Raw genomic sequence first — 41226 nt, forward strand, 5'->3', positions numbered from 1 at the left:
CGTTGCGGGCCTACGCCGACGCGATCAGCGCCGACCTCGCGGTGCGCCGCTGGTGGCCGCCGATGCTGTGCCCGCAGCTGACCCTCGACGGCCGGCAGGTGCACCGGCCGGGTCGCGCGCCGCTGACGCTGTCGGCGGCCGAGGCGACGCTGCTCGCCGCGTGCGACGGCAAGCAGCCGGCCGAGGCGGTGGTCAGCGACCCGGCGACCGGCCTGCGCCGTGCGGCCGACGGCTACACGATGCTGGCTCACCTCGCCGAGCATGAGCTGATCACCTGGGACGCCGCGCTGCCCAACACGCCGGCCGCGGAAGCCGTGCTGCGCCAGCGGATAGCGGCGATCGGCGACGACGCGTCGAGGGCCGCGGCGATCGGGGGGCTCGACCGGCTGGGTGCGGCCAGAGACGCGGTGGCCGCCGCGGCCGGCGACCCCGACGCCCTGCGCACTGCTTTGTCCACATTGGACTCGGTGTTCACGGAGCTGACCGGCGAGTCGCCGCGCCGGCGCGCCGGTGAGACCTACGCCGGCCGCACGCTGTGCTACGAGGACACCGCGAGGGACCTGGACGTGACGTTCGGCGCTCCGCTGCTCGCCGAGCTGGCCGCGCCGCTCGACCTGCTGCTGCGTGCCGCCCGGTGGCTCGCCGGCACGCTCGAGGTGGCCTACGCGAACGCGTTGCGCGCGCTGTACGACGAGCTGCGCGCGGACCCGGGGCAGGTGCGCCTGTCGGACCTGTGGTTCCTCGCGCAGGGCCTGTTCTGGGGCACGACCGGCGACCGGCCGGTGGACACGGTGGCCGGCGAGTTCGCCCGCCGCTGGGCGGAGCTGTTCGACCTCGCCAACGCCGACGGTCCGATCGTGCGGTCCGCGCGGGAGCTCCGCGCCCGCGTGGACGAGGCGTTCCCGCGGCTGCGGCCGTCCTGGTCGGCGGCCCGGCTGCACAGCCCGGACCTGCAGATCAGCGCGACCGGGCCGGACGCGCTGGAGCGCGGCGAGTACCGCATCGTGCTCGGCGAGATGCACGCCGCGTGGGCGTCGTTCGACTGCGAGGTCTTCACCTCCGCGCACCCCGACCCGCAGCGGCTGCGGGCCGCGCTCGCCGAGGATCTCGGTCAGCGCCGGGTCCAGCCGCTCTACCCGCTGGACTGGCCGCGGCGCACCAGCCGGGTGTCGGAGAGCCTGGCCGGCCCGACCGACGTTCAGCTCGGTTTCGCCACCGAGCCGGGTGCCGAGCCGGACCGGCTGGTCCCGACGACCGCGCTCCTAGTGTCCGAAGAGGACGGTCAGCTGGTCGCGGCGGACCCGGACGGCCGGCGCTGGCCGCTGATCGAGGTGTTCTCCCAGCTGATCGCCATGCACGCGGTGGACGCGTTCAAGCTGACCTCGCCGACCGCGCACGCGCCGCGGATCACCGTCGACCGGATGGTCGTGAACAGGGAGACCTGGCGGACCACGGCCGGCGAGACCGAGCTGGCCGAGGTCACCGGCGAACGGGAGCGGTTCCTCGCGGTGCGCCGCTGGCGGCTCGCGCTCGGCCTGCCGGACCAGCTGTTCGTCAAGATCAGCACCGAGACCAAGCCGTGCTACATGGACCTGACCAGCCCGCAGTACGCGGCGCTGCTGTGCAACATGATCCGCGCCGCGGTCAGGACCGGCGGCGACGGCGTGTCGGTGGTGGCGAGCGAGCTGCTGCCGGGGCCGGACCAGGCGTGGGTGCCCGACGCCGCCGGTCGCCGCTACGTGAGCGAACTGCGCCTGCACATCGTCGACGACAGTTTCGGCTCCACCGAGGCCACCTACCAACCAAGGGGAGCTCGCGGATGACCAGCGCCGCCTCGACCGTCGCAGACCTGATCCTCGCCCAGGCCGGCAGAACACCGGACGCCGTGGCCGTGCGGCAGTGGGAGGACCGGCTCACCTACCGCGAGCTGGTCGAGCGGGCCGCCGGGGTGGCGAACGCGCTGCGCGAGCTGGGGGTCGCGCCGGAGGCCCGGGTCGGCATCTGCACCACCCGCGACCCGGCCTACGTCGCGACCGTGCTCGGTGTGCTGCTCTCCGGCGGCTGCTACGTGCCGCTCGACCCGGGCGGCCCGCGGCAGCGGCTGCTGGAGATCGCCGAGGACGCCGGCGTGTCCATCGTGGTCGGCGACTCGGCCGCGGCCGAGTTCGGCGGCGTGCCCGGCATCCGCACGCTCGAGCCGCCGCCACCCGCGCGCCCCCGGCCGTGCCCCGCGACCGTGCACAACACCGCGCACGTGCTCTACACCTCCGGCTCGACCGGCCGGCCCAAGGGCGTGCTGACCACCCACCGCAACATCGTGTCCTTCGTGGACGGCTGGCACCGGCTGTTCCCGATCGACCCGAGCACCCGGGTGCTCGGCGTCTCCTCGCTCGGCTTCGACGCCTCCACGATCGACCTGTTCGTGCCGCTGACCGTGGGCGCCTCGGTGCAGCTGGTGTCCGCCGCCGACCGGGCCGACCCGGAGCGGCTGCGCCGGTTCGTCGTCGAGCACGAGGTGGACTACGGCGTCATCACGCCGACGATGCTGGCCATGCTGGACCCGGCGGACGTGCCGGGCTGGACGGTCATCCAGTGCGGTGGCGAGGCGGTCCCCGCCGAGCTCGCGGCCCGCTGGGCGCCGGGCAGGCGGTTCACCGACGCCTACGGCCCCACCGAGTCGACCGTGCTGGTCCTCACCGAGGACATCACCTACGCGCCAGAGGACCCGCTGCCGATCGGCAAGGCCACTCCCGGCCACCGCGCGCACGTGATGGACGAGCTGCTCCGTCCCGTGCCGCGGGGCGAGGTGGGCGAGCTGCTGATCGGCGGCCCCGGCCTCGCGAACGGCTACCTGAACCGGCCGGCCCTCACCGCGGACCGGTTCGTGCCCGACCCGTTCGCCGAGCGTCCCGGCGAGCGGCTCTACCGCACCGGCGACCAGGTCTACGAGGACGAGCAGGGCCGGATCGTCTACCTGGGCCGCGGCGACCGGCAGGTGAAGATCCGCGGCCAGCGCATCGAGCTGGGCGAGGTCGAGGCCGTGCTGGGCGAGCACCCGGACGTGCGGCAGGCCGCCGTCGAGGCGGTGGACGGCGCGGACGGCTCCGCGGGCGGCAAGCGGCTCGTCGCGTTCCTCACGCCGGCGACCGCGCCCGACGACGAGGCGCTGCGCGAGTACACGAAGGACCGGCTGACCGGCGCGATGCGGCCGACTCTGGTGATGCGCCTCGCCGAGCTGACCTTCAACCCGGTGTCCGGCAAGCTCGACCGGCCCACCCTGCGCGCACTCGCCGAGCGGGCGCTGGCCGAGCTCGCGGAGTCCGCGGCGGAGTTCGCCGGCACGCCCACCGAGCAGGCGGTCGCCAGGGTGTGGCGGCGGGTGCTCGGCCAGGCACCGACGCGGGAGACCGACTTCTTCACCGGCGGCGGCAACTCGATCGCCGCGATGCGCCTGGTCGCCGGGCTTCGGGTGGAGCTGGGCCGGCAGGTGGCCATCGAGGACCTGTTCCTCGCGCCGACCGTGGCCGGGCTGGCCGAGCTGGTCGCGAAGGCGGACCCGCTGCCCGGCAACCCGCTGACCACCGGCAACCAGCCGACGCTCGCACCACCGCAGCGCAGGCTCTGGCTCACCGACCAGCTCGCGCCCGAGGACGCGCCGTACAACATCGCGCTGGCCAACCGGCTGCGTGGTGAGCTGGACCTGCCGGCGCTGCGGGCCGCGCTGCGGGCCGTGGCCGACCGGCACGACGTGCTGCGCTGGCGGATTCGGCAGACCGCGGGCGTGCCGTACGCGGACTGCGCGCCGCCGGCCGACGTGCCGGTCGAGATCGTCGACCTGACCGCGACCGCCGACCGGGAGAGCGTGCTCGGAAGGCTCCTCGCGACCGGCGCGCGGCATGTGTTCGACCTGGCCACCGGCCCGGCCTGGCTGGTGACGCTCTACCGGCTGGCACCCGACGAGCACGTCCTGGCGGTCACCCTGCACCACGCGGTGTTCGACGGCTGGTCGCAGGCGGTGCTCTACGACGATCTCGGTGCGGCGTACGCGCGGGCCCGCGAGGGGGGCTCGCCGGCGCTGCCACCGCTGTCCGCGTCCTATGCGGACTACGCGGTGTGGCGCGCGGACCGGGACCGGCGGCACGGCGAGGCCGACCTCGCCTGGTGGACCACGCATCTGGCCGGCGTGCCGACCGTGGTCGACCTGCCCCGGGACCGGCCGCGCGCGGCCGTGCAGACCTACACCGGCGCCGAGGCGAGCGTGCCGCTTCCGTCCCATGTGGACACCGCGGTGCGGGAGCTGGCCGCGAAGCTCGGCTCGACCCCGGCGAGCGTCCTGCTCGGCGGGTTCGGCGAGCTGCTGGCACGCCTCACCGGCGCGACCGACCACGTGCTCGGCGCGGTCGTCGCCGACCGCGGGCTCGCCGCGTTCGACGACGTGCTCGGCTTCTTCATCGACACCGTCCCGGTCCGGCTGCGGGCCGGCGCGCCGACGTTCGCCGACACGGTGCGGGCGGGCGCGGACGATCTGCGGGAGGCGACCGCACACCCTGGCGCGCCGCTGGAGAAGATCGTCGACGCGCTCGGCGTCGGCCGGGACACCTCCCGCGCGCCGCTGGTGCAGGTGCTGTTCAACGTCCTGAACTTCACCGAGCCACGGCTGCGGCTGGCGGGCCTGGCCGGCGAGCCGATCGAGGTGCCCAAGCCGGGCTCGCCGTTCGACATCACGGTCTACGTGGCCGAGCGGGACGGCCGGTTCGCCTTCGACACCGTCTACAACCCGGACCTGTTCGACGCCGACCGGATCGTCGGGCTGCTCACCGACCTCACCGAGCTGGTCGGCGCGCTCGCCGCGGCACCGGACGCCCCGGCCGCCGAGACCGCCCCGCACCTGCCCCGGCGCGCCGTGCGGGAGGCGGCGGCGGGCGCGATGACCGTCGACGCGCCGGACACCCCGGAGCTGCCCGCCCTCGCCCCGGGCGCGGAGATCACCGCCACCGAGGCGCTGATCGCCTGCATCTGGCGGGAGGTGCTCGAGCGCGAGTCGGTCGGCGTGGCGGACAACTTCTTCGACATCGGTGGCCACTCGCTCGCGGTCGCCGCCGTGCACGGCCGGCTCGCCGCGGCCACCGGCCGGTCCATCCGGATGCTGGACCTCTTCCGGTACCCGAACATCCGCGCGCTCGCCGCACATCTGGACGGCACCGCGGAGAAGCCGGAGCTGGCGAGGGCGGCGTTGCGGGCCGCCGCGCGCCGCAACAGTGCCGGCAACCGGGGCAGACGCAACCCACCACGCCGTGTCAGCGGCACCGCGCAGTAGATAGAGGGGAACGCAAGATGGACCAGCCGAACGAGATCGGCATGCCGGGGGACCTCGACGGCACCGAGCCGATCGCGATCGTCGGCCTCGCCGCGCGCGTGCCCGGTGCGAGCGACGTGCACCAGTTCTGGCGCAACCTGGTGGACGGCGTCGAGTCGCTCACCCACTTCACCCGCGAGGAGCAGCTCGCCCGCGGCGTCGTGGAGTCCGAGGTGGACGATCCGGGCTGGGTGCACGCGGCGCCGATGGTCGACGGGTTCGACCAGTTCGACGCGGGCCTGTTCGGGATGACCGACCGCGAAGCGGCGCTGATGAGCCCGCAGCACCGGCTGTTCCTGGAGAGCTGCTTCATCGCGCTGCAGGACGCGGGCTACGACTCGGCCCGCTACCCCGGCGCGATCGGCGTGTACGCGGGCGCGGGCGGCAACGGCTACTTCTGGGAGAACATCAAGCGCAACGCCGCGGCGAGCGGATCACCGCACAACGCGGTCTCGCTCGCCACCGGCAACCAGCCGAACTACCTGGCCACCACGCCGTCCTACAAGCTGGACCTGCGCGGGCCGAGCCTGACCGTGGCCACCGCCTGCTCCACCTCGCTGGTGGCGTTGCACCTGGCGTGCGAGGCGCTGCGCAACGGCGAGTGCGACATGGCGCTGGCCGGCGGGGTGAACATCGAGCACCCGCAGGGCGTCGGCTACCTCGGCATGGAGGGCTTCACCTCGCCGGACGGGCACTGCCGGCCGTTCGACGCGGGCGCCAACGGCACCGTGTGGGGCAGTGGTGTGGGCGCGGTGCTGGTCAAGCGCCTGTCCGACGCCATCGCCGACGGGGACCACGTCCGCGCGGTGGTGCTGGGCAACGCGATCAACAACGACGGCGCCAACAAGGTCGGCTTCACCGCGCCCAGCGTGGACGGCCAGGTCGAGGCGGTTGCGCAGGCGGTCGGTATGGCCGGCATCGACCCGCGCACGATCACCTACGTCGAGGCGCACGGCACCGGCACCGCGGTGGGCGACCCGATCGAGGTCGCCGCGCTGTCCACCGTGTACACCGAGAACACCGACGCCAGGGAGTGGTGCGGGATCGGCTCGGTGAAGTCGAACATCGGCCACCTGAGCCAGTCCGCGGGCATCATCAGCGTGATCAAGGCGGTGCTCGCGATCGAGCACCGGATGATTCCGCCGACGATCAACTTCGAGCGGCCGAACCCGGCGATCGACTTCGCGGACACGCCGTTCTACGTGACCACCACGCTGACCAAGTGGGACACCGACGGCACCCCGCGCACCGCGGGCGTCAGCTCGTTCGGCATCGGCGGCACCAACGCGCACGTCGTCCTGCAGGAGGCGCCCGAGGCGGTGCGGCCCCGGCGGGAGGTGGCCGAGCCGCAGCTGCTGCAGGTGTCCGCGCGCAGCGAGGCGGCCCTCGACACGGCGGTCACCCAGCTCGCCGACCACCTGGGGGGCGGGACCGGGGCCGACGAGTACCTGGCCGACGTGGCACACACGCTGCGGGTCGGCCGGGCCGAGTACGCGCACCGCGCGAGCGTCGCGGCGACCGACCTGCCGGACGCCGTCGCGGCACTGCGCAGCGTGCGGCGCCGCCGGCACGGCGTGGCCGGCACCCCGGCGACGCGGGTGGCGTTCCTGTTCTCCGGCCAGGGTTCGCAGTACGCGGGCATGGGCGCGGGCCTGTACGCCACGCGCCCGGTGTTCGCCGCCGCGGTCGACGAGTGCGCGGCACTGCTCGCGCCCGAGCTGGGTGGCGACATCCGGGACCTGATCCTCGGTCGGGATCCGGAAGCCGAGGCGAGGCTGCGCGAGACCCGGTTCACCCAGCCCGCGCTGTTCGTGGTCGAGTACGCGCTCGCCACGCTGTGGCAGAGCATGGGCGTGCGGCCGGGCGCGATGATCGGTCACTCGATCGGCGAGTACGTCGCGGCGACCGTGGCCGAGGTGTTCACCCTCGCCGACGCGCTGCGCGTGGTCGCCGCCCGGGGCCGGCTGATGCAGTCGGTGCCGTCCGGCGCGATGCTCGCGGTCCAGCTCGACGAGTCCGCCGTCGACCTTCCGGACGGGCTGACCGTGGCGACCGTGAACGGGCCGGGCACGTGCGTGGTCGCCGGGCCGGCCGAGGCCGTCGCCGCGTACGCCGAGCGGCTGAAGGCCCAGGGCGCGAAGGCCAAGGAGCTGCGCACCTCGCACGCGTTCCACTCGCCGATGATGGACCCGGTCCTGGGCGAGTTCACCGAGCTGATGCGCGGGATCCGGCTGGCCGCGCCGACGTCGCGCTTCCTGTCCAACGTGTCCGGTGACTGGGTCACCGACGCGCAGGCGACCGACCCGGAGTACTGGGCGGCGCACATCCGCCGGCCGGTGCGCTTCGGTGGATGCGTCGCCACGCTCCTCGCCGGCGCCGAGCGCTGGGCGTTCCTGGAGTGCGGGCCGGGCAAGCAGCTCGTGAGCCTGGCCCGGATGCAGGTCGCGAGGGCGGCGCCCGAGCAGCGCGCGGTGGTGCCGCTGGCCAGCCTCCCGAGCCCGGGCGAGCCGGGCGGTGACCTGGCCACGCTCACCGCCACCACCGGCGCGCTGTGGGTGGCCGGCGTGCCCGTCCGGCCAGAGGCCGACCAGGACGCGCGGCGGGTGCCGCTGCCGGTGTACCCGTTCGAGCGCAAGCGGCACTGGATCACCCCGGACCCGGTGGACGCGGCCGCGAAGCCGAAGCGGCGCGGGCCGCGGCCGCTGGGCGACTGGTTCGCGGTGCCGACGTGGCAGCAGGCCGTCCCCGACCCGCGGACCGTCCCGTTGGGACGGACGCTGGTGTTCGCGGACGGGCCGCGCGGCTCGGCGCTGGCCGAGGCGCTGGCGGTGGCCGGCGCCGAGGTCGTGTCCGTGACCGTGGGCGCGGAGTTCGCCGCCGGCCCGGCGTGCGCCGTTCGGCCCGGCGTGCGCGAGGACTACGACAGCCTCGTCGCGGCGCTCGGCGAGCCGGCCACCCGGATCGTGCACGCGTTCGCACTGGACGGCGACCCCGCCGGCACCGACCTCGACGCCGCCTGGCAGGCCCAGGACCGCGGCTTCTTCAGCGTGCTGCACCTGGTGCAGGCGCTGGCCGGCGCGGGCGCGACCGACGGCGTGCACCTGGACCTGGTGTCCGCCGGCACGTCCGACGTCACCGGCACCGACCTGACCCGCCCCGAGCAGGCCACGCTCGCCGGCCTGGCCAGGGTGCTGCCGGTCGAGCTCCCCGGCCTGACCGTGCGCCGGGTCGACGCCGACGCGGCCACGTCCGACGTCCGCGCCGTGGTCACCGAGCTGCGCAGGCCCGTGGCGGACGACCGCACCGAGGTGGCGCTGCGTTCCGGACGGACCTGGGTCGCCGGGTACGAGCAGGTCTCGCTGCCGGCCGCCGAGCAGAGCCCGATCCGCGACGGCGGCCGCTACCTCATCACCGGTGGTCTCGGCGGCGTCGGCATCACGCTCGCCGAGGACTTCGCGATGCGAGCCGGTCCTACCAGCCCGGCGAAGCTCGTGCTCACCGCCCGCTCCGGCCTGCCGCCGCGCGAGGACTGGGACACCCACCTCGCGGTGCACGGCAGCGCGCCCACCGACCGGGTCGGCCGCGGCATCGCGGCGATCCGCCGGATGGAGGCGGCCGGCGCGCAGGTGCTGGTCGTGCCGGCGGACGTGACCGACCCGGGGGACCTGCGGCGGGTCCGGGCCCAAGCACACGAGGCGTTCGGCGGCCTGGACGGCATCGTGCACGCGGCGGGCCTGCCCGGCGGCGGCATGGCCGAGGTCAAGGAGCGGGCCGAGGCGGCGAAGGTGCTGGCGCCCAAGCTCGCCGGCACGCTCGCGCTGGCCCAGGTGTTCGGCGACGACGAGTTGGACTTCCTCGTGCTGTGCTCGTCGGTCACCGCGGTGGCCGGCGGCTTCGGCCAGGTGGACTACTGCGCGGCGAACAACTTCCTCGACGCCTACGCCCGCGGCACCAACGGCTGGCGGGCCCCGGTGCTGAGCCAGAACTGGGGCGGCTGGGCCGAGGTCGGCATGGCGGCGGAGACGGCCGCGCCGGCCGCGTTCCGCGCGCTGACCCATGACGGCACGAGCCGGTCGCTGGATCACCCGGTGCTCACCACGGTCACTGAGACGAGGACCGAGTCGGCCGAGCACACGGTGGCCCGCGGCCTGGTGTCGGCCGGCACGCACTGGCTGCTGGACGAGCACCGGATCGGCGGCGTGCCCGTGGTTCCCGGCACCGCGCACCTCGAGTGCGCGCGGGCCGCGACCGCCGCGATCCTCCCCGGCCCGCCCGGCGGCGCGGTCGAGCTGCGGGACGTGGCGTTCCTGGAGCCGTTCTCGGTGCCGGACGGGACGCTCGCGCAGTACCAGGTCGTGACGTCCCGATCCGAAGGCTCCGCGGACGACGGCCTCGAGCTGGAGATCCAGAGCGTCGCGGCCGGGGCGACCCGCACGCACGTGCGCGGCTCGGCCGGCTGGACCACCGAGGCGCCCGGCGCGGACCTCGACGTGAACGGGATCATCGCCCGCTGCCGCCGGATCGATGACGACTCCTCGTTCGGCCGCGGCCGCACGAGCATGCTGACGTACGGTCCGCGGTGGAAGGCGTTGAAGGAGCACCACCTCGGCACCGACGAGGAGATCGCCAGGGTCGAGGCGCCCGCATCGCCGATCGACACCGAGCCCGGCTGGGGACTGCAGCCCGCGCTGCTGGACGTGGCCACCGCGTTCGGCCGCGGCCGGGGCGAGGGCACCTACCTGCCGCTGTCCTACGGCCGGATCGTCGTCCGTGCGCCGCTGCCGAGGGAGTTCTACAGCCACCTCACCTACCGCGACGGCGAGACCGGCGCCGGCGACGACGTCGTGGCCGCCGACCTGCGACTGGTCGACCCGAACGGCCGCGAGCTCGTGTCGATCAGCGACTTCGTGCTGCGCAAGGTGGACCAGAAGGCGGTGACGGGCGGGCTGACCGGCCCGGCCGAGAAGGCACCGGCGGCGGTGACGTCGGAGGACATCACGCCGGCCGACGGCGCCGAGGCGTTCCACCGCAGCCTCGCCAGCTGCCTGGTCACCGACCTCGGCCGCCAGGTCGTGATCACCACCCACCCGGTCGCCGACATCGTGGCCAGGGCGCGCGAGGTCACCACCGACACGATCGCCACCGACCTCGACGGGGCGGCGGACGCACCGCTCCTGCCGGCGAACGGCTCCACGCCGCCGCGCACCGAGCTGGAGGCGACGATCGCGCGGGTCTGGCGGGAGGGTCTGGGCGTCGAGGTGGTCGGCGTCGACGACGACTTCTTCGGCCTGGGCGGCAACTCGCTCGTCGCCGTCCAGCTGATCGCCGCACTGCGCAAGGCGGTCGGCGTCCGGCTGCCGATGCGCAGCCTGTTCGAGACGCCGACCGTGGCGGGGCTCGCCGCCCGCATCGAGGAGATCCGCGCGGAGAAGACGGCCGAACCCGCGCCGGCCGCCACGACGATTCCGCGGCTGCCTCGAGCCTGACTGAACAGTCCTAAGGAGACAGAGATGAGCACCCCGACCGCGATCACGCTGCCCCATGTGGTGTTGAGTGACGGATCCGGTGTCCTCGAGCTGATCGGCGAGCGCCGCGAGGAGCTGCGCGCGTCGCTGGTCGAGCACGGCGGCCTGCTGTTCCGCGGCTTCGACATCGGCGGGGTCGACGGGTTCGACGAGGTCGTCCGCGCGCTGGCCGGCGAGCCGCTGACCTACACCGAACGGTCCTCACCGCGGCACTCGATCAAGGGCAAGGTCTACACCTCGACGGACTACCCGCCGGAGGAGGAGATCTTTCTCCACAACGAGAACTCCTACCAGGCGGGCTGGCCGCTGACGCTGTTCTTCTACTGCCTCACCCCGCCGGAGACGCTCGGCGCGACCCCGCTCGCCGACGTGCGCCGGGTGTACCAGGAGCTCGACCCGACGATCAGGGGCGAGTTCGAGCGCCGCGGCTGGCGGCTCGTGCGCAACTTCCACGAGGACTTCGGCACCACGTGGCAGCACGTGTTCGACACCGAGGACCGGGACGAGGTCGCCGAGTACTGCGCCGACAACGGCATCGAGATCGAGTGGCGCGGCAAGAACGGGCTGCGCACCACCGCGGTCCGCAAGGCCGTGCACCACCGGCCGGGCAGCGACGTGCCGCGCTGGTTCAACCACGCCACGTTCTTCCACGTGACCACGCTCGCGAAGGACCTGCAGGAGGGTCTCGTCGCGATGTTCGGCGCGGACGACCTGCCCACCAACACCTACTACGGCGACGGCGAGCCCATCCCCACCGAGGTGATGGACCACCTGCGGGCCGCCTACCGGGCGGCGAGCGTCCGCTTCGACTACCACCGCGACGACGTGCTGGTCGTGGACAACATGTCCGCCGCGCACGGCCGCGAGCCGTTCACCGGGCCGCGCAAGATCGCGGTCGCCATGGCCGAGGCCTACAAACCCTCCCGGGAGAGCTGATGAGCGACGACCGATTCCTCGTGGTCCGCAACGACGAGGAGCAGTACTCCATCTGGCCGCAGGGCCGGGAGCTGCCGGCCGGCTGGCACGACGCCGGGTTCGCCGGCAGCAAGACCGACTGCCTGTCCCATGTGGACACGGTGTGGACCGACATGCGGCCGAAGTCCCTGCGCGAGGTGTCCGGATGACCGACAAACCTGGGGAGTGGACGTTCCCTGCTTCCTATGCCCAGGAACGGGTGTGGCTGGCCAACCAGCTCGACCCGAGCTCGCCCGTCTACAACGTGTCCCGGCCGATGGACCTCGCTCCCGGGCTGACCGTCGAGCAGGCCTGCGCCGTGCTCGGCCAGGTCGTGGCCCGGCACGAGGCGCTGCGCACCCACCTGCGCGCGGACGACGACGCGCTCGTCCAGGTCGTGCGCGCGCCCGGGCCGGTGACGATGGACGTCGTCGACATGTCCGGTGTGGACGGCACGGAGCAGCGTGGGCGTCTCGTCGCGCTCGCCGAGGAGCTGGCCCGCGTGCCGATCCCGCTGGACCAGCCGCCGCTGTGGCGCGCCGAGCTGGTCCGCCGGAACGCGGACACCATGACGTTGCTGTTCGTCGCGCACCACGCGGTGTTCGACGGCGCCTCCATCCTCCTGTTCGCCGCGGAGGTCACCGAGCTCGGCGAGGCCATGGTCGAGGGCCGCGAGCCGAACCTGCCCACGCTCGACATCCAGTACCCGGACTTCTCGGCGTGGCAGCGCGAGCAGCTGACCGGCGCCGGGCTGGACAGCGAGCTCGCCTTCTGGCGCGCCAAGTTGGCCGGCGCCCCCGCGGTGATCGGCCTGCCCACCGACCGGCCACGGCCCGCACGGTTGGGCTTCGAGGGCGACGAGGTGTGGTTCGACCTGCCCGCAGGCCTGCTGGACCAGGTCGGCGCGGCGGCCCGGACGCACGCGGCCACGCCGCAGATGGTGCTGCTCACCGCCTACACGGCGCTCCTCGCGCGGCTGTCCGGCACCGACGACGTGGTCGTCGGCGTGTCCACCGCCGGACGCGACCTGCCCGAGCTGGCGCCGCTGATCGGCATGTTCGTCAACCCGGTGGCGCTTCGGGTGGACGCGAGCGGCGACCCGACGTTCGCCGAGCTGCTCAGCCGGGTGCGGGCCGCGCTGCTGGACGCGATGGAGCACTGGCACACGCCGTTCCAGAAGATCGTGGAGACGGCCGCGCCGCAGCGCGATCCCTCGGTGCAGCCGGTGTTCCAGGTGGCGTTCAACTACATCCCGGACTCCGGCATCGACGTGGTCACCCTGGGCACCACCAAGGACGACCTCGCGTTCGACGTGACCTCCGACCGCAGCAGGCTGCTGTACCGCACCGCGCTGTTCGACCGGGCCACCGCCGAGTCCGTCGTGGACCGCTACCTGCGGCTGCTGGCCGCCGGGGTCGCGGACCCGGCGCGGCCGGTGGCCGACCTGCCGCTGCTCGACGACGCCGAGCGGGAGCTGGTCACCCGCACCTGGTCGGGTTCCGAGGTCGACCTGCCGGCGGCGACGCTGCCGGAGCTGGTCGAGCGGCAGGTCGCGGCGACACCGGAGCGGACCGCGCTGGTCGCCGGGGACGCCACGATGACCTACGCCGAGCTGAACGCCGCCGCCAACCGGCTGGCCCGCACGCTGGTCGAGCGGGGCGCCGGGCCGGAGTCGCTGGTGGCGCTGGCCCTGTCGAGGAGCGCCGACCTCGTGGTCGCGATCCTGGCGGTACTCAAGTCGGGCGCGGGCTACCTGCCCGTCGACACCGCCCACCCGGCCGAGCGGATCGCGTTCATGCTGGCCGACGCCGCGCCGACGCTGGTGATCGCCACCCCGGACGTGACGATCCCGGTGAGCGTACCGCGGCTGACCCTTCCCGCCGAGCTGTCCGACATGGACACCGATCTGTCCGATGTGGACCGACGGGCACCGCTGCGTGGTGAGCACCCGGCCTACGTGATCTACACGTCGGGCTCCACCGGCCGGCCGAAGGGCGTGGTGATCGAGCACCGCTCGGCGAACGCCTACCTGGCCTACGCGCGAGCCGCGTACCCGAGCCTGGCCGGCACCGCGCTGATGCACTCGCCGGTCTCGTTCGACCTGACCGTGACCGCGTTGCTCGGTCCGCTCACCGCGGGCGGCACGATCCGGCTGGCGGCCATCGACGACCCGGCCGCGCGCGCCGGCGGGGCGCCCGACTTCGTCAAGGCCACCCCGGGCCAGCTGTCCCTTGTGGACAGCGCGCTGTCGCCGACCGGTGAGCTGGTGGTCGGGGGCGAGGCACTGGCGAGCGAGGCGCTGCAGGAGTGGCGTGCCGCCAACCCGGGCACCACCGTCGTCAACGAGTACGGGCCGACCGAGGCGACCGTCGGCTGCGTCGCCGCGCGGATCGAGCCGGGGGCGGTGCTGCCGCCGGGACCGGTGCGCGTTGGCAAGCCGATCCCGGGCATGCGGGCCTACGTGCTGGACGAGCGGCTGGCACCGGTCGCGCCGGGCGTGGTCGGCGAGCTGTACGTGGCCGGTCCGCAGGTGGCCCGCGGCTACCTGAACCGGCCGGGCCTGACCGCCGAGCGGTTCCTGCCCTGCCCGTTCGGCCCGGCCGGCGCGCGGATGTACCGCACCGGTGACCTGACCCGCTGGCGCCAGGACGGTTCGCTGGACTTCCTCGGCCGCACCGACCACCAGGTGAAGGTCCGCGGCATGCGGGTCGAGCTGGACGAGGTCACCTCGGCCGTGCTCGCGAACCCGGAGGTCCGCGAGGCGGTCGTCGTGCCGCGCGAGGACACCCTGGTCGGGTACGTGGTCGGCACCCCGGACACCGGGATGCTCGCCGCCGAGCTGGCGAGGACGCTGCCCGAGCACATGGTGCCGTCGGCGTTCGTCCTGCTCGACGCGCTTCCGCTGACACCCAACGGAAAGCTCGACCGCGACGCGCTCCCCGAACCGGTGGCGCGGGTCGGGACCGCCTACCTCGCGCCACGCACGGACGTCGAGGCGCTGGTGGCCGAGGTGTTCGCGGAGATCCTCGGGGTCGAGAAGGTCGGCGCGCACGACAACTTCCTCGACCTCGGCGGGAACTCGCTGCGGGGTATGCGCGCGATGGCGAAGATCCGCGCCCGGATCGAGGTCGACGTGCCGATGCGGGCGCTGTTCGGCTTCCCCGTGGTCGCGGACCTCTCGGCCGAGATCGACCGGCTGCTGGACGCCGAGCTGGACACGATGTCCGACGACGAGGTCGCCGCCTTGCTGGCTGAGGAGAACGACTAACCGATGACCGCTCCGCCAGAAGCCGCCGACCGGCGCGCGGCCCGAGCTGCCCTGCTGGCCCGCAAGCTCCGCACGAACGAGGACGCGGACACCCCGGCCCGGCACGGCATCCGGCCCCGCCCGCAAGGCTCCCCGGCACCGCTGTCCTACGCCCAGGAACGGGTCTGGTTCATGGACCAGCTCGCCCCCGGCGAAGCCGCGTACCACATCGCGGTGCCGCTGCGGATCCGTGGTGCGCTGGACCTGGCGGCGCTGCGGGCGGCGCTGGCCGGGCTGGTCGCGCGGCACGAGTCGCTGCGCACCCGGTTCCCCGCCGACGCCGACGGCACGCCGTCGGTGGTCGTCGAGGAGCACGTCGAGGTGCCGCTGCGGATCGTGTCCGCGCCGGACGATGCGGCCGCGCAGCGGCTGGTCGACGAGGCCGCGGTCGAGCCGTTCGACCTGGCCACCGGACCGCTGCTGCGCGCGCTGCTCGTGGCCGTCGCGGACGATGATCACGTGCTGCTGCTGTCCAAGCACCACATCGTCGGCGACGGCTGGTCGGTCGACGTCATGTTGCGGGACGTGATCACGCTGTACCGCGACGGGTCGCTGCCGGCGCTGCCGATCCAGTACGGCGACTTCGCGGTCTGGGAGGCACAGCGTCTCGGTGGCCCGGAGGCCGAAGGCCATGTGGCGTACTGGAAGGAGCGGCTGGCCGGCATCGAGCCGCTGTAGCTGCCGACCGACCTGGCGCGGCCGGCGACCCAGACCTACCACGGCGACTACGTCGAGCTGACCGTCGACCGGGCCACGACGGACGCGCTGGGTGCGCTGTCCCGGCGTTGCGGCGGCACGCTGTTCATGACGCTGCTCGCGGCGTACCAGGTGTTCCTCGCCCGGCACTCCCGGCAGGACGACTTCGCGGTCGGCGCGTCGGTGGCCGGCCGGTCCGCGCCGGAGCTGGAAGACGTCATCGGCATGTTCATCAACATGCTGCCGCTGCGTGCGGACCTCTCCGCCGACCCGACGTTCGCCGAGCTGCTCGAGGCGACCCGGCGCAGCGTCCTGGACGGGTTCGAGCACGCCGACGTGCCGTTCGCGAAGGTCGTGCAGGAGCTGGGACTGGTCCGCGACGTGTCCCGCTCGCCGGTGTTCCAGGCGATGTTCGTGCTGCAGAACTACGAGATGGGCCGGTTCGGCGACGCGGCGGCCGACGGCGACGTGTCGTTCCGGTGGACGCCGATGGAGCTGCGGGCCACCCGGTTCGACTTCGAGCTGCACCTCGTCGAGATCCCGGACGGCCTGTGGGGCAAGCTCGTCTACAACACCGACCTGTTCCACCGGTCCACTGTGGACCGGATGGCGGACCGGTTCGGCGCGCTGCTCGCGTCGATCGCCGCCGAACCGGACACCCGGGTGTCCGAGCTGGACATCATGGACCGGGCCGAGGCCGCACTGGTCGTCGACACCTGGAACGACACGGCCGCCGACTTCCCGAACGCCGCGACGCTGCACGGGATCGTCGAGGAGCAGGTCGCCCGCAAGCCGGACGCGACCGCGGTGACCTTCGAGGGCCAGAGCCTGAACTACGCGCAGCTCAACGCCATGGCCAACCGGATCGCGCACAAGCTCCGGAGCATCGGCGTCGGTCCGGAGACGGTGGTCGGCGTGTGCGCCGAGCGCTCGCTGGAGCTGGTCGCGGGCCTGCTGGGCGTGCTGAAGGCGGGCGGCGCGTACCTGCCGCTCGACCCGGAGTACCCCGCGGACCGGCTGGCGTTCATGGTGTCCGACGCGGCCGCGCCGGTGGTGCTGGTGCAGAGCCATCTGCAGGACGACCTGCCGGCCACCGACGCGACCGTGCTGGTGCTCGACCACGAGGACGAGTGGGCCGGGCAGCCGATCCACAACCCGCCGCCGACCACGGCCGACCACCTCGCGTACGTCATCTACACCTCCGGCTCGACCGGGCGGCCGAAGGGCGTGCCGAACACGCACCGCGGCATCGTGAACCGGCTGGACTGGATGCAGAAGCGCTACCGGCTCGGCGCGGACGACTCGGTGCTGCAGAAGACCCCGGCGAGCTTCGACGTGTCGGTGTGGGAGTTCTTCTGGCCGCTGCAGACCGGCGCGCGGCTGGTGCTCGCGAAGCCGGGCGGGCACAAGGACGCCGGGTACCTTCGTGACCTGCTCGTCGCCGAGAAGATCACCACCGCGCACTTCGTGCCGTCGATGCTGACGGTGTTCCTCGGCGAGGAGGGCATCGAGGCGGCCACCGGCCTGCGCCGGGTGATCTGCTCGGGCGAGGAGCTGCCGCACGCGGCCGCGGTCGAGTTCACCACCCGGTTCCCGAACTGCGAGCTGCACAACCTCTACGGGCCGACGGAGGCGGCGATCGACGTCAGCTCGTGGCCCTGCGAACCGGCGGAGCTGGCGACGGTCACGAGCGTCCCGATCGGCGCCCCGATCGCGAACCTGCGTTTGTACATCGTGGACCCGGCCGGGAACCCGGTGCCGGTCGGCGTCGCCGGCGAGCTGCTCATCGGCGGCGTCGGCCTGGCCCGCGGCTACCTCCGACGACCGGCCCTGACCGCGGACCGTTTCGTGCCCGACCCGTTCGCCGCGGTCCCGGGCGCGCGCCTGTACCGCACCGGCGACCTGGCCCGCTGGCGCACTCCGCCAACGCTCGACCCCGCAAGCGGATCTTCGGTCGGGATGATCGACTTCCTCGGCCGGATCGACCACCAGGTCAAGCTGCGCGGCCTGCGGATCGAGCTGGGTGAGATCGAGTCGGCGCTGCGCGACCAGGACGGCGTGGCCGAGGCCGCAGTGATCGTCCGCGAGGACAACCCCGGCGACAAGCGCCTGGTCGCCTATCTCGTCGGCACCGCGGACGTGGCCGCGGGCAAGGCCGCGCTCAAGGACACGCTGCCCGAGTACATGGTGCCCGCCGCGTTCGTGGAGCTCGACGCGCTTCCGTTGACCCCCAACGGGAAGCTCGACCGCAAGGCGTTGCCAGCACCGGTGCTGACCCGCGACGCGAGCGCGGAGCTGGTCGAGCCGCGGACCGATGTGGAACGGCTGCTCGCCGCGATCTGGTCGGAGATCCTGGGCGTCGCCACGCTCGGCATCGACGACGACTTCTTCGACCTCGGCGGGCACTCGATGCTGGCCACCCAGGTGGTGGCCCGGATCCGCAAGGACTCGACGGGAACCCGCGCGGTCGGCGTGATGGACCTGTTCACCCACCGCACGATCCGCGATCTGGCGTCCTTCATGGACGGTGACGTGGTCGACGACGGCCCGCGCGGGCTGCTGTACGAGCTGACGAAGACCCGCGGCGAGCACGACCTCACCTACGTGTGCGTGCCCTACGGCGGCGGCAGCGCGATCGTCTACCAGCCGCTGGCCGACGCGCTGCCCGACGGCTACGCGCTCTACTCGGTCGCGATCCCCGGTCACGACGTCGGGCTGGAGGAGCAGGCGCTGCCCTTCGACGAGCTGACCAGCCGGCTCGCCGACGAGGTGCTGGAGCGGATCGAGGGCAAGCTCGCGCTGTACGGCCACTGCGGTGTCGGCTCGGCGATCATCGCGGAGGTGGCGCGCAAGCTGGAAGCCGCCGGACGCGAGCTGGAGGTCGTCTACATCGGCGCGATGTTCCCGTTCGCCCGGCCGAAGGGCGCGTTCGCCACGCTGCGGACCAAGCTCGAGAAGCTGAAGAGCAACCGGCACTACGCGTCGTGGCTCAAGTCGATGGGTGTGGACACCGACGAGCTGGATCCGGAGCAGTCCGACCGGATCATCTCCAACATGCGCGCCGACTCGCGGGCGTCCGAGGACTACTTCACCGGCCTGCTGGACCGGAACGCGGCCAAGCTGCGCGCGCCGATCGTGTCGGTGGTCGGCTCCGAGGACCCGGTCACCGACTACTACACCGAGCGGTACGCGGAGTGGCGGTTCCTGTCCGACACGCTGGGGCTGGTGGTGCTCGACCAGGCCGGCCACTTCTTCCTGAAGTACCGGGCCGACGAGCTCGCGGAGATCGTCACGTCGGTGCACCCCGCGATCGAGCGCGCTGACCCGGCACCGTTGGGGCGCGCGGCACGCGGCGAGGACGCGTCGTGGGACCTGCGGTCCTGGCGCCGGATCGACACCGGTGCGGGAACCGCGGAGCCGGCGGTCAAGCCGAGCATGACCCGGTTCGTGGCGGTGACGTTCGGCCAGCTGGTGTCGACGACCGGGTCGCTGCTGACGTCGTTCGCGCTGCCGATCTGGCTGTTCACCAGAACCGGATCGGTGACCGACCTCGGCCTGCTGTGGGCGTTGGCGCTGATCTTCGGTGTGCTGACGCTGCCGGTGGCCGGCGCGATCGTCGACCGGGCCGACCGGCGCAAGGTGATGACGCTGGCGAGCTGCCTGTCCGGCTCCATCCAGTTGGGACTCGCGGCGCTGCTGTTCACCGACAGCCTCGTGCTGTGGCACATCTACGTGCTCGTGTCACTGTCCCAAGTGGGCGGCTCCTTCCAGCGCATCGCGTTCCAGTCGGCGGTGCCCCAGCTCGTGCCGAAGAAGTTCCTCGGCCACGCGATGGGCATCGTGCAGCTGTCCACCGGCACGGCGCAGCTGCTGATGCCGGTGCTGGCGGCGGGTCTGTACGCGGCGATCGACCTGAAGGGCATCCTGCTGATCGACGTGACGAGCTACGTGTTCGCCATCGTCGCGCTGACGTTCGTGCGGTTCCCGAACCTCATGGGCTGGCGGCCGCGCGAGCCGCTGATGGTCGCGATCGCGGGCGGCCTGCGGTACTCGTGGAACCACAAGGGGTTCCGGACGATGCTGGCGTACTTCGCGCTGGGCAACGTCTTCCTGGCCCCGGCGCTCGTGCTGGTGACCCCGCTGGTGCTGTCGTTCGCGACGACCACCGAGGTCGCCCAGGTGGCCCTGGCGGAGGCGGCCGGCGCGATCACGGGCGGCATCCTGATGTCGGTCTGGGGCGGACCACGCAAGCGCCGGATGATCGGGGTGCTGGTCTTCAACCTCGGCACCGCGGTCGGCTGCCTGGTGATCGGCCTGAGCGCGTCGGTGGTCGTGGTGTTCTGCGGGATGTTCTTCATGGCCGGCTCGATGACCACCGCGCAGGGCATCTACGCCACGCTGGTGCAGGTGAAGGTGCCGCAGCGCTACCACGGCCGGGTGTTCGCGCTGAACCAGACGATCACCTGGTCGACGCTGCCGATCGGCTTCGCCCTGCTCGCGCCGGGCGCGACGGCGCTGTTCGAGCCGATGATGGCCCCGGACGGCGCGCTCGCCGGCACCGTCGGCGCGCTGATCGGGACGGGCGACGGCCGCGGGATCGGGCTGGGGTACGTGGTGTTCGGCCTGATGCTGGTCGTGATCACGATCGGCGGGTTCTCGATCAAGCTGCTGCGCGACTTCGACACCGAGGTCGAGGACTCGCTGCCGGACGACCTGATCGGCGCCCAGGAGCGGGAACGCCGACTGGCCGCCAAGACCGCCGAGAAGCCGAAAGTGGCCGCAGCCGCCTGACCTCGCGCGCACACGCGCACATACACGCGTACGACGGCAGCCCCCACCCTCTCCGGGGGCACCCCGTGCTTCCAGTCTATCGACGGGCACCGACATTCTGGGCCGGCTCGGGCTTCCTGTGGACAGCTCGGCCGGTTGTGGACAAGTCGCCGGGTCAGAGCAGCGCCGGGGTGCCGGCCTCCAGCGCGAGGAGGAAGCGCTTGCGCGGGAGGCCGCCGCCGTAGCCCGTGAGGCTGCCCGTCGTTCCGATGACCCGGTGGCACGGGACGACGATGCTGATCGGGTTGTGGCCGTTGGCGTGGCCGACCGCCCGGGACGCGGTGGGTCGGCCGATGGTCGCGGCCAGCTCGCCGTAGGTCGTCGTCTCGCCGTAGCGGACCTCGCGCAGCGCGGCCCACACCTGCTGCTGGAACGGCGTCCCCTTCGGTGCCAGCCTCAGGTCGAACTCCGTGCGGGTGCCGGCGAAGTACTCGGTGAGCTGCTCGACCGCGTCGGGGAACGCGCCGTCGTCCCGCTCGCCGTAGGACTCCGGGGCGTACCGCTGCCGCTCCATGTACAGACCGGACAGCTCGCCGTCCGCGCCGACCAGGGTGATCGACCCGATCGGACTGTCCATCACCGCGTGAACCATGCCGTCCACGGTGCCCCTCTCCCCGATGTCCGGCTGGCGGAAATCCGCCGTGGCCGTCGGTGCCGCTCGTTTCTGTCGGTGGGCCGTGCTGGAGTAGCGCCCATGATTGACGAGTTTCGCGCACTGCACACCGGCTCCGTCCTGGTCCTCCCCAACGCCTGGGACGTCGCCAGCGCCCGCCTCATCGAACGGGCCGGCGCCAAGGCCGTCGCCACCACGAGTGCCGGCGTCGCCTGGAGCCTCGGCGCCCCGGACGGCGACCAGCTGACCCGCGACCGGGCCGTCGACCTCGTGGCCCGCGTCGTGGCGGGCGCCCGAGTGCCGGTCACCGCCGACATCGAGTCCGGCTTCGGCGCCACCGCGGCCGAGGTCGGCGACACCGTCCGCGCGGTGGCCGACGCGGGTGCCGCCGGCGTCAACATCGAGGACGGCGTATACCCCGGCCTGCGCGACCTCGCCGAGCAGACCGAGCGCATCGCGGCCGCACGGGCGGCGGCGGCGCTGTTCGTCAACGCGCGCATCGACACCTACCTGTTCGGCGTCGGCGAGGAGGCCGGCCGCCTGGCCGAGACGGTGGCCCGCGCTCGCGCGTACCTCGATGCCGGGGCCGACGGCGTGTTCGTGCCCGGCGTCGCTGATCCGGAGATCATCGCGGCACTGGTCTCCCAGATACCGGCGCCGCTCAACGTACTGGTCGGCCCCGGAAGCCCACCCGTGGCCGAGCTGGCCGGGCTCGGCGTGGCCAGGGTCAGCGCCGGCTCGAGCATCGCTCTCGCCGCGTACTCGCTTGCCACGCGATGCGCCGAGGAGATGCTGACCGGCGGCACCTACCACGCCCAGGCCGCCGACCTGGCGTTCGGAGAGGTCAACGCGTTACTGGCCTGACCTGCGAAGATCGACTAAACAAAACCGGCCGGTCGGTATTGACATACTCGTCGGTTGGTTTTTAAATGGAGGTCGGCGCGCCCCTGAACCGTTCGAACCGTCGAACTCCTGAGGGACGATCATGACTACTCCGATCACGAACCGGCCTGCCCCGTGGTGGCTCCGCGAGCTGGCCCACGGCCGCGCGGCATACGAGGAACTGCTGGGCTGGCCGGTCTCCGTGCAGGTGGGCAACCGGGTGCTGATCGTGGCGATCGGCTCGTCGGTCGCCGCGATGACCATGCCGGCCGCGCTGGGCGCCGCGGTGTGCGGCGAGCTGCGACGAGCCATCCAGTGCGGCCCGGTGCTCACCGACCCGGACGGTCTCAAGTGGACATTCCTGACCCGGCCACCGGAGGACTTACGCACGGGGATCGCCGGCGCGCTGGCCCGGGCCCACGTGGACCTCGCCCGGCGCGGCGGCCACGTCGTGGTCCCGCCCGCGCCGACGACCCCGCTCGCCACCACCACCCCCGCCGGCCGGCCGGTGCCCCTGGACCGCTCATGGCGCTGGATCGAGCCGCCCACCCCGTGCCGGCCGCTGCCGCCGGCCTACCCGGCCATCGCGGTCACCCGCCGCCTCACCGAACCGGAACGCGTCGCGGCGTAACGGAAAGAGGTGGTGGTCGCCGGCCGGCGACCACCACCTCTCCTCCCACCCCGGATCGGGTCTAGGCGTCGGTCATCTCCCACGGGGCATGCGCGCCCTTGTTCTGCCGGTGGCTCGAGTTGGAGATGTCCTTCGTCAGCTGGGGCCAGCCGGCCTCGTCGGAGCCGTGCTTGCGCGGAAAGCCCTCGTTGTTCTGCACCCGCTGGTTCAGGTCCTTGATCGAGGGCAGCAGCGTGGACCCGACGAACGCCTCGAGCGCGCCGAGCGCCGCGGTGACCAGGGCGGCCACCTTCACCGCCGACCCGCCAGCGGCCGCGGCGGCCGGCGGCGCGCCGGCACCGCCGGTGGCGGCCGCGGCGGTCGCCTCCGCGGTGAGCTCGATGACGAACGTGACGAGCGCGGACACCACCGCGAGCCACGCCACCCCGATCGCGATGGCCAGCTTGCCGAGCAGGTCGTCGACCTCGTCGCACGCCGCCTTCACCGCGCCGAGTGCCTTCTGCTGCGACGGAAGCACGTTCTTGTACGCCTCCGCGGCACTGCCGGACCACTCGTCGTCGGTCCGCATCGAGCCGACGGAGAACGACTCCGACCAGGAGCTGGTCTTCGCTCCGACGGCGTCGGTCCACGTGCCGCCGGTGGTCCACAACGTCCACGGCCTGCCCGGCTGGGATTGGAACTTGATGACCTCGGTGATGACCTTGCCGATGATCTCGCCGACCGTCCGCAGCGCGGCCATGACCCGGTCCACGATGAACCCCGGCAGCCAGTCCAGCACCCGGTTGGCGTTGTCCACCAGCCGCTGGAACTCCCGGCGGATCCCCTCGATCGCGTCGCCGACCCGGCGCCGGATCTCCTCGAACTCGACCTCGCCCAAGATTCCCGTCATCGCACAGTTCCCCTCACCAAATGTTGTTCATGCGGTGGACGCCGGCGTCTTCCTCGTCCTGGTATGTCTGCGCGGACGCCCGCAGCGCGGCGGCCACCCCGGTCGACATCGTCTCGCCCTCACCGAGCAGCCGGGCCATCTTGTGCTGGAACTCCTGGTAGAGCGTGGTCATGCCGAGCATGTCCGCCAGGTAGGAGAAGTCGAAGGCGTCGAGGGTGAGACCGTCGGCGGTGCCCTTGATGGTGCCGAGGTCCTGGGCGCACTTGTCCCAGGTGTCTGCGTCGTCGCGCAACGCCGACAGCGCGGCCTGGTACTGCTCCGGCGTTGGAGCCATGGAGTCCCTCCTGCTGGTGGTGTCGGTGCGTCAGCGTCGGATGCCGAAGAGCGTCGCGACGAACTCCTGCGGGTCGGCGGTCAGCGCCTGCAGCTCGGCGATCGCGCTGTCCGAGCGGCGCCGCGGCGCCGCCTCGGCGACGTCGCGGTACGCGGCGGCGAACGCGTCCTCCAGCTCGCTCGCGATCTCCAGGTGGTTCGCGGTGCCGATCCAGCGGGTGTCGGTCTCGATCCGGACCTCCACCGCCTGCGTGCCGTCCATCGCGACGATGACGTGGCCGCCTTGGCTGCGGCCCTTGGTCGGCCGGCGCTTCACCCGCGCCGCCGCGGCGGCGGCCTTCGCCTCTGCCGCGGTCTCGTTGCCCACCCGGTGCAGCAGGGTGAGCAGCTGGTCGATCATCGCGCGGGACGGGTTGATGTCGAACGGCTCGGTGGGCGCGGGTCGCGGCACGGGCTCGGCGGGCGGTTCGGACTCCTCGGCCTCGGCCACCTTCTCGGCCCAGCCGGACACCCGCGCGACACCGGCGGCGTTGACCGCCTCGAGGACGGCCCCGCCGAGCCGCCGGACGTCGAGCTTGCCGTACCACTCGTGCTCGAGCCGGAGCTCGGTCACCACGCCGTCGGCGTCGACCACCGCGTGCACGGTCCCGCTCTCGTCGTGCCCCTCGTAGCTGGCCGCCGGATCCCGCCCCGCGTCGAGGACCCGGCTCATCCGCTCGGCCTCACCGGCGAACTGACGCAGCGCATCGAACCCCGATGGCACGCTCATCCTGATCTCCCTCTGCGCTGGACGGTGCCTCCGACGAGGAGGACGTTACATTCGTTCCCGAGTTGCCACACCCTTTACCGACGCAAAAGCCCTGGAACCCGAAGCGGGGCCGGCACATCTACTCTCAGCGCAGCCCATCCTGAACGGGGGAGACATGTCCGACATCGAGTACCGCTTCGGCACCGGTGAGAGTGACCCGAACGTCCATCACTCCGAGGCCAACGTCGATGTGGACGGCGACGGCACGGCCGACGCCGTGGCGCTCGACTTCGACGGCGACGGCCGGGTCGACGACGTCATGTGGGACTCCGACGGCGACGGCGTGGCCGACACCGCCGTGCTCGACCTCGACGACGACGGCGTGGCCGAGTCCGAGTACGCCGACCCCACCGGCATGGGCACCTGGAACGAGGAGGGTCGCGGGGGCGACCCGAGCGCCGCGCAGCCGCGGCCCGAGCCGGCGCCGGAGCCGGCCCCCGAGCCGGCACCCCAGCCCTCACCGGGCCCGGAGGACACCGACGGCAGCGACTACGAGCCCTACGACGACGATGGTGGCAGCGACGATGGTGGCAGCGACGACGGTGGCAGCGACGACGACACGGGTGGCGACACCGGCGACAGCACCGACCCGAGCTCTGGCGAGGACACCCCGGACGGGCCGGGCATGGGCTCGGACGAGGACACCGGCGAGGACACCGGGACCGACGGCACGGACGGCAGCACCGCCCCGAGTGACGACTCCGCGGACGAGGACCCGGCCGGCGACTACGAGCCGCGCCAGGACGAGGACGACACCGACGCCGAGGACGGCGCGGGCCTGTTCGACAACCTCGAGGACGCCCCGGACGTGGACCGCGACGCCATCAGCGACTGGTACGAGGACCTGAACTAGCTGGCCTCGGGGCCGCCGGGCGGTTCCTGCCGTTGCGCCGGCGGCGTAGCGGCAGCAGGAACCACAGCGTGGCGAACAGGCCGGCGGCGAACACCGCGATCACGATCGCGGCCCAGGCGCCGACGACGGCGTCGGTGAGCAGCAGCACGGTGAACGTCATCGCCACCGCGAGGCACGCCAAGCCGGAGATCGCGAGCCTGTTCGCGACCTCGATGATCATCGGTCGTTCGCCCTGCCGGAACAGCATCCGGTGCCACGCGGCCGGCGCGGTCAGCAGCGCCACCGCCGTCGTCGCGAACAGCACCGCGATCAGGTGGACGACGTGCTGGAACGTCGAGGCGCGCACGTAGGGCTCGGTGAACGCGACCGCGAGCAGGAAGCCGAACAGGAACTGCACCCCGGCCTGTGCGACCCGCAGTTCCTGCAGCAGCTCGTTGACGTTTCGGGTCAACCGTTCGTGCTCGGACTCTTGTCGCGCAGCGCGGTCCTCGGACTCAGCGGCCATTCCACGGGATTACCTCGACACACCCCCCGCGAAACCCGTCATTTCGGGCCCGGCCGCGCCTCGCGGATCGGCATGGCGAGCAGCCCGCGCGGATCGCGCTGGAGCTGCTGGGCCACCGGGTACCGCCAGTGGATCTCCTCGGTGTCGTCGTTCAGCATCGCTGGCAACAGCTGCGCGGCGACCACGGCGAACCACGACCCGTACCACTTGCGGGCGAGCTCGCCCGCCCTGTCCAGGTACTCGGTGCCGTGCGCCGGCGTGAGCCAGCCCGCCCGCAGCCCGCACCGGACCAGGTGCACACCCTCGGCCCAGTGGCAGGCCAGCAGGGACGGAACGCGCTGGTCCAACCCGAGGATGCCGTCCTGGCGCAGCCGGTCCTCGGCCCGGTCGATGTCGGCGGCGAGTGCCAGCAACCCCTCGCGCTCGCCGTAGGGCAGGCCGCGCGCGGTGGCGAGCTCGTCGAGGGCGTGGTGCCACAGCTCCGGACCGACCCGGGTGCGCTGTCGCAGCGCCTCCTCCACCAGCGCCATCCCCCGACCCGGGTTCTCGGCGTCGCCACCGAGCAGGGCGCGCAGTGCCCGCGGCAACGCGGCCCGCGCATCGCGCTCGGCGTCCTCGCCGAACGTGCCGCTCCGCGAGCTCCTTGCGCACCCGCCGCACCGGCCGCTGGTAGCCGACGTGGTCCACCGGCTCGCCCGCGGCGACCGCCGGGAACGCGCCGACCCCGAGTGCGGCCGGGTACCGCACCGGCGACCCGCCGCAGAACCGCACCCGGTCCGGCCGCGGCTGGTCGCGTTCCCGGCGCTCCGCCGCACGCTTCCACATCGCTCGGGCCGCGTGGACCACGTAGCCGGCCAGCACGAGACCGATGATCAGCAACGCGATCATGATCCGCCGCTCGGCGACGTCGTCGAGCCAGCCGTCCTGCGCGAGCAACCAGGTCGGCGTCAATGGTTCGCTCGCACGCTCACTCAGTGTCAATGGTTCGCTCGCAAGCTCGCTCAGTGTCAATGGTTCGCTCACGCCGCCCGGGCCGGCGCCGGCCACGGCATCGTCCGCCACGGGCTGGCGTCCTCGGCGAGGAGCTTGCGGTGCGCCTCCCGGACCTCGACGTGGTGCACCGGGAAGTCCTCGTCGTCGAAGGACAGCATCCGGCCCATGCCGAACCCGGCGGACAGCTCCGCCCACGAGCCGTAGTGCCGGGCGCACAGGTCGCCGGCCCGCAGCACGCCCCGCTCGGCGGCGACCCGGTCGCAGTACCCGGCTCGCATGCCCCAGCGGGCCATGGTGACCGCGCGGCCCCAGTCGTAGGCACGCAGGCTCGCGACCACCCCGTTCGGCGGGAGGATCCCGTCGGCGCGGAAGCGGTCCTCGTAGCGGCTGATCCGCTCGGCCGCCCGCGTGAGGAGCGGGACGCCGCGCATGCCGATCCGGCCGGTCTGCGCGGCCTGCTCGATGATCCGGTGCCAGCCGGCGAGGTCCGGCACGACGCCCGTCGCCGTGACCGCCTGCCGGCGCAGCCGCACCGCGAGGTCGGCCGGCTTCTCGCCGCGCTCGGCGAGCAGCCGGTCCATCGTCCGCTGCCAGTCGGTAGCGCTGTGCACGTCCCACATGCCGGCCGGCCGCATGCGCAGCTCGAGCTTCGTGAACCCGCCGCCGGCCGGGTCGTTCCACGCGACGCCCTGGTTGATCGCCATGTGCGCGCCGCACGCCAGGCCGAACGCGAGCGGCCCGGTGGTCGGCGCGGACCGGTCGGTCACGATCGAGCCGGCCCGGAAGACCTGCTTGAGCTGCTTGGTCTTCAGCCGCGTCTTCAGGGCGACCTGCAGGACCAACACGAGGACCAGGACCGGTGCGCCGATCGCGATCACCCAGAACATGCCGCCGAGCTGTGCCTGCAGGTCGTCGATCACCGTGGGACCCCCTCTCAGCGCAACCGGTCGCCCGGCACCGGGTAGATGTAGTCCCTGCCGTCCTTGACGGCGTGCACGACGAGCGGGCGGTCCGGGCCCTTGTCCGAGGTGGCCGCGACGTAGACGATCACGTCCGGGAACGGGTCGCCGATGGCCTGGATCGAGTGCGCGCCCGGGTCGTAGGACCGCGGGTGCCAGCCCCACGGCATCAGGCTCGAGTACGCCACACACTCGTAGCGGACCGTGCCGAGCGGGATGCGTTCCGCTTGCGCGGCAAGGGTTTCCCGGGTGCGTGGGTCGAGCGGGCCGGTGGTGCCGAACGCCATGACCGCGTAGCCGATCCCCTCGTGCGTCGCGAAGCGCAGCTCGTGGTTCTCGTGGACGCCCTTGTGCTGGGCGGTCGAGTAGACGGCGTGGGCCTTCTTCGCCTTGCCGTCCTTGAACATCCCCTTCATGACCGAGCCGAACCCGCTCGGCTCCTCCAGCCGGCGTGCGAGTGTGTGCGCGTCCATCGCTTCGTCCTTCTCCCGGTTCGTGGCGTGGCTGAAAGGGGCGCCGCACGGGCGCCCGGCCCGGAGGCCCCGGGTGCGTCAGCGGTCGGCGGCGCGGAGCCGGCCGACCGGCGGCGGATCGTCGTGCAGCAACGCGGTGTGCGGGGTGGGGAGGTCGTACATGGCGTGGAGCCGGGCGCGGACCCGCTCGAGCGGGTAGCGGTCGCCGTACACGCTCGCCTTGAAGATCACGCCTTCCAGGACCGAGCGGAACATGACCTCCTCCAGCGCCGGGTCCGCGGCTCCCCGGTCCGCGAACAGCCCGCGCAGGGTCTCCTCCAGCAAGGTGAGCTGGTCGTCCTTGGTGAGCTCCACCTCCGCGAACAGCGGGAGCGTCGACGGGTGGGTCATGAGGCTGAGCGCCAGCCGCTGCACGGGCAGCGTGCCCGCCGCGGCGCGGAGGACGCCGTCGATCATCGTGGCCAGCCGCTCGTCGGGCGTGCCGGTGACGTCGACCAACGTCATCAGGCCGTCCAGATAGCGGCCGAGAAGCTCTTCGGCGAGTTGCCGCTTGCCGGGGAAGTAGTAGGTGATCAACCCGCGGGAGACCCGGGCGCGGGCGGTGATGTCGGAGATCGTCGCGTTGTGGAAGCCCTTCTCCGCGAAGACCTCGAGCGCCGCGGCGAGGATCCGCTCCCGCGACTGTTCGCGCATCTGCTCGTTGGCCTGCGCCGATCGTGGCGACACGTGCCTACCTCATCATTCGTGCTGCCGTCTCGACTGTTGACCCCTGTCGCCGACGCTCGCGGACGTTGACTGTACATACATCCAGCCAATCGTGGAAGGGCCTTCGCGAACAGAATGTGAGCACTGTTCGCACCATTGATTATTACGAGACGTTCGTACCGTAACATAAGGTTCTGGGGTGCCGAACGACACGCCGCCCAGAGGCCGGCCGAGGATCGCCGAGTTGGACGAACGGATCCTCGACGCGACCCGCGCGCTCCTCGCCGAGCACGGGTATCTCGGGTTGAGCATGGAGGCGGTCGCCAAGCGCGCGGGTGTGGGCAAGCAGACGCTCTATCGCCGCTGGCCACGGCGGCCGCTGCTCGTCTACCAGGCGTACTTCGGCGGGGCCGCCCGCACCGGCGCGGAACTGCCCGACACCGGAACCCTGGCCGGCGACCTCCAGCTGGCGACGGCCTACCAGGACCACGTGTTCAAGCAGCCCGGAACGGTCGAGCTGATCAGCGGCATGGTGGCGGACTGCCTGGTGGAGCCCGACCTGATGGCCGCACTGCGGGAGAACATGATGCGCCCGGACCTGGAGGTGGCGGCGGTGATCTTCGCCCGGGCCGTCTCCCGGGGCGAGCTGCCCGGCGACACGGACATCCACGCGATGGCCGAGATCATGGCCGGCGCGATGTTCGCCCACCACGTCCTCTACGGCGAGGACCGTCCCGGCTTCCGGCAAGCCCTCGCGACCACGCTCGCCAAGCTCGCAGACTAGTGTCCCCCGCCGGACCGGTAGGCGTGCGGGCTCACGCCGTACGCGCGCTTGAACGCCGTGCTCAACGCGAACGCGCTGCCGTAGCCGACCTCGTGAGCGACCGCGCCGATGGTCCGGTCGGGGTGCTGGCGCAGCAGGTCCGCGGCCAGCGCCAGGCGCCAGCTGGTCAGGTACGTCATCGGGGGCTCGCCGACGGCCGAGGTGAACCGCCTGGCCAGCGCGGCGCGGGAGACGCCGATGTTCGCGGCCAGCTTGGCCACCGTCCACGGTTCGGCCGGTTGGTGCTGCAGCAGCCGCAGCGCCTGCCCGACCACCGGATCCTCGTACGCGCGGTACCAGGCGGGGGCTTCGGCACGGGCGAACCACGTGCGCAGGGCGCTGATCAGCAGCAGGTCCAGCAGCCGGTCGAGCACGGCCTCCTGGCCGGGGACGTCCCGGACCATCTCGGCGGCGAGCAGCGGGACGAGCGGGCTGGGCCGGTCCGCGGCGCGCAGCACGATCAGCGGCGGGAGGGCGGCGAGCAGCCGCTTGCTGATCTCGGAAGGGGAAGCCGATGAGCACCACGGTTCTGGGATGGCGACGATCGCGGCCGGGCTGATCGCCGGGCTGTTCTACGCCTACGCGTGCTCGGTGATGCCGGGCCTGGCCCGCGGCGATGACAAGACGTTCGTCGAGGGCATGCGCGGCATCAACGTCGCGATCGTCAACGGCTGGTTCATGCTGTCGTTCCTCGGCGCGCCGCTGCTCGCCGCGGCCGCCGGGCTCCTGCACCTGCGCTCGGGCCCGACGCTGTGGTGGATCGTGGCTGCGTTCGGGTGCCTGGTGGCGATGCTCGTGATCACCGGGGTCGTCAACATCCCGTTGAACAACGCACTGGAGGCCGGCCGGGACTCGTACGCGGAGCTGCGGGAGCGGTTCGAGGCGTCGTGGGTGCGGTGGAACGTGCTCCGCGCGGTCGTGTCGAGCGCCGGCTTCGGCTGCCTCGTCGGGGCCCTGGTGAGCCGTTAGACCGGCCTGAGGCGCAGCAGGGCCCGGCCGTCCACGGTGGCCATCGTGCTGATCGACAGCTGGTTGTTGATCACACTCTCCGCGAAGGCACCCGGGTCGGCGTACAGGTCGATCGTGATCGTGCCGCCGCCGGCGGTCTGCCCCTCGATGTGCACGCCCTGCGGGCCGATCGTCGGGATGGACAGGTGGCTCACGCCGGTCGCCGGGTCCATGTCGAGCTGCACCGGCGCCCGCACGTCCACCTCGCACGTCCCGTCGAAGCAGGCCTGCAGGTTCGACCCGTCGGCGGCCTTCGGGAACGTCGGCTCGGCGGGTGGCGGCTCGGTCGTCGTCACGGCCGTCGTGGTCGGCGGCGCCAGGGTCGAGCCGATCGGCACGCCCGAGACCTGCTGCCCGGTGCACCCGGCGAGCGCGCCGAGACCGAGCACGATGATCACCACACGGCGCATGTGCGCCCTCCTTCGGCAGGGATGGTGCGGGCCACTGGCATCATGGTCCGCACGCGGTGTCGGAGTCTGTTGGGGGTTCTCGGGTGGACGGGTTCGACGTGCCCGGCTACCGGCTGACACAGAAGCTGTCCGAGACCAACATGAGCGTGGTCTTCCTGGCCGAGGACCTCGAGTTCGACAACCGGCCCGTCGCGATCAAGATCCTCAAGCCGGACCTCGCGAACGACCCGGAGTACACGGCCCGCTTCCGGCGCGAGCTCGCCGTCGCGGCCAAGCTCAACCACCCGAACATCGTCGGCGTCTACGCGCGCGGCTCGACCCTGCAGCACCTGGTGATGCCGTTCATCGACGGCACCACGCTGGCCGCCGAGCTGGCCGAGCGGGTGCGGCTGGACCTGACGCGCACCGTGCGGATCATTCGCCAGGTCGCCGCGGCGCTGGACCACGCGCACGCGCGTGGCTGGGCACACCGGGACGTCAAGCCGGGCAACGTCATGCTGCACGCCGGGTCCGACCACGCGTACCTGATCGACTTCGGGATCGCCGCGGAGCTGGACGTCGAGCGCCGCACCGAGGTGGGCCGCACGGTCGGCACCGAGGGGTATCTCGCCCCCGAGCTGCGGTCCGACGTCCTCGAACCGGAGCGGGCGCCGGTCACCCGGCAGGCGGACATCTACTCCCTCGGCGTGGTCGTCTACCGGTGTCTCACCGGCCGGCTGCCCTACGACGACCAGCCCACGGAGGCCGCCCGCTGGCTCGCCCGCCACGGCAAGCCGCCGCTCCCGATCCGCGCGCAGCGGCCCGACCTGCCCGCCGAGACAGACGGGGTCGTCAACCGCACGCTCGCGACCGCGGCCGACCGCTATGCCACCTGCACCGAGCTCGCCGACGCCCTCGACGCGCTGCTGACCGGGCCCGCGATCCCGGTGCACCAGGAGCTCACCCTTCCCCCGGTGGACCCGGCGCGCGAGCCCGACACCAGTCCGACGCCGCCACTGCGCCGGCAGAGCCGGCTCGCCGCCAACCGGAACCCGCTGCTGGTCGGCGCGCTCGCGTTGGTGCTGATCGCCGCCGGCATCGTGGCCTGGGTGTCGGCGAACGACGACCCGAGCGGCCCGGACCTGAGCCGCGTCCCACCCTCGCTGATCGGAAGCTGCGCGGAAGCCGACACCGACTCCGGCCTTCCTGGCGCGACCTCGGTGCTGCGGTGCGGGGACGGCACCCAGGAGATCCGGTTCAGCCTGTTCGCCGACCGGGCGCGGGTGGACCTCGCCTACGCCGCCGCGCTGCAGGACGCCAACATCCCGCGCGGCACCGGCGACTGCACCCGGGCCACCGGCGCCGAGCACCGCTATCCCAACGGCGGCACCCAGACCGGGCGGGTGGTCTGCTGGGCGGGCGGCGGCACCAGCACGCTGGTGTGGACCGACGACGAGCGCCGCACGGTCGCCCGCGCCGAGGCCGCCGAGTCCGGTGACGCCGACCTCACCGCGTCGTGGGCCGGGTGGGTCGGCATCCCGCCGTTCCCGACCGACGACGAGCAGTCGCTGATCGACCTCGTCGAGAAGCCACGCTGCCAGCGCGCCGAGGCCGGCACCCTCGACTCGTTCCGCAACCTCACCGCCGCCGTCGAGTGCGACGCGAACAGCCGGCTCGCCACCTCGGTCACCTACTACCGCTTCGGCGACCAGGAAGGCCTGCGCCGCACCTACGACGGCCACGTGGCCACCAACAACCCGCCGTCCGGCGTGCTGTGCGCCGACAACCCGCCGGGCTTCATCGGCAACCGCCGCTGGGACCTGCGCAGCGTCGACATGGGCGAGATGCTCTGTTACCCCGGTGAACGGGGCGCGCCGATGCTCGAGTGGACGGTCGAGCCGTTGCAGGTGATGGCCAGGGTGACCGGCAGCGAGCCGGCCGATGTCGCGGAATGGTGGCGGCGCGGCCTCGGCATCTCGTCCGGCAAGATCGTCGCGGCGGCCAACAAGCGCGCCGACCCGGCGTTCCCCGACGAGCGGGAGCGCGCGCTGCTCGAGCACATCCCGCGGGCGTCCCAGGTCAACTGCATGCGCCCGTCGGCCGACCAGGTGCGCGAGAACGCGGGCGACACCGAGGTGACGGCCGTGACCTGCGGACCGACCAACGGCGCGGGCGCCGTGTACTACTACCAGTTCCCCGACCTCGCTTCGATGAACGCCCGCTACTTCGACGCCCTGGGCACGAGCGGCCCGGACTGCACCACCGCGCCGAAGGACTTCACCGGCGACGCGCCCTACACCCTCGGCGCCGCGTCCGGCCGGCTCGGCTGCGCGAAGCCGGCCGGGCAGCTGTTCCTGACCTGGACCTCCAACTCGTTGCGCATCGCGACGTTCGCCTACCAGGGCTACGACACCGACTACCTCCTCGACTGGTGGCGCACCGAGGCCGGCCCGACATAGCAGCGGTCTAGAAGTCCAGGTCGCCGAGCAGTGCCAGGTCCAGCGGCAGCAGCGTGGCGGTCTGCAGCAGCTCGTGGATCAGGTTGTCCTTGAGCTTGTTGCCCACTGGCTCACCGACCTCCTCCCTGGTCAGCCCGCGAACGCCCTGCGCGGACACGCGCTTGCGCACCGCGTCCGCGATGTTCGACGCGCGGTGCCAGTGCCAGCCCTCCTGGCCGGGCGTGGCGTTGAGGTCGTCGGCCACCTGCTGCCAGGCGACCGGCTGCGGGTGCGGCTCCTGGCGCAGGTAGCGCTGCGCGAGCGCGGTGAGCACGAGCCGCTCGACCTCGCTGAGCTCGTACACCGGGGGCGCCGAGGTGGCCTCGTCCGCCGACGACAGCGGGACCTGCTTGCTCAGCCCGACCACGCGCACCTCGAGCAGGTGCTGGCGGTCGGCCGAGCCGTCGATGAACAGCGGGCTGTATCCCTTGGCCAGCACCATGTGCCGGCCGGGGAGCAGCAGGTCGGCGGAGTTCGGCAGCCGGATCGGCCTGCGGCCGTCGTTGTGCAGCCACCACTGCCGGCCCGCGCACACGATCCGGCCGTGCTGACGGCTGATCTGCCCGTCGTCGGACCCGACGCACACCTCGACCTCGTCGGCGTGCCGGCCGAACCGGACCTGCAGGCGTTCCAGCGGCGGCGCGGCGAACCCGCCACCCGAGCCGTAGACGAAGATGCTGCCCGGCGGCCCGGACGGCGACTTCGCGGCCAGGCCCCCGGTCAGCGCGGGCAGCTTCCGCGGCGGGAACTCGAAGACATCGCCCACGGCGGTCCCCTTTCAGTCTTGCGGCGCCTGGTCGACCTGGTCGAGCAGGCGCAGGTCCGGCGGCACGAGCGTGGTGGACAGGACGAGCTCGCGGACCAGGTTGTCGGTGAGCTTGTTGCCGACCGGCTCGCCGACCTCCTCCCTGGTGAGGCCGCGAACCCCCGCGCGGGACAGTCGCTCGCGCACGTCCTTGAGCAGGTGCTCGACCTTGCGGTGCGTCCAGCCTGCGTCGGGTCGCAGCTCCATCAACTGCTCGGCGACCTGCTGGCGGGTGAGCGGCTGCGGGTCGGACTCGTGCAACAGGTACCGCTGCCCGAGCAGCACCAGCGCGAGCCGTTCGTCCTCCAGGAGGCGCCAGGTCTTCGGCGGCTCGGTGTGCGCGTCGTGCTTGGTCACCGGCCGCCGGCCGTCCGAGCCGGCGACGAACAGCTCCAGCAGGTGCTCCCGGCCGCGGGTGCCGGGCACGAACAGCGGCGTGTAGCCCTCGGCGAGCGGGAGCGACTCCTCGGCCGCGAACAGCCACTGCGAGCCGGGCAGCCGGATCGGCAGCTTGCCGGTGTTGCTGACCCACCACTGGCCGCCGCGGTGGGTCAGCAGGCCGTGCTGGCGGCTGACCCGGCGGTCGTCCTCGCCGATGCAGACGTGCACCTCGGGTTTGTTGCGGCCGAACACGACCGTGCGGCCCTCGCTCGGGCCGACCGTGATGCCGCCGCCGATGGACAGCGCGTAGATCGCGCCCGGTGCCGAGCGCGGTATCCCGAACGCCAGGCTGTCGTGACTCCTCGGGAGGCGTTGGCCTTCCGCCGCCAGCGTGTCCACATGTCCTCCTCGCCCCCGGCCGAACCGCGTTCAGTATGCGACGGTCGCCCGGGACCCCTCCCGGATCTACCGGCTCCGCATCTCGAACGCCAGCAGGGTGGCACCGACCTGCACCGTTCCGGGCGTGTGCGGCGGCTGGGCGAGCTCGTGCAGCTCGGCCATCAGGTCGTGCAAACGTTTGCGGGCGTCGGTCCACTGCTCGGGGGTCAGCCACAGGTCGGCGTCGGTGACGACCGCGGCCGAGTCCGGCAGCCGGTCGGCGACCCGGACCCGCAGGTTGGCGATCAACGCCTCGGTGAGCAACGGCGAGGAGTCGCGCCGGTCGGACAGCGGACTGCCCTTCACCGTGCGGTAGAGCCGTTCCCGGCCGCCGCGCTTGGGCCGGACCTCGACGAGCTGGACCAGGCCCGCGCGGTCGAGGGTGCGCAGGTGCTGGCTGGCGAGGCCGTGCGAGATGCCCAGCTCGGTGGCGAGGGCGGCGGCGGACAGCGAGCCGCTCCACATCATCGACAGCATGCGCAGCCGGGTGGGGTGACCGAGGGCGCGCAGGACGGGGTCGACGGGCATGAGGCCGAGTATCTCACCCCCTAGTGATTGCTAGGGTGTGACCGTGGACTTCCGTCGGGTGTGGCTCGCGGACGCGATAAGCCAGCTGGGGACCCGGATGACGTTCCTCGCCGCGCCGCTGGTCGCCGTGCTGTCCCTGCACGCGTCGGCGTTCGAGGTGGCGCTGGTGCGCGCGTTCGAGTCGCTCGGGGCGCTGCTGTTCGGGTTGCTGGCCGGGGCGTGGGTGGACCGGTTGCGCTGCCGGCCGGTGCTGCTGGTCACCGACCTCGGCCGGTTCCTGGTGCTGCTGTCGATCCCCGCGGCGGCGCTGGTCGGAGTGCTCTCGCTGGGCCACCTGTACGTGGTGATGTTCGTGGTCGGCTCCCTGTCGATCTGGTTCGACATCGCGCACCAGTCCTACCTGCCGCGCCTGCTGCCGGCCGATCAGCTGGTGTCCGCCAACGCGAAGCTCTCGGCCAACACGTCGGTCGCGGCGCTCGCCGGCGCGAGCGGCGGCGGCTTCCTGGTGCAGCTCCTCACCGCGCCGCTGGTGTTCACCGCGGACGCGCTGAGCTTCCTGTGGTCCGCGGCGTGGATCCGGTCGATCCGGCACCGGGAGCCAGGCCCGCCCAAGCGGCCGGACCGGCACCTCGGCCGGGAGATCCTCGAGGGGCTGCGGTTCGTGGTCCGGCAGCCGCTGCTGCGGGCGATCGCGGGCAACACGGCGACGTTCGTGCTGTGGCAGTCCGCGCACTCGGCGGTGACCGTCGTGTTCCTGGTGCGCGAGATCGGCCTGTCGGCCGGGGCGATCGGCCTGCTCGGCACCATCGGGCTGGTCGGGGCGCTGCTGTCCGCCGCGGCCAGCGGCCGGCTGACCGCCCGGTTCGGCCAGGCCAGGGCGTTGGTGGCGGCGGCGGTCGCGCTGGGGCCGGGTTACGTGGTGTCCGCGTTCACGACGCCGGGCTGGGGGCTCGTGTGGTTCGTGGCGAGCACGGCGATCGCGAGCTTCGGCATCGTGCTGCTGGGCGTCACGGAGATGACCTGCCGCCAGCTCGTCTGCCCGCCGGAGCTGCTGGGCCGGGTGAACGCGACGATGGAGTTCACGATGTGGGCCGTGATGCCGGTGGGGGCGATCCTCGGCGGCGGGCTGGCGACGTGGCTCGGCCTGCGGGAGACGATCCTGGTCGCCGGCGTGGGTGCGTGCTTCGCCGCGCTGTGGCTGGTGTTCTCGCCGATGCGCCGGCTGCGCGACTTCCCGGCGGCGTGACCTGTCGGACCCCCGTGTCAGGGTGTTCTCATGGCACCCGACCTGCGCCTCGCACCATGGTCCGACGACGACCTCGAGCTGGAGCTGCGCGCCAACACCCCGGAGATGAAGGTGTACCTGGGCGGCGAGGAGCCCTTCGACGCCATCGTCGCGCGGCACGCGCGGTTCCTCGAGCTGCCGGTCACCGGGGCGGGCCAGATGTTCCGAATCGCGTTACCCGACGCTCCCGGGGTCGGCAGCGTCGGCTACTGGGAGCGCGAGTGGCACGGCCGGCAGGTCTACGAGATGGGCTGGCATGTGCTGTCCGAGTACCAGGGCCGGGGCCTGGCGAGCGCCGCCGTCCGGCTGGCGGCCGACCATGCCGCGCTGAACGGTCGCCACCGCTACGCCCACGCGTACCCCAAGGTGGTCAACGGCCCGTCCAACGGCGTGTGCCGCAAGGCCGGCTTCACCCTGCTCGGCGAGGTCGACTTCGAGTACCCGAAGGGCACACCCATCCGCTGCAACGACTGGCGCCGCGACCTGTCCCAGGCCGCTGACCAGTAGTTCGTCGCGCTCGTAGTCCACGACGTCGACGGGCGTGCCGTCGGGCGCCACCGCGATCTCACTGACAACGTGTCGATGGACCACGGTTACGGATGCGGGCCGATCGTGACGACGCTGAGCTGGCCGTCGTCGGGACCGTAGATCCACCAGATGCGCCACGCTGAAGGAGTCTTGTTCTCGACGTAGGACTCCCACAACGTGGCGCCGTCCGGCCCAGGGACCGAGTGATAGGCGTGCGAGCGCAATCCGGGATAAGACGGCCCTGCCTGCTCCAGAAGATCGAGAGCTTTGTTGACTTTCCTCAGTTTGGGAGCGTACTGATTCTTCGCTTCGAGGTCGTCCAGGACCTTGTTCGCCTCATCGGAAAAGAGCAGTTCGAACGGTGGAGCACTCACTCGTCAGCATCATCCTTGTCGCTGACGCGCTTCCGGGGTCCTACGTTGCCCGCGGCGACGTCAGCAAGACCGCGGAACAAGGAGGCGCGCAGTTCGGCGTTCTCCCAGACCAACAATTCGCGTTTCGGGATGCTGGCCAGAGGAGTGAGCAGAATCGCGCCGTCAGCGTTCACTGACACAGCGTAACGATCGTCCTTGTGCGCTCCTGCCCTGCCCACGGCCACGCGCGCTCGCTCGTCGGCCGTCACCTCGGCGACCGGCTCGAACCCTTCGAACGTCGTCATGTCTCCTCCTTACTTCCACTTCGATCTGCTACAGAATAGTGGGAAGTGGGTAAGTGGGCAATACCCACACGCGTAGGGTGGGACCGCCCCACCATCGGCGACGACGGTGGTGCCGCAACCTTCGCCGCGGCGCTGGCCGTCGTCGAGCGCAACCAGAAGACGCTGCACAGGATGTCCTTCGGCGGGGATGTCGTCGTCGATCGCTGGCGCGGCTGGTGTGTCGCGCGGAATGCCAGTGAACCCGGCTCGGCGTGGCCTGCGTGCCCGGTCGGTGGCAGCCGGTAGCCTCGGTGCGCCCCATCCCCTTCTCGCCGGAGGACCGAATGCTGGTCCTGCACGGGTTCTGGTTCCCGGACGACGGCCTGTGCCTGTGGGCCGAGGACTCAGAACGTGCGGTCAAGAGCCCAAGCCAGGCGCTGCGCTCGGCGCGGCCACATCCGTACGCTGTGCCGGACGGCACCCTGGCCGGCATCCACCAAGGCAAGCCTGGTGAGGCGGTCCTGCAGCTGCCGTCGCTGCGCTCCGCTCCGCTGGACTCGCCGGAACTGATCAGGGTCGTCCCGCGCCCACCTGCCCGCTCGGCGGCCGCGCTGCTGTCCTGGACGGTTCCGGTCGTCACGCTCGACGCGGCCTCGGCGCTCATCGCGCTGTCCGAGCGCGCCGAGGACATCCGGCACGGCGCCTCGTGGGACTACCTCGCCGAGCTCGCGGCGTTCGCCCGCGAGTTGGTGCTCCGAGGGCGGGTGCTGCCCACCGTCCAGCGAGACGATGTGGGCGCCGTCGCCGGCTGGCGGCCGGTACTGCAGGGACGCGATGTCGTCGCGCTGCACACGCTGGTCACCGCGATGCCACCGGTGTGCCGGGCGGTACCAGGTCATGACGATCCGCACGAGCTGGTCACCGGCGCGCTGCGCGCGTTCGTGGACGCGGCGGTGCGCGAGACACTGCCCACCGGCATCGAGCTCACCCCGGTGCGACGGGGCCGTCGCCCCAAGCGGTTGCCCGCGGTCGAGGCGTGGCTGTCCGCGCTGTCGGCTCCGGACGGCCGGTTCGACGCCGACGCCGACGATCTCGACGAGCTAGCCGGGGCGCTGCGGCCCTGGCAGGACGTTGGCGCCGGCGCGACGGCACCGGCGCGGGCGACGTTCCGGCTCACCGAGGTCCGGGAGGTCTCGGGGGAGCCCGGTGAAGACCCGGAACCCCGGTGGCAACTGGAGTTCCTCCTGCAGTCCATGGAAGATCCGAGCCTGCTGGTGCCCGCCGAGCGGGCCTGGCGCGACGACGGCAGCCTGAGCCGGTGGCTGGCCCGCCCGCAGGAACTCCTGCTCACCGAGCTCGGCAAGGCCAGCCGGATCTACCCCGACCTGGCCAACGGTCTACGGCAGGCACGGCCCTGCGCGCACGAACTCGACGCCGACGGCGCCTACCACTTCCTGTCCACCGTGGCTCCCGCGCTGGACGAGGCCGGCTTCGGGGTCCTGCTGCCCTCCTGGTGGGACAACCGTCGCAAGCTGGGCCTCACGCTGTCGGCATACACCCCGGTCGACGGCGTGGTGGCCAAGAAGAGCCGGTTCGGCAAGAACCAGCTGATGGACTTTCAGTGGCAGCTCGCCGTCGGTGACGACACCCTCACCGACGAGGAGATCGCCGCACTGGCCGACACCAAGGCGTCGCTCATCCGGCTGCGCGGCCAGTGGGTCGCGGTCGACCCGGATCAGCTCAAACGCGGGTTGGCGTTCCTGAAGCGCAAGCCGACCGGGCGCAAGACCGCTGCCGAGATCATCGCCATGGCCGCCAGCCACCCGGACGACCTGGACACGCCCCTGCCCCTGACCGGCGTGCGAGCCGACGGCTGGCTGGGCGACCTGCTGGGCGGCACGGTCGCCCAGTCGTTGCGCGCCGTGCCGACACCGGACGGGTTCCTCGCCGAGCTGCGGCCCTACCAGCAGCGGGGCCTGTCGTGGCTGGCGTTCCTGTCCTCGCTCGGGCTCGGCGCCTGCCTCGCCGACGACATGGGACTGGGCAAGACGATCCAGCTGCTGGCGGTCGAGTCCATGCACCGGGCGGAGCACCCGGACGCGGGCCCCACCCTGCTGCTGTGCCCGATGTCGCTGGTCGGCAACTGGCAGCGGGAGGCGGCGAAGTTCGCTCCCGACCTGCGGGTGTACGCCCACCATGGTCGGGAACGCCTGCGCGGCGAGGCGCTGGCTGAACGGCTCGACCAGACCGACCTGATCGTCACCACCTACGCCACCGCGACCCGCGACATCGACGAGCTCGACGACCACGAATGGCACCGGGTCGTGCTCGACGAGGCGCAGGCGATCAAGAACAGCCTGTCGCAGTCGGCCAAGGCGGTGCGGCGGCTGCGTGGCGGGCACCGCATCGCGCTGACCGGGACACCGGTGGAGAACCGGTTGGCCGAGCTGTGGTCCATCATGGACTTCCTCAACCCCGGCATGCTCGGCTCCGCGGAGCTGTTCCGCACCCGCTACGCGATTCCGGTGGAGCGCCACGGACTCACCGAACCGGCCGAGCGGCTGCGCGCCATCACCCGCCCCTATGTCCTGCGC

At 72.5% G+C, this 41226-nt stretch carries 31 protein-coding genes and 2 pseudogenes (1 of these 33 cut by a window edge); 17 read left to right on the top strand and 16 right to left on the bottom strand.

Annotation, left to right across the window (positions count from 1 at the left end):
- The 8 genes and pseudogenes from GEV28_RS02555 to GEV28_RS42100 form a co-directional block, all read left to right on the top strand.
- Positions 1-1823: the 3' portion of a lantibiotic dehydratase gene (locus GEV28_RS02555; RefSeq protein WP_291408140.1), read on the top strand. It extends 508 nt beyond the left edge of the window; 1823 of the gene's 2331 nt are visible here — the last part of the coding sequence; its start codon lies beyond the left edge, outside the window; its stop codon occupies positions 1821-1823.
- Positions 1820-5317, top strand: a complete 3498-nt coding sequence (locus GEV28_RS02560) for an amino acid adenylation domain-containing protein (RefSeq protein WP_291408142.1) — start codon at positions 1820-1822, stop codon at positions 5315-5317. Before GEV28_RS02555 ends, GEV28_RS02560 begins: the two co-directional genes overlap by 4 nt.
- Positions 5318-5334: 17 nt before the next feature.
- Positions 5335-10842: a type I polyketide synthase gene (locus tag GEV28_RS02565; protein ID WP_291408144.1), complete on the top strand. Its 5508-nt coding sequence runs from the start codon at positions 5335-5337 to the stop codon at positions 10840-10842.
- 24 nt (positions 10843-10866) lie between these two features.
- On the top strand, positions 10867-11817 hold the full coding sequence (locus GEV28_RS02570; RefSeq protein ID WP_291408146.1) for a TauD/TfdA family dioxygenase: 951 nt from the start codon (positions 10867-10869) through the stop codon (positions 11815-11817).
- Positions 11817-12005: an MbtH family NRPS accessory protein gene (locus tag GEV28_RS02575; protein ID WP_291408148.1), complete on the top strand. Its 189-nt coding sequence runs from the start codon at positions 11817-11819 to the stop codon at positions 12003-12005. The genes GEV28_RS02570 and GEV28_RS02575 overlap by 1 nt, the downstream gene beginning before the upstream one ends.
- Complete coding sequence (locus GEV28_RS02580) at positions 12002-15103, top strand: amino acid adenylation domain-containing protein (RefSeq protein ID WP_291408150.1); 3102 nt, start codon at positions 12002-12004, stop codon at positions 15101-15103. The genes GEV28_RS02575 and GEV28_RS02580 overlap by 4 nt, the downstream gene beginning before the upstream one ends.
- 3 nt (positions 15104-15106) lie before the next feature.
- Positions 15107-16528: pseudogene (locus tag GEV28_RS42095) on the top strand (condensation domain-containing protein); the annotation flags it as partial.
- Positions 16520-20629, top strand: coding sequence for an amino acid adenylation domain-containing protein (locus tag GEV28_RS42100; RefSeq protein ID WP_367115019.1), 4110 nt, complete (start codon positions 16520-16522; stop codon positions 20627-20629). The pseudogene GEV28_RS42095 and the gene GEV28_RS42100, both read left to right, overlap by 9 nt.
- A gap of 154 nt (positions 20630-20783) precedes the next feature.
- Here the strand turns inward: GEV28_RS42100 and GEV28_RS02595 are convergent, their stop codons facing one another.
- A complete protein-coding gene (locus tag GEV28_RS02595; protein WP_291408152.1) occupies positions 20784-21260 on the bottom strand; it encodes a methylated-DNA--[protein]-cysteine S-methyltransferase in 477 nt (158 codons plus the stop codon).
- Positions 21261-21362: 102 nt separating this feature from the next.
- On the opposite strand from GEV28_RS02595, the gene GEV28_RS02600 reads away from it, so the two are divergent.
- Together GEV28_RS02600 and GEV28_RS02605 are read left to right on the top strand one after the other, a co-directional pair.
- Positions 21363-22145, top strand: a complete 783-nt coding sequence (locus GEV28_RS02600) for an isocitrate lyase/phosphoenolpyruvate mutase family protein (protein WP_291408154.1) — start codon at positions 21363-21365, stop codon at positions 22143-22145.
- A 121-nt stretch (positions 22146-22266) separates the two neighbouring features.
- Positions 22267-22794 (top strand): hypothetical protein, encoded by a 528-nt coding sequence (locus GEV28_RS02605; protein WP_291408156.1) that lies wholly within the window; start codon positions 22267-22269, stop codon positions 22792-22794.
- Positions 22795-22855: 61 nt separating this feature from the next.
- Here GEV28_RS02605 and GEV28_RS02610 read toward each other — a convergent pair whose 3' ends face one another.
- From GEV28_RS02610 to GEV28_RS02620, 3 genes are read right to left on the bottom strand one after another with little or no spacing between them, the layout of a single operon-like run.
- The gene (locus GEV28_RS02610; RefSeq protein WP_291408159.1) at positions 22856-23683 is read right to left on the bottom strand and encodes a hypothetical protein; all 828 of its coding nucleotides are present in this window, start codon (positions 23681-23683) and stop codon (positions 22856-22858) included.
- Positions 23684-23696: 13 nt separating this feature from the next.
- A complete protein-coding gene (locus tag GEV28_RS02615) occupies positions 23697-24017 on the bottom strand; it encodes a hypothetical protein (protein ID WP_291408161.1) in 321 nt (106 codons plus the stop codon).
- A 30-nt stretch (positions 24018-24047) separates the two neighbouring features.
- Entirely contained in the window at positions 24048-24785 is a 738-nt protein-coding gene (locus tag GEV28_RS02620) for a hypothetical protein (RefSeq protein WP_291408163.1), read from the bottom strand.
- 154 nt (positions 24786-24939) lie between these two features.
- Here GEV28_RS02620 and GEV28_RS02625 point away from each other — a divergent pair, with 154 nt between their 5' ends.
- On the top strand, positions 24940-25677 hold the full coding sequence (locus GEV28_RS02625; protein WP_291408165.1) for a hypothetical protein: 738 nt from the start codon (positions 24940-24942) through the stop codon (positions 25675-25677).
- Here GEV28_RS02625 and GEV28_RS02630 read toward each other — a convergent pair.
- From GEV28_RS02630 to GEV28_RS02650, 5 genes are all read right to left on the bottom strand, one after another.
- Entirely contained in the window at positions 25649-26182 is a 534-nt protein-coding gene (locus GEV28_RS02630) for a DUF6328 family protein (protein ID WP_291408167.1), read from the bottom strand. The two genes, GEV28_RS02625 and GEV28_RS02630, sit on opposite strands and share 29 nt — an antisense overlap.
- A gap of 38 nt (positions 26183-26220) precedes the next feature.
- Positions 26221-26997: a DUF1266 domain-containing protein gene (locus tag GEV28_RS02635; RefSeq protein ID WP_291408169.1), complete on the bottom strand. Its 777-nt coding sequence runs from the start codon at positions 26995-26997 to the stop codon at positions 26221-26223.
- Between the two features lie 204 nt (positions 26998-27201).
- Complete coding sequence (locus tag GEV28_RS02640; protein WP_291408171.1) at positions 27202-28095, bottom strand: DUF1266 domain-containing protein; 894 nt, start codon at positions 28093-28095, stop codon at positions 27202-27204.
- A gap of 14 nt (positions 28096-28109) precedes the next feature.
- Positions 28110-28607: a hypothetical protein gene (locus GEV28_RS02645; protein WP_291408173.1), complete on the bottom strand. Its 498-nt coding sequence runs from the start codon at positions 28605-28607 to the stop codon at positions 28110-28112.
- Between the two features lie 78 nt (positions 28608-28685).
- Complete coding sequence (locus GEV28_RS02650; protein ID WP_291408174.1) at positions 28686-29333, bottom strand: TetR/AcrR family transcriptional regulator; 648 nt, start codon at positions 29331-29333, stop codon at positions 28686-28688.
- A 223-nt stretch (positions 29334-29556) separates the two neighbouring features.
- On the opposite strand from GEV28_RS02650, the gene GEV28_RS02655 reads away from it, so the two are divergent.
- A complete protein-coding gene (locus tag GEV28_RS02655; RefSeq protein WP_291408176.1) occupies positions 29557-30096 on the top strand; it encodes a TetR/AcrR family transcriptional regulator in 540 nt (179 codons plus the stop codon).
- Here the strand turns inward: GEV28_RS02655 and GEV28_RS02660 are convergent.
- Positions 30093-30635, bottom strand: a pseudogene (locus tag GEV28_RS02660) (AraC family transcriptional regulator); the annotation flags it as partial. The gene GEV28_RS02655 and the pseudogene GEV28_RS02660 overlap by 4 nt on opposite strands.
- Before the next feature lie 34 nt (positions 30636-30669).
- On the opposite strand from GEV28_RS02660, the gene GEV28_RS02665 reads away from it, so the two are divergent.
- Positions 30670-31104 (top strand): anthrone oxygenase family protein, encoded by a 435-nt coding sequence (locus GEV28_RS02665; RefSeq protein WP_291408178.1) that lies wholly within the window; start codon positions 30670-30672, stop codon positions 31102-31104.
- Here GEV28_RS02665 and GEV28_RS02670 read toward each other — a convergent pair.
- Positions 31101-31553, bottom strand: coding sequence for a hypothetical protein (locus GEV28_RS02670; protein WP_291408180.1), 453 nt, complete (start codon positions 31551-31553; stop codon positions 31101-31103). The two genes, GEV28_RS02665 and GEV28_RS02670, sit on opposite strands and share 4 nt — an antisense overlap.
- An 83-nt stretch (positions 31554-31636) precedes the next feature.
- Here GEV28_RS02670 and GEV28_RS02675 point away from each other — a divergent pair, with 83 nt between their 5' ends.
- Positions 31637-33991, top strand: a complete 2355-nt coding sequence (locus tag GEV28_RS02675; protein WP_291408182.1) for a serine/threonine-protein kinase — start codon at positions 31637-31639, stop codon at positions 33989-33991.
- 7 nt (positions 33992-33998) lie between these two features.
- On the opposite strand, the gene GEV28_RS02680 is transcribed toward GEV28_RS02675, so the two are convergent.
- The 3 genes from GEV28_RS02680 to GEV28_RS02690 form a co-directional block, all read right to left on the bottom strand.
- The gene (locus tag GEV28_RS02680) at positions 33999-34796 is read right to left on the bottom strand and encodes an FHA domain-containing protein (protein WP_291408184.1); all 798 of its coding nucleotides are present in this window, start codon (positions 34794-34796) and stop codon (positions 33999-34001) included.
- 12 nt (positions 34797-34808) lie between these two features.
- Complete coding sequence (locus tag GEV28_RS02685; protein ID WP_291408186.1) at positions 34809-35615, bottom strand: FHA domain-containing protein; 807 nt, start codon at positions 35613-35615, stop codon at positions 34809-34811.
- Between the two features lie 66 nt (positions 35616-35681).
- Positions 35682-36182 (bottom strand): ArsR family transcriptional regulator, encoded by a 501-nt coding sequence (locus GEV28_RS02690; RefSeq protein ID WP_291408188.1) that lies wholly within the window; start codon positions 36180-36182, stop codon positions 35682-35684.
- Positions 36183-36225: 43 nt separating this feature from the next.
- Between GEV28_RS02690 and GEV28_RS02695 the strand changes: the two genes are divergently transcribed.
- Both GEV28_RS02695 and GEV28_RS02700 read left to right on the top strand, forming a co-directional pair.
- Positions 36226-37428 carry an MFS transporter gene (locus tag GEV28_RS02695; protein ID WP_291408190.1) on the top strand — a complete coding sequence of 401 codons (1203 nt, stop codon included), beginning with the start codon at positions 36226-36228 and terminating at the stop codon, positions 37426-37428.
- 30 nt (positions 37429-37458) lie between these two features.
- On the top strand, positions 37459-37974 hold the full coding sequence (locus GEV28_RS02700; protein ID WP_291408191.1) for a GNAT family N-acetyltransferase: 516 nt from the start codon (positions 37459-37461) through the stop codon (positions 37972-37974).
- Positions 37975-38060: 86 nt separating this feature from the next.
- Here the strand turns inward: GEV28_RS02700 and GEV28_RS02705 are convergent, their stop codons facing one another.
- Together GEV28_RS02705 and GEV28_RS02710 are read right to left on the bottom strand one after the other, a co-directional pair.
- Positions 38061-38369, bottom strand: a complete 309-nt coding sequence (locus tag GEV28_RS02705) for a hypothetical protein (protein WP_291408193.1) — start codon at positions 38367-38369, stop codon at positions 38061-38063.
- On the bottom strand, positions 38366-38653 hold the full coding sequence (locus GEV28_RS02710) for a hypothetical protein (RefSeq protein WP_291408195.1): 288 nt from the start codon (positions 38651-38653) through the stop codon (positions 38366-38368). Before GEV28_RS02710 ends, GEV28_RS02705 begins: the two co-directional genes overlap by 4 nt.
- 323 nt (positions 38654-38976) lie before the next feature.
- Between GEV28_RS02710 and GEV28_RS02715 the strand changes: the two genes are divergently transcribed.
- On the top strand, positions 38977-41226 hold a 2250-nt coding region (locus tag GEV28_RS02715; RefSeq protein WP_291408197.1), incomplete at its 3' end, for a DEAD/DEAH box helicase.

Origin of the sequence: Actinophytocola sp., assembly GCF_009379765.1 — a bacterium.
Taxonomy (GTDB): Bacteria; Actinomycetota; Actinomycetes; order Mycobacteriales; family Pseudonocardiaceae; genus Actinophytocola.

What these genes read in the sequence shown, in the direction of transcription:
- GEV28_RS02560 (WP_291408142.1), top strand. Translation starts at nt 1,820, where the DNA reads ATGACCAGCGCCGCCTCGACCGTCGCAGACCTGATCCTCGCCCAGGCC.
- GEV28_RS02565 (WP_291408144.1), top strand. Translation starts at nt 5,335, where the DNA reads ATGGACCAGCCGAACGAGATCGGCATGCCGGGGGACCTCGACGGCACC.
- GEV28_RS02570 (WP_291408146.1), top strand. Translation starts at nt 10,867, where the DNA reads ATGAGCACCCCGACCGCGATCACGCTGCCCCATGTGGTGTTGAGTGAC.
- GEV28_RS02575 (WP_291408148.1), top strand. Translation starts at nt 11,817, where the DNA reads ATGAGCGACGACCGATTCCTCGTGGTCCGCAACGACGAGGAGCAGTAC.
- GEV28_RS02580 (WP_291408150.1), top strand. Translation starts at nt 12,002, where the DNA reads ATGACCGACAAACCTGGGGAGTGGACGTTCCCTGCTTCCTATGCCCAG.
- GEV28_RS42100 (WP_367115019.1), top strand. Translation starts at nt 16,520, where the DNA reads ATGGACCGGGCCGAGGCCGCACTGGTCGTCGACACCTGGAACGACACG.
- GEV28_RS02595 (WP_291408152.1), bottom strand. Translation starts at nt 21,260, where the DNA reads ATGGTTCACGCGGTGATGGACAGTCCGATCGGGTCGATCACCCTGGTC.
- GEV28_RS02600 (WP_291408154.1), top strand. Translation starts at nt 21,363, where the DNA reads ATGATTGACGAGTTTCGCGCACTGCACACCGGCTCCGTCCTGGTCCTC.
- GEV28_RS02605 (WP_291408156.1), top strand. Translation starts at nt 22,267, where the DNA reads ATGACTACTCCGATCACGAACCGGCCTGCCCCGTGGTGGCTCCGCGAG.
- GEV28_RS02610 (WP_291408159.1), bottom strand. Translation starts at nt 23,683, where the DNA reads ATGACGGGAATCTTGGGCGAGGTCGAGTTCGAGGAGATCCGGCGCCGG.
- GEV28_RS02615 (WP_291408161.1), bottom strand. Translation starts at nt 24,017, where the DNA reads ATGGCTCCAACGCCGGAGCAGTACCAGGCCGCGCTGTCGGCGTTGCGC.
- GEV28_RS02620 (WP_291408163.1), bottom strand. Translation starts at nt 24,785, where the DNA reads ATGAGCGTGCCATCGGGGTTCGATGCGCTGCGTCAGTTCGCCGGTGAG.
- GEV28_RS02625 (WP_291408165.1), top strand. Translation starts at nt 24,940, where the DNA reads ATGTCCGACATCGAGTACCGCTTCGGCACCGGTGAGAGTGACCCGAAC.
- GEV28_RS02630 (WP_291408167.1), bottom strand. Translation starts at nt 26,182, where the DNA reads ATGGCCGCTGAGTCCGAGGACCGCGCTGCGCGACAAGAGTCCGAGCAC.
- GEV28_RS02645 (WP_291408173.1), bottom strand. Translation starts at nt 28,607, where the DNA reads ATGGACGCGCACACACTCGCACGCCGGCTGGAGGAGCCGAGCGGGTTC.
- GEV28_RS02665 (WP_291408178.1), top strand. Translation starts at nt 30,670, where the DNA reads ATGGCGACGATCGCGGCCGGGCTGATCGCCGGGCTGTTCTACGCCTAC.
- GEV28_RS02670 (WP_291408180.1), bottom strand. Translation starts at nt 31,553, where the DNA reads ATGCGCCGTGTGGTGATCATCGTGCTCGGTCTCGGCGCGCTCGCCGGG.
- GEV28_RS02690 (WP_291408188.1), bottom strand. Translation starts at nt 36,182, where the DNA reads ATGCCCGTCGACCCCGTCCTGCGCGCCCTCGGTCACCCCACCCGGCTG.
- GEV28_RS02700 (WP_291408191.1), top strand. Translation starts at nt 37,459, where the DNA reads ATGGCACCCGACCTGCGCCTCGCACCATGGTCCGACGACGACCTCGAG.
- GEV28_RS02710 (WP_291408195.1), bottom strand. Translation starts at nt 38,653, where the DNA reads ATGACGACGTTCGAAGGGTTCGAGCCGGTCGCCGAGGTGACGGCCGAC.